Genomic DNA, 47,555 nt, shown 5'->3' with positions numbered 1-47,555 from the left:
GTTCTCGGCAGCGGCATAAATAGCTGGGGCTGCTATGCAGCCCTTTCGCGGCACAAGGCCGCTCCTACAGGGACCGTGAATGCCGGTGATGCATCGTTTGATGCGACACCCGATTCCCCAAAGCTGGGGCCACCTGCCCACCCGAAGTTTCCAATATGTAGATAGCTAGACAGGCTGTAGACCCCGCCGTTAAAGGCCTGCAGAGCATCCTGAGCAACCTGGCACAACACTTGCCGACTCCTCCCCAGACGCCCCAACCCATGGGCCCGTTTGCAGGAGGAATCGACTCATGCACCGACCGACACCCCGTCCGCTGGCCATCGCGATCGTCGCCGGCCTGCTCCAGCTACCGGCACAGGCTGCGTTGTATGCGGTCGACCCCGGTCCCTACCCGACAGCCCCCAACGGCGGCTTCCCCGCCTGGTACCAGGACAGCCATGGCCGCACCCTCGACCTGTGCCTGACCAAAGCCGTGAGTTCAAGGGTCGCCGGCGCCCCCGGCGCGCCGTCGTACATGTGCACGCTGCTGCCCACCCCCGGCGTGTTCGATGACACCCAACCCATCGTGTTCCCCAGCAACTTCCCCGACGAAGCGTTCTGGTTCACCGGCGAAACCTCACTCGTCGACGCCGCACGCGGCATTGACCTGACCTACGTCTCGGCGATCGAGGCGGCGTTCGCCGCCGAAGAGCCGGTCGCAGGCGACCAGGTCAGTTTCGCCCGCGTGCGTATCCGCGTCGATGTCCCGGCGGCAGGCACCTACGTCATTACCCACCCCTACGGCGTGGACGTGTTCGACGTACCCGCCGCAGGGCGTCGGGCAATCAACATGACCCGCGACATCGGCATCGCCGGCGCAGGTGATTTCACCGGCGCGCTCAAGGGCGATCTGGGACCCTTCCTGCGCAGCGTCAACGGCCCCTACACCGAGACCAACCCCGCCACCGGCGCCAGCGAACGCTTCATCGGCGACCCCAACTTGAACGAGCGCGTGACCGGCAGCCCATTCAACACCAACTACGTGCGCATCGAGGGCCCTAACGGCCTCGACATCCGCACCGAACTGTTCGCCGTGTCCGGCAAGCTGTCCACAGTCAACCGCCCCACCCCAGTGATACCCCAACGCAGCACCTATTCACGGCATACCGAGAACGGTGACCTGCGCGCCCAGCAGGATGTGTTCGTCATGGCCCCGCCAGCGCCGGCCACCGTCAACCTGAGCAGCCAGAACCCGGCCCTGGCCTTGAACGAAGCCAACGGCACTGGCGCCTGGTATGCCCAGTCGCCCCTCAATCCGACCTTGCCCCTCACCCTGCAGGTCACCGCCGACAACAGCCTAGCCATCGCCACCAGCACCCCGACCACCACGCCGATGCCCTTGACCGATCTGGTGGTGATCAGCCGCGCCGAATACAGCCTGGGCAGCGGCCAGCTGACCCTGGTGGCCAGCAGCAGCGACGAGACCAGCCCTCCAGCCCTGACCGCGCATACCGGCAACGGCGCGCTGATCGGCAACCTCAGCGGCAGCGGCGCGGTGAAATCCCTGACCACCGGGCTGACGCCGATACCACCGGCCACGGTGCAAGTCAGCAGTAGCCATGGCGGCAGCGACAGCGAACCCGTGGTGCTGGTGCCATGAACAGACTTCCAGGAGGCAGCATGAATACTTGGTCACGCCGGGCGCTGTGCGCCGCCGGTTTCAGCCTCAGCGTGAGCAGCGCGGCCTGGGCCGTGCTGACCGAGGTCGACCCGGGCCCCTACACCTTCGCCACCGGGGGCTACCCCATGTGGTACAAGGACGCCACCAACCTGTCGCTGGAACTGTGCCAGTCGCGCGCCACCAGTACCCGCTTCCCCGGTGCGCCAGGCGCCCCGGCCTACATGTGCACCCTGCTGCCGGAGCCTGGGGTCTATGACGACACCCTGCCGCTGGTGTTCCCCGACAACTGGCCGCCCGAGATGTTCTGGTTCCTCGCCGAGACCTCGATCCCTGCAGTCGGCAACAGTGGCTACGAGCTGGAAGTCTATGTAGCCGGCGTAGAGGCGGCCTTCGCCGCCGAGAACCCGGTCGACGGCGACCAGCAGAGCTTCGCCCGCATCCGCATCCGCGCCTCGATACCCACCGCAGGCACCTACACCATCACCCATCCCTACGGCGTGGAAACCGTCACCGTCGCCGCCAACCAGGTGGGCCGCCGCGCGGTCAACATCACCCGCGACATCGGCATCGGTGCCCCAGGCAACTTCAGTGGTGCGCTAAACGGCAACATCGGCCCGTTCCTGCGCGGTGTCGGCGGCCCGTACACCGAAGTCAATCCGGACACCGGCGCCACCGAAACCTTCGTCGGCGACCCCAACACCACCGAAGCGGTGACCGGCAGCCCGAACAACACCAACTTCGTGCGCATCCAAGGCCCGGCGGGCACGATCCAGACCAACGTCTTCACGGTCTCCGGCAAGGTCCTCGACCAACGCGCCCAGACCCCGGTCACCCTCGAGCGCGCCACCTACTCACGTAGCGGCGTCGGCACCCGCGTCGAAGTCTTCGCCAAGGCCCCGAACACCGCCAGCGTATGCATGCGCAATGGCCTGGCGCTGGTCGGCTCGCCACCCTCGCCCTGCCAGTTCAACCTGCTACCAGACAACAACGGGCTGTTCTTCAGCCAGCAGTTGAGCCAGGCCGCGCCACCGCCGGTGGTGGTGGTCACCGCCAGCAGCAGCGGCGGCACCACCAAACCCACCGCCGTGTCGAGCAAGCTCAGCGACGTGGTACGGGTCACCAACGCCCGCTACGACTGGGTCACCAAACGCCTGCTGGTCGAGGCCCGTTCCAGCGACGAGGTGGCAGTGCCTGATCTGGTGGTGCAAGGCTACGGGCGCATGTCCAAGGCCGGCGTGCTGCAAAGCCTGACGGTCAACGACCTGAACCAGCCACCCGCCAGCATCACCGTCAAGTCAGCCCATGGCGGCAGCGACGTCGAGCCGGTGGTGGTGGTCGGTAACGCGCCAATCTCGGCCGGCAACCAGCCGCCGCTGGCCCAAGCCGACAGCGGCAGCACCAGTGTCGGCGTCCCGGTCACCCTCAACCTGCTGGCCAACGACAGCGACCCGGACGGCAACCTGCCATTGACCATCAGCGACCTCACCCAACCCGGCACCGGCCTGGGCGGCGTGGTGATGAACGGCACCACTTCCGTTACCTACACACCACCGGCCGGCGCCACCAGCCCGCTGGTGGCGACCTTCAGCTACCGCGCCATGGATGCCAAGGGGCTGAAGTCGGACCCGGCCACGGTCACCGTCAACGTCGCGCCCAACCAGGCACCCACGGCAGTGGCCGACAGTGTCGCCACCCTGGGCGTTCCCCTGACCATCGACGCCCTGGCCAATGACACCGACCCGGAGGGCAACCTGCCGCTGACCATAGCCAGCGTCACCCAGCCGATCCCGGCCGGGCGCGGCACGGTGAGCACCAACGGCAGCACCATCACCTACACGCCACCGGCCACGGTCACCGCAGCGTTCAGCACCACCTTCACCTACATCGCGCGTGACTCGATCGGCGCCCTGTCCACCCCTGGCACGGTCACCGTGCAGGTGTCGCCACGGCCACCCCAGGAGACCTTCGCGGTCACCGCGGCAACGGTCACGGCCCGCTCCAACAACCGCTACAACTGGGACATCAGCGGCACCTCATCGGTGACCACCGGCAACACCATCACCGTACGGGTGACCACCACCACCGGCGTGCAGACCCTGGGGACCACCACCGTGCCGGTCACCGGCCGCTGGCGCCTGGCCGTCAGCAACAGCACCACGGCGGTACCGACGGCGGCGCCTACGGCAACCGTGACCAGCAGCCAGGGCACCACGCGCACCGTCAACGTGGTGGTGCAGTAAGCCAAAGGAGCGTGCCATGAAACGCCTGTCCCCGCTGCTGCTGTGCCTGGCCCTGAGTGGCCAGGCCTGGGCCGACGATCTGATGGACAACGCCGACCTCGCGGCCGGCAACGACCTGGGCGAGCCGCTGGTGCTGCGGCTGCTGCCCAGCGCTGCCGGCCAGGTGGCGGTGATCGAGCAGCAGGGCAACGGCAACCGTGCCGCCCTCGACCAGAACGGTGTGGCCCTGCTGGGCCAGATCGTCCAGGCCGGGGGCGCGCAGGAGGCGTACATCCTGCAGCAAGGCAGTGACCTGATGGCCTCGATCAACCAACAGGGCTACGGCAACAACGCGTCGATCCGCCAGAACGGCAGCGGCAACACGGCCGCCATCGAGCAGATCGGCAACCACAACAACGCCACCATCGAGCAGAGCGGCACGGGGCTGACCAGCGCCGTGACCCAGGCCGGCAATGGCCAGCAAGTGCACATCACCCAATACCGTTAACGCCATCGAAACCGCAGGAGGCTTCACCATGTACAAGCTCGCCCCCCTGAGCGCCGCCATCGTCCTGGCGCTGGCCGGCCAGGTCATGGCCGACGACAGCACTTCGACCCAGTCCCAGCAAGGCAACAAGAACATCGCCGAAGTGAAACAGACCCAGGCCTCGTACGCCTCGGCCAGCCAGAGCCAGACCGGCCGCGACCACAACCACATGGCCGTGCAGGACAACAGCACCAGCGATATCCAGCAGATCGCCACCGGCTCGCTCAACGCCGGCTACGCCGAGCAGCTGTTCGAAAACGGCAGCCAGATCACCCAGATGTCCGGCGGCACCCTCAACGACGCCTTCGCCAGCCAGTCGGTGGGCGAGAACAACCAGGCTCTGCAGATGCAGGAAGGCACCGGCAACCGCTCGGTGATCTGGCAGGACACCCAACTCGGCAGCCAGGCCACCACCCAGCAATCGGGGCAGCGCAACGACGCCACCATCGAGCAACTGTTCGGCGGCAGCAACAACCGCAGCCTGATCAACCAGAGCGGCAACGACAACCAGGCCGCCGCCGAGCACCTCACCCACCAGGACGGCGACATCGCCATCTACCAGCAGGGCCGGGAAAACTGGGCCTACGGTGACCAGCGCAACGGCTTCGGCGGCACCATCGGCATCGACCAGTACGGCACCGGCCATTCCGTGGAGGTGTGGCAGGACAACCAGACCGCCAGCCAGGCCAGCGTCTACCAGACCGGCCAGCTCAACGAAGGCTACATCGACCAGAGTTTCGGTGAGGGCAACAGTGCCACCCTGAGCCAGAACGGCCGCGCCAACGCCAGTTGGTCGGACCAGTTCGAGACCAACCAGTCGGTGACCAGCATTTCGCAAACCGGCAACAACAACCTGCACTTCACCTACCAGACCGGTGACAACCACAGCCTGACCATCACCACCCAGGGCAACGGCAACAAGATCCTGGCCAGCAACTGGAAGGGCGAAAAATCCGGTGGGCAGTTCGGCAACGACCAGCGCGCCGAGATTCGCCAGGTGGGCAATCAGAACAGCGTCAACCTCAACCAGAAGGACACCGGCCAGTTCGCCAAGCTGAGCCAGAACGGCAACCGCAACACCATGGAAACCAAACAGGCCGATACCAACAACGAGCTGTATTTCGAGCAGAACGGCAGCGACAACCTGCTGATTGCCGACCAGCGTGGCACCGCCAACTACGCCGAGGGCATTTCCGCCGGCAACGGCGGCATCGTCAACATCGACCAGTCCGGCAGCGGTAACCAGAGCTACACCTACCAGCTGTACGGCAGCGGCAACCAGGCCACCATCAAGCAGACCGACGGCGTCAACGTCGCCTACGTGACCCAGGGCGGCAACGGCAACCAGGCCTTCGTCGACCAGAGCGGTGCCAGCCAGACCGCCAGCATCACCCAGTTCGGCAACACCAACATGGCCACCGTCACCCAGCACTGACCCGCTCCCCCCTTTGAATCGCGGTGTCCGCTCTCCCTGGCGCCGCGGTTCCTTTTTCCCTCGCTTGGCAACAGCGCTACACTGGCCGCCTGTCCTGCCCGCTCGGCCGCCACCTGATGATCCAGTCCGACCTCGACCTGTTCGGCCCTCAGCCACAACGCCTGGCCAGCCATACCGTGCTGCTGCCCGGCTTCGCCCTGGGCGAGGTCGAAGCCCTGCTCGATGCCTTGCGCCCGGTGCTGCGCGCCGCACCCTGGCGACACATGCACACCCCAGGCGGCCAGCGCATGGCGGTGGCACTGAGCAACTGCGGGGCGCTGGGCTGGGTCAGCGATGAGCGCGGCTACCGCTACAGCCCGCTCGACCCCTTAAGCGGCCAGCCCTGGCCGGCCCTGCCAGCGGTATTGCTGGCACTGGCCGGGCGCGCTGCCGCGCTGGCCGGGTTCGACGGCTTCGTGCCGGACGCCTGCCTGATCAACCACTACCTGCCCGGCACCCGGCTGAGCCTGCATCAGGACCGTGACGAGCGCGACTTCGGCCAGCCGATCGTGTCGATTTCACTGGGGTTGCCCGCGGTGTTCCTGTTCGGCGGGCTGCAACGCGCCGACCGCGTGCAGCGAATCGCGCTGAACCATGGCGACGTGCTGGTCTGGGGCGGTGAGGACCGCCTGCGCTTTCACGGCGTGCTGCCGGTCAAGCCCGGTGTGCATCCACGGCTGGGGGAGCGGCGCATCAACCTGACCTTGCGCAAGGCGGGGTGAGGACTTGACGGCCCGCGCTGGTCAAAGCGCAGCGACCGTCTTTACTTGCAGTAACACCCACCCACAACGGTGTGCGCCTATGAAGATCGTGGTCACCAGCATTCTCGTCGACGACCAGGCCAAGGCCCTGGCGTTCTACCACTACGTGCTCGGCTTCGAGCCCAAACATGATGTACCCATGGGCAAGCATCGCTGGCTCACCCTAACCTCCCCCAACGACCCCAACGGTGTCGAGCTGCTGCTCGAACCCGATGCCCATCCGGCAGCCAAGACCTACAAGACTGCGCTGAAACAGGATGGAATCCCGGCCACCTCGTTCAGCGTGCGCGATATCCAGAGCGAATACACCCGGCTGTGCAAGGCTGGCGTGCAGTTCACCCAGCCACCCACGGATGTGGGGCCGGTGACTGTGGCGGTATTCGACGATACCTGCGGCAACCTCATCCAGATCGCGCAACGTCACTGACCCCGACGCTATCGGGCAACGCCGCGGTGGCGTCGCCCTTGCTCGCTCCGCTACATTGCTCGATCCCGCTCAGCGCAGCCACAACAAGGAAAAACCATGCGCTATGAATTCAGCGAGGTCCTCAACGACCTGGTCGACTATTTCCTGCTCGGCGACATTCAACTGCTGGAGCACTTCAAGCACGAACACGATCTGCCCGATGACCTGGCGCGCGCCTTCACCACCGGAGACAGTGGCGACCTAGCGGTGCACGAGGGCGTGATCCTGCCTTTGGCCGGTATCGACAACCTGCCTTACCGCATCCTGTTCACCCTCGACCAGGGCACCCCGGCCCTGCTCGAACCGGGCAGCCGCCTCAAGCACCGCCGTAGCGGCCATGTGCTGCGGGTGGAGAACCGCGCACTGATGCTGTTCACCTGGCGCGTGCTGCAGCATTTCACCAACAAGACCCTCGGCGACCTGCTGGCCCGCTACCAGGAGCCAGGGCGGCCGATCATCGAGCTGGCCAATGGCTTGTATGAGGTGGAGGTGCTGGCGGGGGCGCTGGTGCGCGATGGGCTGTACGAGCCGGCGTTCGAGTTCGTCCTGAAGAAGACTTACAGCCATGCCGGCAACGCCGAGGTCGATACCGGCTATCGCTACAGCCTGCGCGGGTATTTCGACTGAGTGGATGCCATCGCGGGGCAATTCACATTGGCGAAACGGGCTTGCGCGACCGCTGTAGGAGCGGCCTTGTGCCGCGAAAGGGCCGCAGAGCAGCCCCGGCGATTTCTGCTTTAACGCTGAAATCCTGGGGCTGCTCTGTAGCCCTTTCGCGGCACAAGGCCGCTCCTACAAATGGACGTGCAGGCCCGTTTAGTAGTAGCGCCGATGCGACTTGCCCCGCGATGAGCCAAGCTCATCCGGTATGAGTGATATCCCGGTCCTTGGTTTCCGGCAGGAAGAAGGTGCCCAGCACCGCCGTCATCACCGCGATCACGATCGGGTACCAGAGCCCGTAGTAGATATCCCCGGTGGCCGCCACCATGGCGAAGGCCACGGTCGGCAGGAAACCGCCGAACCAGCCATTGCCGATGTGATACGGCAGCGACATCGAGGTGTAGCGGATGTGCGCCGGGAACAGCTCCACCAGCCAGGCGGCGATCGGCCCGTAGACCATGGTCACGTAGATCACCAGGATGGTCAGTAGCAGCAACACCATCGGGTAGTGGATCTTCGCAGGGTCGGCTTTTTCCGGGTAACCGGCCTCTTTCAACGCCGTGCCCAGGGTGCCGGTGAAGGCGTCGTTCTGCGCCTTGAAGTCCGCCGCCGTCAGGCTGCGGCCATCGAAACTGGGCAACACCCGCTCGCCAATGCGCACCTGGGCCACGCTGCCGGGCTCGGCGACCTGGTTTTCGTAGGGGATGGCGCGCTTGGCCAACAGGCTCTTGGCGATGTCGCACGAGCTGGTGAAACGGGCCTTGCCCACCGGGTCGAACTGGAACGAACACTGCGCAGGGTCGGCGACCACCACCACCGGGTTCTGCTCCTGGGCGACGAACACGTCCGGATTGCCGTACTCGGTCAGGCCTTTGAAGATTGGGAAGTAAGTCAATGCGGCCAGGATGCAGCCCGCCATGATGATCGGCTTGCGGCCGATGCGATCGGACAGGCTGCCGAACAGGATGAAGAACGGCGTGCCGATCAACAGCGACCCTGCGATCAGCAGGTTGGCGGTCTGCGGGTCGATCTTGAGCATCTGCAGCAAGAAGAACAGCGCGTAGAACTGCCCGGTGTACCACACCACCGCCTGCCCGGCGGTACCGCCGAGCAGCGACATGATCACCACCTTGAGGTTGTCCCAACGGGCGAACGACTCGGTCAGCGGCGCCTTGCTCGCCTTGCCTTCGGCCTTGATCTTGAGGAACACCGGTGACTCGTTGAGCTGCAGGCGGATATACACCGAAATCGCCAGCAGCAGGATCGACAACAGGAACGGCACTCGCCAGCCCCAGTCCTCGAACACCTCGCTGCCCATGAGGGTGCGGCAGCTGAGGATCACCAGCAGCGACAGGAACAGCCCGAGGGTGGCGGTGGTCTGGATCCACGCGGTGAAGAAGCCGCGCCGTCCTTTCGGTGCATGTTCCGCCACATAGGTGGCCGCGCCGCCGTACTCACCGCCCAGCGCCAATCCCTGCAGCAGGCGCAGGGTGATCAGGATGACCGGCGCCGCCACGCCGATGGTGGCGTAGTTGGGCAGCAAACCCACGATAGCCGTGGACAGCCCCATGATCACGATGGTGATGAGGAACGTGTGCTTGCGCCCGATCATGTCACCCAGCCGGCCGAATACGATCGCGCCGAACGGCCGCACGGCAAAGCCGGCAGCGAACGCCAGCAAGGCGAAGATGAACGCAGTGGTTTCGTTTACCCCGGCAAAGAAGTGCTTGGCAATGATCGCCGCCAGCGAGCCATAGAGGTAGAAGTCGTACCATTCGAACACGGTGCCCAGCGAAGAGGCGAAGATGACCTTGCGCTCTTCCCGGGTGATGCCACGTTGGGGCGCGCTACTGCCCGTGGATGCGCTGTCGAGGACCGCCATGGGTCGCCTCCGTGAAGATCAGGTAGGCCAGGTTGCTCAACAGGTTGCAACGCGCGCACCCAGGCCATAGGGCTTACAGGTTGCGGCGAAGCACGACGGGGCGTTGCCCCGGATCGCGGCAAGGTAATCAAAAGCATAATCGGCTTTGCCGGGATATCCATTCGCCGGCAGGGTGCGTGGCTGAACGGGCCACGCAGACGGATAAGCATTGCGCTTGGGTGACGAGGTTCAGCCGAGAAAACGCAGGACTTCCTTGAGCACCTGGTCGGCCTGCTCGCGATGGGGCACATGCCCGCAATCGGCCAGCACCCGCATTCGGCTCGGGCCGCCTGCCAGGCCTGTAAAACGTTCAGGGTGGGCCAGGCTACCGAACTCGTCATTGTCGCCGTGCAGGCTGAGCAGCGGGCAACGCAGCTGCGCGAGCAGGCCGTCGAGGTGCCAGTCGGCGAAGTCGGCCGACAACCAGTTGTCGACCCAGGCACGCAGCACCCATTCGGCCTTGTCGCCGTGGTAACGCGCCAGGCGTTCGAGCTGCCCTGGTTCGGCGAACTGGCGATCGGCGGCGCGGATACCATCGAGGGTACGGGCTTCAACGAAGGCCTGGGCCGATTCGGTCACCAGCCCCCGGCAATGCTCGGCGAAGGCTGCAGCGCAGCCGACCGCCATGCCACCGCCGACGCTGTGGCCGAAGACGATGAAGTCGTCGATGGCCAGTTGCCTGCGCAGCGCAGCAAAACCCTCGTGCGCCTCGGCCTCGACGAAACCCCGGCGCAACTGACCGGGGTGCGCGGCGGAACGCCCGAAGCCCAGGCGGTCATAGGCGATCACCCGGTGCCCGCTGGCCTGCGCCAGCTGCGCGGGGAAATCGCGCCAGAGCGCCACGCAGCCCAACGAGTCATGCAGCAGCACGATAGGCACGCCCTGCGCAGTCGCAGGCAACCAGCTTTCGGCATGCAGCGTGCCCGCAGGCGTGTCGATCGAATGTTGGGTGTGAGTGATGTCCGTCATCGTCCAGGTGCCAGGCTGTTCAGCGAAGCTGAGCATGCTAAGCCAGGTCTCGGCGTGGCGCGAGGGTGAAATCGGCTTAACGCCGGGCCATTCAGGCCGTCGCGGCCACGCACGGGCCCTTGAGCTCGACCCGGTTGCCGTCGGGGTCGAAACAGTACAACGACAACCCTTCGCCTTCGGCGCCATAACGTTTTTCGGCCGTTTCAACGCGCACCCCTGCCCCCTGCAGGTAATCACTGAGCGCCTGTTCATCGAAAGGTTCGACCCGCAGGCACAGGTGGTCCAGATTGTGTCCTTGACGGCCAGGTGCCGGGCCGCCCTTGAGCCCCAGAGGGCCATCGACCGCCACCAGGTCGATCATGCTGCTGCCGGCGGCCAGGTGGATCATCCCCAGCGACTCGCGCTCACGGCTGACCGGGCAGCCAAGCACGTCACGATAGAAGGCCAGGCTGCGCGGCAGGTCGCTGACACGCAGCACGATGTGGTCGATATGCAGGATGCGCGAAGGCAACATGGCGGCACTCCATGAAAGGGCGTCTGTGCACCTTAGCAGGGCCAGCACTCATTCGTTGACCAAGCGCAGCAATCCGCCTTTTTCGTGCCGCGCCAGGGTGCGCAGGATCTGCTGCGCCAGCGCCGGGCCCGGCGCCTGCAGATGGAAGTGGTGCCCCCCTGGGTGCCAGGTCACCCGCGCCTGCCCAGGCAGCGCCGCCCGGCGCCGGTCAAAGCCATCGCCCGCGAAAGCGCCCTGCTGCCCCAACAGCAGATACAACGGGCAACGGATCTGCTGCAGCAGCTCGCAGGCCTCTCGCTCGGTCAGCGGCATGGGCTCGGGCAGGTCCAGGCGCGGATCGTGGCGCCAACAATAGCCGTCACCCACCTGCAACAGGTCGCGTTGCGCCATCAGCCGAGCGGCCGACGCGCAAAGCCCCCCCTGCCAGTTGCTGCGGCATTGCCCCAAGGCCTGCTCAAGGTTGTCGAAAAGCTGCGGCCGCGAGGCGGCAAAACCCTGCTGGCGACTGCGCAACAGCAGACGCTTGAGCCGCATGGCTCGCGCCATGTGCTCGACTCGCTCGCCTTCGGCCACGGTGAACGGTGCACCCATGCCGTCGAGAAACTGCATGCTGGCGATGGCGCTGGTCAGCGCCGCGAGAATCGAGGCGATCCCCGTGCCCATGCCATGCGCCAGCACATGGAAACGCGACAGCCCCAGGCTGTCGACCACTGCAAGCAGGTCTTCGGCGTGCTCCCACAGGTAGTAGCCGCTGTCGTCGCGACGGTGGTCGCTGCGACCATGCCCAACCAGGTCGGGTGCCACCACGAAGCAGCCGTCGAGCAACGGCGCCAGGCGCTCGAACGATGCGGCATTGTCCAGCCAGCCGTGCACGGCCAATACCGGGATACCGTCTTCCGGCCCCCAGGTGCGCACAGCAACCTCGATTCCGTCGAGATCGAGCAGATGATCCTTGGCATTGGCGGACGTCCCCATCACTTCGCTCCCTGGCAGGGCCCGGGGCCATGCCCAGGGCCAGATCCTCCGGCACCGCAGGGTGCCCCACGCCCACCTTCGCGCACGCCGAAGCTCAGGATTGGCCTGCTGACGACCGTGACGTGCGCGCCAACGACCGTATCTGCCCGACAACGACATACCGACCGTATGAACTATGTACCGCCTGACTTGCAGCCATGCGGTGTTGGATGGAACCCCCAAAAAAACTTCAGGAATGAACATGGAAACCCCAGCCACCCCTTACCACCAGCAACAAATCCTGAACGGCATACCGGACTGGACCCGTCAACTGCACCCAAAGCACATCAACCGCCTGATGCGCCACGCTCACAACGAGCACATCCAGGAAAACGGGCAACCCACCCCATGGTTCAGCACGGCATCAGCGGACCATCAATTGCAACTGCGCGAGGCCATCCGCCAGCGCACCGTCACTCGTAAGCGCCTGGCGCAAGCGCTGAGCGAACTGCAGACATTGCCGCAGTTCTGCGAACCCCTGCTCAAGAATGCGCTGCACATCAATGTGCCGCTGACCGAGGCGCAGTATTGCTACCAGCCATTCGAGATGGTTCGCACAGGCGACCTGGAGAACGTGCCGGGATTGGAAGAGCTGGGTCTGCCAGGAGGCGCCTACCAACCGCAGTGGGTCGCCGAACCAGTCGGCACCCCGGTCACGCGCAGCCTGCTCGAAGCAGCCATGCACAATTTCGAAGGCATGAGCGAAGTCGGCCCGTTCAGTACCTTGCAAGTCAGCCCCCGCGACCCTGCCAGCGTACCCGGCCTGAGCGTCACCAGTTTCGTCACGCGCTGCCGCAAGCTAGACCTGGGCAAGCGCTACCAGACGCATCTGGAGAGCGTGTTCGACGGCACGCGCAAGGGGCAGGTGCGAGCAGCATGGGTCAACGCACAGCGCGCCGAGCTAACCGTACAGGCACTGATCGCGCTCATCCGCAACCGCGTCACGCAGTTGGGCTACGAGGCGCTGCGTTACTTCTGTACCGAAGGAGCGACGCCCCGCTATGGCAGGCATCCCATCACCGTACGTAGCCTCAAGGTGCTCGGGATGCAGGTCAACGACGCAATGCTGCTCGGGCCGGCCACCTCGACCGATCAGGACGTGATCGCCTACCTGCCTTTCGACGATGACTGCCCGCTCCAGGAGTTCACCAGCCTGGAGAAACTGACCAACCACTTGATCGATCGTCTGCGCAACAACGACTATCGCCAGCGGTTTCTGGAACACATAGGGCAAGGTGATCGCCCCAAAATGGGCGTTGAGCTCGACAAGGCGTTGCTCAAAACTGCCGTCGTGGTTTCGCCGCCGCCGGGACGCTTGCCTACCGGCATTCGCCCCGTCAACCCACCAGACTTGGGTATTCGCGAGCGGCAAATCACCGCCCCGTACTGGGACAATCTGTACGACGCTCATGTTCTCGCTCTCAAGGACAATGCCCGGGCAATCGCGGTACCCACCGCCGATGCCGACGCCAAGGCCCGCCAGGCGCTCCTGGATTCGTGGGAAGAACTTGGCATGAACGTGCTCAATGTCGCCGCCCTGTTCGTGCCGGGGCTCGATGTCGTCATGCTGGGTGTGTTTGCCGTACAGCTGATGGGGAACATCTTTCATGCCTTCGAGGCCTGGCAAGAGGGCGACTACGCCGAGGCAGTGGCACAGGTCGAGTCATTGGCCCTCACCGCGGCCAGCGCCGTAGTGATCGGAACCGCCGCCAAGCTGATCAAATCCTCCGGCTTCGTCGACTGGCTGGAAACAATCACTATCGAGGGCAAGGAGAAGTTGTGGCACCCGCAACTGACCGCCTACCGGAGCCAGGTGGCGATACCTGCCGAACTGAAGCCGAACGATCAAGGCTTGTACAAGCTCGACGACCAGGACTTCGTCCGTCTCGACGGTGAAACCTTCGAAGTGCAAAAGAACACGAATGGGCATTGGGAATTGCTCCATCCGCAAGACCCGACCGCCTACCGGCCAGCCCTGCACGGCAATGGCAAGGGTGCCTGGCGCCTGGCGCACGAGCGCGTCACGGACTGGCCAACGCCGAAATTGCTGCGCCGCCTGGGGCCCTCCACCGACCTGTTGAGCGACGCCGACCTGCTCGCCGTGCTCGACTGCACAGGCCTCGACCGTGGAACACTGGAGTCCGTGCTCGCCGACGGTGAGCCGCTACCGACACTCCTTGAAGATGCCTTGCTGCGCCTGAGCAAGGATTTTGAGGCCGACGACATCATCGCCCGCACTCGGGATGGCCGGCCACTGGCCGCCTACAAGAGCTTTGCCGCATCCGCCCTCAGCAGCCTGCCTGGCTGGCCCGAAGACGTTCTGATCAAGGTGTACGATGGCCCCGAACCCTGGGGCAATGCCACCCGATATGGGCGTGACCGGTTGGGTGACCGGGAAATTCCGTTGACCCGCTCCGATCTGGACAGGGGCGACCTGGCGCGCATTGTCCTCGACCACCTCGACGAGGCCAGCCTTGCCGGGCTGCTGCCCGAGGGCACGACAGCCGGGCAACGCCAGCAGGCGCTACGGGACCTGTTGGCCGATCACCTTCTGGCCCAGCGTCAACATCTGTTCGACAGCCTCTACCTTGGCCAGCGCTCGCCACTGAGCCCGGCCGCTCAGGTATTGGGCAAGCAATTCCCAACGCTGCCGCAAAACACCCTCGAGGATATCGTCGGTGCAACCCGCAGCACAGAACGCGCCCGCTTGCTGGCCGATCGAGTGCCGCTGCGAGTCGCTGAACAGGCACGCGGCCTGCAGGCGCGCGTACGCATGGACCGTGCGCTGCTGGGCCTCCATCGGCCAAGCCTGGAGAATGCCGATAGCAGGCTAATCCGCAAAAGCCTGCTGACCCAGCATCCCGAGTGGACCGCCAAGCAGGTACTCAAGGCTGCGCTGGCCGACCGCCCCAGCATGTCGCGATTGCTCGGCCAGCAGGCCATCCGAGCGAACTTCCGCCCGCCCATGCGCCTGAGCGACGGACGCCTGGGTTACCCGCTGAGCCCCTGGGGCTCGGGCTCCAAGCTGAAAAGCGAACTCAAAGGGCTTTTCCCGGCGCTGAACGACAGGCAAATGGGCGAGCTGCTGGCCACCCTGCGCAGCCGAGGGGACGTCCCCAGCCAGATAAAAGCCATGACTCAGGAAATCACCACACTGCGCACGCAACTGGCGCAATGGGTGGAGCAAACTGCTGAAAGTGGGCAGCGAGAAACCCAGCAAATAGCCAGCGAGCTGATTCGTTGCTGGCATCGCCTCGGTGGCGATACGCTCGAGCTGGCCAACCTGGACGCCTCCATCATCGAGCTGCCCTCCATATCCGCTCGCTTTGACCACATCACCACGTTCAGCCTGGACAACGTCAACCTCGCCAATATCCCCCAAGACTTACTGCAGTCGTTCCCCTCCCTCGAGCGGCTGCATATCCGCAGCAGTCCACAGCTGCACGCCTCGTCGCTATTCGAGGCCCTGCAACATGCACCGAAGCTTCGCGAGCTGCATGTTGAAGGCTGCCTGCTACTGGAACTGCCAGACTCTGCGCACCAGGTGTTGCCAAAGCTCACCGAGCTCGAAGCGCTTTCGCTAAGGCGCAACGAGCTGACCCTGAGCGTCGTGGATCTGCAGGCTTTGGCCAGGCTGCCGAAGCTCTCCAAACTGGACCTTTACCGCAACGACATCACCCTGGATGCCACAAGGGCGTCCCTCTTCGCTGACATACGGCGGTTGCGCGAGCTGAACCTGGGTGGCAATCCGCTGCGACTCAGCCCTGACCTGTCGAGAATGATCAGCTTGCAGACTCTGAACCTGGAACTCTGCGAACTGAGCGCCTGGCCGAACGGTCTGAACAACTTGATGGAAAACGAAATCGGCGCGTTGCGCCAGGTAAACCTGAGCAATAACCGAATCGCGACAGTCCCCGATCCAGATGCGCTGCTGCGCACTCACTTCATGCGCAACCTGCGTTTCCACCTGGATGGTCAACAACTGCTGCTCAACTACAACCCGCTGAACACTCGGTTGCGAGGGCGCTTGACCAGGGCTGGCGTTGAGGCAGAGGCAGATCTGGAGCAGGCCGACGCGCAACAGGTAAATTGGCGGGAAACCGCCAGCGCGCAGGAGCAGGAAACCTGGGACAACCTGTTCGACGATGACCAATACCCCGACTTGCGCCTGGCCATCGAACTGGTGGGCATGTCCCGTGCTGCGCAGGAGAACACCTCGGCGCTTGCCGAACAGATCTGGCAACTGCTGGCGCGTGCAGCCGCAGATACGCAACTGCGCGAGCGCCTGAATGAGGTTGCCGGGACCTTTCCGGTGACCTGTGGCGATGCCGGCGCCGATGTCTTCGGTACCTTGCAGATCGAAGTCATGGCCTACGACCGGGCCGATGGCCAACCGAATGCGACCCCAAAACTGTTCGACTTCTTCCGTAGCCTCTACCGACGGGACCAGGTCAACGAACTGGCCATGGACATCTGCAACGCGCGGGTGAACAGGCGCATCGCCTTGCTTGAGCAACGCGACTGGGAGGCACAGCCAGCCGCCGAGCGCGGCAAGGCGCCGACCCTGCCCGCACTGTATCGCTCCGACACCATCACCGATACCATGCTGCAGGATGAGCGCGGGCTTGGCCTGGACCTGATCGAGATCCGCCTGGCCTTGCGCAGCGAACTGGCAAAGGAACTCGACTTCCCTGAGCTGCAGCCGCAAATGCTGTACCGCGACATAGCGAAAATCGATGGCCCCTTGTCCATCAGGGTGGAAGAAACCGTCCGCGAGCGCGACGCCGACCTACAAGGTCGCCGTCAGGCAGTATCGCGCCACTCCAGTTGGCGCAGGCTGTTGCGCGCACAGTATCAGGCTCGTTTCGATGGGTTGCGAGAGCGCTGGGACGCAGGTTTGGATTACCTCGAATCGTGCTTGGGCAACAGCGACCCGCAAGGCACTCTGGAGCAGCCGGTGGTCGAGGCGCTGACCAGCGCCCTGGGCGAGAGCCCGCTCGATGCGCAAGAGCAGCCCAGGCGCCTGGCGATCAACGAAGGCCAGTATGTAACGGGCATGCAGCGCATGGCCCTGGGCTTGGAGAACGACGAGGACGGCCTGTACCTCGATCTGACCACCCCCCTGGACAAAGGCAACTGACCCCTCACTGACCGCGCAGGTCCTCGAAGAAGGCCTGCCGCCCCTGCACCTGGCTCGACGCGCGAGGCTGATTCACAGCCTCGCCGTTGGGCTTTTCCACATGCCAGTAGCAGTGGCTGATGGCCCGCGTGACAGCCACGTAGGCCAGGCGCTGCACTTCTTCCTGCTGCGCCGTATCGAACGCCTGAGCGTCGCCCGGTTTGCCCAGCCCGGCCAGGCGGTACACCTGGTTTTTGTACGGCGAGCTGGTCAAGTATTGGCAGTCACCGAGCATGAACACTGCGTCGGCTTGCAGGCCTTTGGCGCTGTGGTAGGTCAGTTGCTTGAGCCGGCGCTGCCCGGAAGGCAAGCTAGAATCAGCTTTAAGTACTGGCAATAAATGCTGTTCTATCAATAGCTTATCGCTACTTTTTCGAAACAACATCATCACTGTTTCACCCTGTTCATAGTGCTCGATCAAGGTCTGCGCCAACGCTGCCTCGTCACGCTCAAACACCCGTACGGGTGCCAATGGCAGTGCGGCCGCCTGCCCGCTGGCCTTGGCTTTCTTGCCGCTGATGGTCGGCGTCCCTTTTACCAGATGCTCGGCGGCGTCGATGATGGACTGCTGGCTGCGGTAGTTTTCCACCAGCATCACCCGGGTGTTGGAGGGTGACGGGAACACCTTGGTGAACTCCATGAAGTACTTGGGCGAACTGCCGCGCCAGCCGTAGATCGACTGCCAGTCGTCACCCACGCACATCAACGACGAATGCTGCGCCACCCGGCCATGGTTCATCGCTGGCCCACGTCGGCGAATTTCCGCAAGGCAGGCGCGCAGCCAGCTGACGATCTGCGGTGAGACGTCCTGGAACTCGTCGATCATCAGGTGTGCCAGCGGCCGCAACAAGGGGTCGGGCAACAGCTGCAGGTTTTCCGGGTTGTTCTCGCCGAACAGGCCGAACATGCGGTTGTAGGTCATCACCGGCGGTGACTGGACCATCAGGTGGGCTTCAAAAGCTTTCCAGTACAGGGCCAGCGCCTCGAAGAACGGCCCATCGCTGTCACCCGGCGGGAAGCTCATGGCGGCCACTGCGGCATTCACGTCGAGGCCCAGGTTCTCGATGAAACTGGCCGCGGTAACAAAGGCGTCGAGCAACGGCGCCGGGGCCAGTTCACCCTTGACCTTGTATTCGAAGCCGGGCCCCGCCACGGCATCCCCTGCCAGCGAGGCCGCCAGGCGCCTGGCCGAGGCGTAGTTGTCCAGCCAGATCACCGGTTTATCGCTGAACGCCTGGAACAGCGTGCGCTTGACCGCCCATTCGGCGCGCACCGCAAGCTTTGCTCCGGGGCGCTGGTACTGGGCGCTCTCGCTGGGGTCAAAGCCCAGTACCACCCAGGCATCCAGCCCCTCGAGGCGACCGTGCACATGGAAACGGCTGCCACGGATCTGCACCGTGTCGCGGCACGGCTCGATGCCTTTGATCGGCCATGCGCCGGCCGCGAACCACAGGTCCTCGATCACGTCGCACAGCTCTTCGTCGCGCTGCGCGGCCAGCTGGGTGACCTGCACACGCTTCTGCACATCCGGGTGATCCGGGTCCAGTGGCTTGAGCAACAGCGCCTCCTGCCGCAGCTGGCCGATCAAGGCGGCGAAACGCGGGCTCTCTGCCAGCAGGTCCCGGTAGGCCAGGTTCAACTGCTGACGCTGGGCGTCATTCAGGCGCAGGTCGAAGGGGTTGCTGTCGGCATTCGCTTCAAAGCCCGCAGGCATCTCGTTGCCGAGGGTTTCGAAGGCACGCACCTGAGCGAAACCCGGCAGGCTGCGAACCAGCGGCAGGATGCGCGAATGGAAGGTGCGTACCAGCTCACGGCCCTGTGCCGGCGACAGCTGGACCTGCCACAACGCGAACACCTGCAGCAGGCGCTGGATGAAGTCCTTGCGTGACTCGCGGGTGAAGGTCACCACGGTCATGGCATCGAGCTCGAAGCCCAGGTAGTGGCGCAGCAACAGGATGCGCAGCACCAGCGAGGTCGACTTGCCGGCGCCGGCACCAGCGACCACGCAGGTCGACGGCGTGTCGCTGAGGATCAGCTTCCACTGCGCGGCGCTGGGCTGTGCCTCGGCCGACAGACGTTGGGCGACGTCGGCCTTGAAGCGCTTCTTCAGCTCGGCACTCAGCGGCAGGCGCCAGTCGTCGAACAGCTTGTCGTCCTGGCCAGGCACTGCGGCGGTGTCCGGGCGCGTATCACGAATCACCAGGACCTGACGCCCTGCTTCGTAGCCGTCCGAGCGCCCACGTTCGTACCCGTCACGCAAACCGTCGGCATGGCCGTTGCGCTGGCCGATGGCATGACCAAGGAACCACGAATCGCGGTGCTGCGCCTGCAGACGGCTTAGGCCACGGCCAAGCAGGCGCGCGGCCAGGCGGCGCAGCCAGGGCAATTGGGCGGGCGGGGTCAGGTTGGCCGGGGCCTGGGGCTGCTCGTGGGGCACGGTCACTCCATTGAAAATCGAAACAGCGGGCATGTTCGCCTCATCCGCCAAAAAGCGCCAGCGAATGCTTTTGTATCAGTGGATTAGGCGATGAATCGCATGTTGTATCGCAAAATAAATATCTATTTAACTGATCTTAATTAGCCGATATTTACGCTTTTTTTCGATATTTAAAACGCAGATCATGGCCCCATTCCAGCGAATTCAGAGGAGCACCATCATGCTGCAACTGCGACCCTTCGAAAGCCTTGGCCACGCCAATCACGGCTGGCTTGACGCCCACCACCACTTCTCGTTCGCCGAGTACTACGACCCGGCGCGCATGCACTGGGGCAACCTGCGGGTATGGAACGATGACCTGATCGCCGCCGGCAGCGGCTTCCCCTCGCACCCGCACCGAGACATGGAAATCATCACCTATGTCCGCGAAGGCGCGATCACTCATCAGGACAGCCTGGGCAACAAGGGCCGCACCGAAGCGGGCGACGTGCAGGTCATGAGTGCCGGCAGCGGCATCGTGCACAGCGAATACAACCAGGAGAAGGTCGATACGCGGATCTTCCAGATCTGGATCATTCCGGAAAAAGTCGGTGACGCGCCGTCCTGGGGCACCCGCCCGTTCCCCAAGGGTGAACGTGGCGAAGGTTTCGTGACCCTGGCCAGTGGCCGCGAAGGCGATGGCGATAGCCTGCAGATCCGCACCGACGCCCGCCTGGTGGCGGCCACCCTGCGCGCTGGGGAAAGCGCCGAGTACCGCTTCGACCAAGGCCGGCGCGGCTACCTGGTGCCGGCCAAGGGCCGGGTCGAGGTCAACGGATTGCAGGCCAAGGCCCGGGATGGCGTGGCCATCGAAGAGGAAACGGTGCTGACGGTGACGGCGCTGGAGGACAGCGAAATCGTCCTGGTTGACGTGGCGTGAACTGAAGATCGCAAGGGGCTGCTGTGCAGCCCTTTGCCTGTTCGGATCACGCCCGGCGCCTGAAGGTCTCCGACGGCAGCTCGCCAAACCGCTGCCGGTAACTCTCGGCAAACCGCCCCAGGTGCAGGAAACCGTAATCCAGTGCCAGTTCGGTCACGCTGCGTACCGTGCAGCGTGGATCGCTCAGGCAGGCGTTGACCCGCTCCAGCTTGCGCTGGCGGATGTACTGCTTGGGCGTGGTACCCAGCTGTCGGTCGAACAGGCCGTACAACGAACGCAGGCTCATGTTGGCCTGCTCGGCCAGGGTTTCAGCTGCCAGCTCAAGCTTCAGGTTGCCCTCGATATGTTCAAGGATTCGCTCCAGGCTGGCCTGCGTGCCACCCAGGGTGTCCTTGCGCACATTGGTATTCATCAGCGTCAGCAGCTTGCTGGCGACGATCTGGCTGTAGTGACCCTGCACCCTGGGCAGCGAATCGCTGACCTCGGCTTCGTTGCAGACCATCCCCAGCAGACTCAGGAAACCGTCCAGTTCCTCCAGCCGATAGTGGTTGCGTACAAAGCGCACGCCGCCGCTGGGGCGCTGCCAGCGCTGCTCGTCGCAGATCGAGTCGAGCAGGTGCACCGGCACCTTGAGAATGAACTTCTCGCAGTCATCGGAATAAGTGAGATCGACCGGGTCATCCGGGTTGATCAGCAGCAGTTCGCCCGGCACCAGATGGTGCTCACGCTGGTGGCCGCGCCACAGGCAATTGCCGTTGAGCAGCACCTGCAGGTGGAAGATGGTTTCCAGCGCCGGCGAGGTAACCCGCACACTGCCGCCATAGCTGATGCGGCACAGGTCCAGTTCGGCGAACTTGCGATGGCTCAAGCTGGCCTGGGGATGGGTGGTGCGGGACAGGCCAATGTGGTGCTGGCCCACATGCTGGTTGACGTAGTCGGACACCGCGTAAGGGTCAGCGCGGTGGAACACGCAGCTTTGCTCGCTCAACAGGCGGCTTTCCATGGGCAAGGCACTCGCCATCATTATTGTTATGGGCGCCGCGGCCTACCGCCTTGTGGGCATGTGGCTGCGGTCGTTCACGGTCATTCTAACCAACCGTCATCGGGGTACTGGGGCAGGCGACGGTCGGATGCTGAGCGTCACACTAAGCAAAAAGCAGGATCGAGGGCAATGCGACCAAGGCAAACGGCGGGCGGACAGCGGACACTGGCACAGGCCCGGCGTTCGATTACCGCACAACTCACTGCACCGGGAGGAAGTTCAACAGCAGCAGGCTCTGCGCATAGTTGAGCCCGATGCGCCGGTAGCGCTCGTCGAGCATCTGCGCCAGCAGGTCGAGGCGCGCGACCACCTTGCCGAACTCCACGGCAAAGCTCAGGTTGCTGCCCTGCTCGGAGATCTCGTTGGAGAACAGCAGCAGCACGCCGTTGGCATCCTGGCGCTGGCTGAGCATCCAGGTGGCTTTCTCGATATTGCGCGCGGCGTTGTTGATGAACAGCGGGTCGAGGGTGTCGGTCATGTAGAACTCGGTGCGTCCGCCGTGGGCGGTGACCAGCATGCTGCCGATGGCGTAGATGAAGGCACCGACCCGATCCCCCCTGAACTCCGGGCTCAGGGCATGGCTGAGGGCTGCCAGGTCACGCCGCTCACCGAGTTGCGCCAAGGGCTGGCGCTGCTCGATGGCGATGCGGATCTGCCGGGCGGCGGTGGTGGCGTCGAGATAGCCAGACTGCTTCCACTGGCTGGGATTGCGCAGGTACAGCTTGTCCATCAGCAGGTACAGGCTTTGCAGGTTGTCGCGCATGGACAGCGTGGCCATGCGGTCGACACTGGTCTGGAACAGCTCGTCGGGCTTGCCGTTGCCGATCTGCTTGAGCATGTCGCGGCCCTGCTGCTGGGTGCAGGCCCCCAGGCAGATCAGGGCGCCTGCCAGCAGCAGGCCGCGCGGGAGAATATCGAGTCGTTTTGCGGCCATCGGCACCGGGGCTGGTCAATGGCCGCACCGGGGGTCGGCGTAGCCTGGCCAAGCATAGAGCCCGCAAAAGCAAAAAAGTGCGATGGCCGGTGCCCATCACATGGCGTGGCGCAGCATCTCCACCACCTGCGCATGCAGCGCCGGGTCGCCACAGGCCACCACGCAGCCACCGTGCTGTGCGGTACTGCCATCCCAGGCTGTGATCACCCCGCCGGCGCCTTCGATGATCGGCATCAGCGCCTGCACATCGTAGGGTTGCAGGCTGGCCTCGACGATCACGTCGACAAACCCCGACGCGAGCATGCAGTAGGCGTAGCAGTCGCCGCCATAACGCATCAGCCTGGCCTGGCCGGCCACGTGCTCAAAGGCGGCCTTGCGCGCGGCGCTGTCGAACATGTCTGGCGTGGTGCACATCAGCGTAGCCGCCGAAAGGTCGGCGCAGGTCCTGGTTTTCAGGGGCGTACCGCTGCGCCATGCACCTTCGGGGGTGCCGACGAAACGCTCACCGGTGAACGGCTGGTTCATCACCCCGATGACCGGGCGAGTGCCATCGTTGAGCGCAATCAGCGTGCCCCACAGCGGCAGGCCGGTGATGAAGGCGCGGGTGCCGTCGATCGGGTCGAGTACCCAGGTCAGCGGGCTGCTGCCAACGGCTGCGCCATGCTCCTCGCCGAGGATGCCATGTGCCGGGTATCGCGCCTGGATCAGCTCACGCATGGCATCTTCGGCGGCCTTGTCGGCCACGGTCACCGGGTCGTACAGGCGCCCGCCCTTGTCTTCGACGTCAAGGCTGGCACGAAAGTACGGCTGGATCGCCACGGCCGCGGCATCGGCCAGCTGCTCGGCGAAGGCGCGAAATTCGCCGGTCTGTTCAGCGCTCAGGGACATGGGTCAGGCCTCAATGCTTGGGAAAGGCACGCATCATACCCGACTCCTCGCCCGTTGCATTTACTGGCCGGCTGTCCCAAGCTCTGGCCTTCCCGCCGCCACGGACTGCCCGATGCCACGCCGCCCGCTTATCCTGATCGCCCTGTTGCTGCTGATCCTGGTGCCAGGCGTGCTCGCTTACCTGTGGCGGGCCCCGCAATCGGCCCCGCCGACGCTGCCGCCGCACAGTTATGCCAAGGCCCTGCGCCAGGCCCATGAAGGCCAGCCGGGCGCCGCGCGGGTGCTGTACCAGCAGCTGCAGCGTAACGACCTGCCGGCGATCCGCCGCGCCGCCCTGTACGCAGAGCTGCCCAACTATCCGTCACCCCAGGCGCTGAAACTGGCAAAGCAGGATCTGGAACAGAGCGACCCCCTGGTGCGCCGCGCCGCCATCGCCAGCATCCGCCGGCTGTTGCCGGCCGCCCAACGCAGCCTGGTGCTGGGGCCATTGCTTGACGATGACGAGCAGAGCGTGCGCTTTGCCGCGGTGGATGCGTTGCTCGGCCTCGACCCGGATGCCATCGGCCTGTATTTCGGCCCGCTGCAGCAAGCACTGGAGCAGTACCAGCAAACCCTCGAACAACAACCCGAGGACGCCGACGCACAGGTTCACCTGGCGCGCCTGTACATGCACGAGCAGGCCTATGACGCCGCAGGCGCGGCGCTCGCCCGCGCCCTGGCGCTGGCCCCCGAAAACCTCGACGCCCTGGCGACCCAGGTACGCCTGCTGGAACACCAGGGCCACCACGACACCTCTCGCGAGGTGCTGCGCAAGGCCTTGGCGCTCAGCCCGGATTCGGCCTTCCTGCAGTACCAGCTGGGTTTGTGGCTGACCCGCCACGACCAGCACGAATACGCCTTGCTGGCACTGTCGCGCGCGGTCGAGCTGGAGCCGGAGAACAGCGACTACCGTTACACCCTTGCCGTCACCCTGCACCGGTTGGAGCAGGTCCAGGCCGCGCAGCAACAACTGCAGACGCTGCTCAGCCGCCAGCCCGCCAACCGCCGGGCGCGGGTACTGCTGATCGAGTACTGGAAAGAGACCGGGCAACTGCAGAATGTCCAGGTACTGCTGGCCGAGCTCGAGCGGCAGAACCCGGACGACCCGTTGCTGCAACAAGGCCTGTGACACCTTCCACAATCCGGTTGAACCCCTGACCCGCGACGAAGGTCCAGTGATAGGAGAAGGAAGGCGGTAACGCCATCACGGCGTACCCATCGTCACAGGAGAATACTCTTGGCCGCATGCCTGGCTGTGGAAGAACGCGCCCTGGTCCTGGCGCCTGCCCAGGTGGGGTCAAGCACCTGCCGATTACTCCGGCAAGCCGGTATTCACAGCCGCCGCACCGCCGATGTGCGGCGCCTTGGCCGCTGGCTCAGTGAAGGTGCCGGGCTGCTGGTGGTGATCGAACAGGCGCTGCCGCGCAACCAGCGATCCCCCCTGCACCGCTACCTCGAACAGCAGCCTGGCTGGTCCGACCTGCCCGTGGTGCTGCTCACCAGCCAGGCCGAGGCCGACATCAGCGCAGTGCCAGGCAACCTGCTGCCGCTTGCCCCACCCTACCCTGACGAGCAACTGCTGAGCCTGGCCCTGTGGGCGCTGCGGGCGCGCCGCCGGCAATATCAGGCACGCGACCTGTGCGAACAGCTCGAAGCCCTGGCGCAGCAACAACAGGCCGACGACCAGGCACTGCAGCAAACACGCAAAATGGAAGCCATCGGCCAACTGGCCGGCGGAGTGGCCCATGACTTCAACAATCTGCTGACCAGCATCGGCGGCAGCCTGGAGCTGATCGACAAACGCCTGCGTCAAGGCCGCAGCGAGGGCCTGGAACCGCCCTTGCGCCTGGGTCAGCAAGCCGTGGCTCGCGCTGCCCTGTTGACCCATCGTCTATTGGCGTTCTCCGCTCGCCAGTCATTGCAGAGCCAGGCAATCGACCTTCGCCCGCTGCTGGCACCCGATGCCCTGGCCGCCAAGCTGGGTACAGGCATCGAGCTGCAAGTGCGCCTGGCCACTCAACTATGGCAAGCCAGCGCCGATGGCGAGCAACTGCAGGCGTCGCTGGACAACCTCTTGCTCAACGCCTGCGAGGCGATGCCCAGCGGCGGAGTGCTGAACGTCGAGGCGGACAACGTCCAGGTCACCAGCAGGCAGTTCGCCAACGTCGGCCTGGCCCACGGTGACTATCTGTGCCTGAGCATTCGCGACAGTGGCCAGGGGATGTCGCAAGCCACCCTGGAGCATGCCATCGAGCCGTTCTTCACCACCAAGCCGACTGGCCAGGGTGTCGGGCTCGGGCTGTCGATGGTCTACGGCTTCTGCAGGCAGTCACGGGGTTACCTGGCGCTCGACAGCCAGATCGGCAAAGGGACCCGGGTGCGCCTGTATTTGCCACGCCATACCGACAGCCCGCCACCGCTCAAAGCCGCTGCCGTGAAAGCTGCAGGTGATTGCCAGGACATCCTGCTGGTGGAAGATGACCCGGATGTGCGCGAACTGGTCGAACGGACCCTGCTCGAAGAGGGCTACCCCTGTCGTGCGGCGCAAAATGCCAGTGAGGCGCTGCGCTGGCTGCATTCGCCGCAGCCGTTCGGCTTGCTGATCAGCGACGTCGGGCTACCGGGCATGAACGGCCGGCAACTGGCGGAAATCGCCCGTCGCCTGCGCCCCGGGCTGCCAGTACTGTTCATCACCGGTTTTGCGCAAACCGCGATGGCTCGCGATGCGTTTCTGGCCACAGGGATGCAGTTGTTGCGCAAGCCTTTCGCCCTGGAACAGTTACGCAACCAGGTCGCGCGGATGCTGGTGGCGCCCTGAGCAGGATCAGGCCAGCAGCATGCGGTCGACTTGGATGACCAGGCTCTCCAGCGAGAACGGTTTGAGCAGCAAGGCAGTACCGGGTTCGTCGAGCAGTTGCTGCTCCACCGGATCCTCGGTGTAGCCGGTGATGAACAGGATTTTCTGTTCGGGATTGATCATGCGCATCGCCCTGGCCACCTGACGCCCGCTGAAGCCGCCCGGCAAGCCGATGTCGGTAATCACCAGATCGAATGGGCCGGCATGGCGGTACTGCCCCAGCGCGGTGTTGGCATCGGTCACATCGCACACTTCAAAACCGCGGTCGATCAGTATCTCCTTGATCAACCCGCGCAGGTTGAGCTCGTCATCGATCAGCAGCACACGCTCGCCCAGCCTTGCCTCCCTTGTGATCGTCGGGGGTTCGGGTATCGGCTGGCTGCCCGAATAACGAGGAAACATCAGCACAATCTTAGTGCCGTGCTGCAACCTCGACTCTATCCACACCTGGCCGCCGGACTGGCGCACGAAGCCATGCACCATGGGCAACCCCAGGCCCGAGCCCTGCCCGAGGGGCTTGGTGGTGAAAAACGGCTCGAATGCACGCGCCACATCTTCAGCTGACATGCCATGGCCATCGTCCTCGACCTGGACCATCACATAGTCGCCCGCCGGCAGTCCGGCAGTCGCGCCGGCCAGGCGCTCATTGCCGGTACGAATCGACAGGCTGCCCCGGCCAAGGCAGGCGTCGCGGGCGTTGGCACACAGGTGCAGCAAGGCGTTGCGCAGTTGGTCGGGGTCGAGCTGGACGGGCCAGGGGGCGATGTCCAGCTCCCAGTGCAGCTGCATCTCGGCGCCGGCGCACTGCTCGAGCATTGGTTGCGCCTCGCGTATCAGCTGGTTGATGTCCAGTGGATTGGGCGACAGCGGCTGGCTGCGGGCGAACGCCAGCAAGTTCTGGGTCAGGCCGATGGCCCGCTGGGCGCACTCGCGGGCCACCTGCACGTAGCTGTCCAAGCGCTCAAGGCGCCCCTGGGTCAGGCGCCGCTCAAGCAGCTCCAGGCTGCTGCCGACCCCGGACAGGACGTTGTTCATTTCATGGGCCAGGCCGCCCGCCACTTTGATCACCGACTCCATGCGCTGGCTTTCGCGCACCGCTGCTTCGGCCATGCGCTGGACGGACTGGCGCTCCTCGGTGATGTTGCGGCCGATCAGGATCGGCAACGCCTGGCCCGCCACAGCATGCCAGCGCAGCCAGCAATAATGCCCTTCACCTTGGCGCACGCGGGCCTCGAAGGCCGGGGTGTCATGCCCCTGCATCAGCGCCATCAGGGCCAGCCTGGTCTCGGTACGCTCGGCTGGGTGGATCTGCTCCAGCAGCGCGACCGGCGTTTGCTGCTCATCTGTGCAACCCGACAACCGATGCCAGGCCGGATTGGCCAGGCGCACATGCAACTCGGGGTCGAGCATCAACATCACGTCGGGCGACAACTGCCAGGTATGCTCACTCTCGGCCATGTAGCGCGAGAGTTGTGCCTCGAAAGATTGCGCCAGCTCGCGCCACTCGCGGGTGCGCTCGACGCTGGCGGTAGTTTCGATCAGCGCGTGCAGGAAGCCCACCACCGCGCCTTGGTCGTCGCGGATAGGCGAATAGCTGCAGGTGAACCAGGCTTGTACGGGGCGCCCGTCGCGGTTGACCGTCAGCAGGCTGTTTTCGACCAGGCTGCCCTGCCCTTCCAGCGCCTGGAAAACAGCAGCCCCCATGTCGTCCCAAGCCGTTGCCCAGAGCGCGTCGAAACTGTCGCCCTGGGCATGGGAGCGCTCGCCCAGGGGGACGGGATAGGCCTCGTTGTGAATCACCGTCAGCGCCGGGCCCCAGACCAGGGCACAGGGGTAAGCGGAAAGCAGCAACATGTCGACGGCGATGCGCAAGGCTGGCGGCCATCGTGTCAGGGGCCCCAGTGGCGTTGCGCCCCAGTTGAAGCTACTGATCCGGGCGCTTCCCACGGTCTCGGCGCTCGAAATGGGCGCCAGGTGAATCATCTGCGCGGCCCCTGGCACTGAGTGGTCAGCGGCCAATGTCTTCATTCCACAGTTGCGGCTTGGCCTCGATGAAATCACGCATCATCTTCTTGCAGTCCTCGTCGTGGCGCACGTCAAGGCCTACGCCTCGGCTGGCCAGCAACTGTTCTTCACCAAGGAACGTGGTGTTTTCGCCGATGATCACCTGTTTTATGCCATATAGCAGGATCGCGCCGCTGCACATGGCACAGGGCGACAGGGTGGTATAGAGCGTGGCTTCCTTATAGACACTGGCAGGCTGTCGACCGGCGTTTTCCAGGGCATCCATTTCACCATGCAGGATGGCGCTGCCTTGCTGTACCCGGCGGTTGTGGCCACGGCCAATGATCTTGCCGTCGTGCACCAGCACCGAGCCGATTGGAATGCCGCCTTCCGCCAGCCCCTTGCGGGCTTCGTCGATGGCCGCTTGCATGAACTTGTCCGTTGTCATGGTGACTTCCTGGCTGCACATGATTGGCTCGAGACTAGCACAACGCCAGCCGGTCATGGCGCCACGCCCAGCGACGGCTATGCTCAGAGGGTTTTTCCCTCCGCCGGGCAACCGGCCCCCTTGGGTTGGATGGGCATGCGCACATGAACAAGAAGATCCTGGTCGTGCTGACCAATACCGCCAAGTACCCCAACATCAAACGCGCCACAGGCCTGTGGCTGGGTGAAGCCGTGCATTTCGTCGACCCCGTGCAGCAGGCGGGCTTCACGGTCGACTATGTGAGCCCGGCGGGCGGCTACGTACCGATCGACCCGCACAGCCTGCAAATGGCCCCGGACTTGGACTGGCAGTGGTACGACGACAAGGCCTTCATGAAGCGCCTGGGCGCCACCCTCAGCCCCGGCGAGGTCAAGGCCGAGCAGTACAGCGCCATCTATTACACCGGTGGCCATGGCGTGATGTGGGACTTCCCCGACAACCAGCCGCTGCAGGACCTGGCGCGGCGCATTCACGAACGTGGCGGGGTTGTGGCATCGGTCTGCCACGGTGCCGTGGGGCTGCTGAATGTGAAACTCAGCGACAACACCCTGTTGCTCAGAGGTCGGGCGGTGACCGGTTTCTCCAATATCGAAGAGAAACTGGCAGAGCTGGACAAGGAAGTGCCTTTCCTGACCGAGAACGAACTCGGCGCACGGGGTGGTGAGTACCAGAAAGCGGAGGACCCGTGGGCACCCTTCGTGGTTCAAGACAAAGGCCTGATCACCGGGCAGAACCCGGCGTCCACTGCCGGCGTGGCTCAGGCGACGCTCAAGTTCCTGGCCAAGGCAAAGATTGGCTGAAAGCATCGCGGGGCAAGTCACATCGGCGCACCGATGCGACTTGCCCCGCGATGGATAGCGTTGAGTCGATTACTCGACGTTCAACACGCCACGACGAACCTGGTCACGCTCGATCGACTCGAACAGTGCCTTGAAGTTGCCTTCACCAAAGCCATCGTCACCCTTGCGCTGGATGAACTCGAAGAACACCGGGCCCAGCAGGGTTTCCGAGAAGATCTGCAGCAGCAGGCGCTTGTCGCCCGCCTCGGAAGCACCGTCCAGCAAAATGCCACGCGACTGCAGCTGGTCGACCGGCTCGCCGTGACCCGGCAGACGCTCTTCGAGCATTTCGTAGTAGGTCTGCGGTGGCGCGGTCATGAAACGCATGCCGAAGCCTTTGAGGGCATCCCAGGTCTTGAGCAGGTCGTCGGTGAGGAAGGCCACGTGCTGGATGCCCTCGCCATTGAACTGCATCAGGAATTCTTCGATCTGCCCCGCGCCCTTGGACGACTCTTCGTTGAGCGGGATGCGGATCATGCCGTCCGGCGCGGTCATGGCCTTGGAGGTCAGGCCGGTGTACTCGCCCTTGATGTCGAAGTAGCGGATCTCGCGGAAGTTGAACAGCTTCTCGTAGAAGCCGGCCCAGTAGGCCATGCGCCCGCGATAGACGTTATGGGTGAGGTGGTCGATGATCTTCAGGCCAGCGCCGACCGGGTTGCGGTCGACACCGTCGATGAACTTGAAGTCGATGTCGTAAATCGAGCTGCCTTCTTCGTAACGGTCGATCAGGTACAGCGGCGCGCCACCGATACCTTTGATCGCCGGCAGACGCAGCTCCATCGGGCCAGTCTCGATTTCCACCGGCTGGGCACCCAGCTCCAGGGCGCGGGCATAGGCTTCATGGGCGTTGCGCACGCGGAAGGCCATGCCGCACACCGACGGGCCGTGCTCGGCGGCGAAGTACGAAGCGGCGCTTTTAGGTTCGTTGTTGAGGATCAGGTTGATGCCACCTTGGCGGTACAGGTGCACATTCTTGGAGCGGTGGGTCGCCACCTTGGTGAAACCGAGGATCTGGAAGACCGGCTCCAGCACGCCAGGGGTCGGCGAGGCGAGCTCGATGAATTCAAAGCCTTCAAGGCCCATCGGGTTTTCGAAGATATCTGCCATGTTCGTGTCCTCATCTGCAGCAAAAAACGGTTGGATTACTGGCTTGCGATGGCGAACGGAACAGGAGGCGAACAGGGGATGCCGCGCACGCTGCGGGCCAGATAGGCACCAATGATCAGCTTGAATGCAGGGTTTTTCATGGGGACCCATTCTCGGCGGGCTTGATTCTCCGGTTGGCGGAGAACCTTATTGTTGTATTCGTAACGCAATTCTACATTGCGTAAATTTGTTTGTCGCGTTTTAGTTCGTAGGCTTCACCGACAAACGGCTATCCTTGCCGCTGACACACCCGTCCGCCATTGGATACACCTACGCATGCCCCTGACCACCAAACGCCCTGCCCGCTGGAGCTGGCGCACCTTGCTGCCCTGGGCCGTCGGGGTGCTGCCGCTGGTCTGCGGGCTGGCCGTGACCCGCTGGCAGACCGAGCGCGAACTGCAGGCCAACAGCCAGGCCACCGCACGCGAAGTGGTCGGGCACATCGAGATGATTCTAGACAGCCTGTCCAGCGCCGCGAACCACCTGCTGCCCAAGGCCGGCCAGCCCTGCGAAGACGTGCAGTTGGCACTGCGCATAGAAGTCACGCGCAATGCGTTCGTGCGCTCCACCAGCCTGTTCGACCGCGACAACCTGTATTGCACTTCGCTGTTCGGCAATTTCGACGAGCCGGTGGATGCGCGCGACTACACCGACGGGCAGCTCTGGCTGATGGACGGCAACTCCGTCACGCCGGGCCATCCACTGCTGGTTTACCGGGTCAGCGAGGGTGATCGCGGGGCAATCGCCACGGTGGACGGCAGCCACCTGCTGACGGCCCTGCGCCTGATCGCCCAGGATGATGAGCTGCTGGTGCGGGTGGGCAACCACTGGATGGGCCAGCAAGGCCTGGTGCACCAAGGCACACCGCCAGTCGCGGCCAGCGCCCCCGCCAGCGTCTCCTCGACACGCTACCCGTTCAGCGTGCAGGGCGGCTACGCCGCGGGCAAGCTGGGCGAGTTGATGCGCTCGCGCTACCCGGCCCTGCTCAGCCTGCTGCTGGTACTCGGCGTGGTGGCCGGTAGCGTCTGCCGGTGGCAGATACGCCGCGCTACCTCTCCCCGCGCCGAACTCGACCGTGCGCTCGAAGCCGGCGAGTTCCTGCCGTACTTCCAGCCCGTGGTGCGCAGAGGCGACTATCACTGGGCCGGGGTCGAAGTGCTGATGCGCTGGCAGCATCCGCGCGAGGGCCTGGTACGCCCGGACCTGTTCATCCCCTACGCCGAACACAGCGGGCAGATCGTCGCCATGACCCGCGCCCTGATGCTCAACACCGCACAAACCCTGGCACCCCATGTAGCGCTGTTGGACGATGGCTTTCACGTCGGGATCAACATCACCGCCGATCATTGCCGCAACCTTGGCCTGCTCGACGATTGCCGCACCTTCCTCCAGCACTTCCCGCCCGGGCGTGTGGTACTCACCCTCGAGCTGACCGAACGCAAACTGATCGAACCCACCCCGGTGACCCTGGAGCTGTTCGAAAAACTCCACGAGATGGGAGTCATGATCGCCCTCGACGATTTCGGCACGGGCCAGTCCAGCCTCAACTACCTGCGTCAGTTCAAGATTGATTACCTGAAAATCGACCAGAGCTTCGTCGCCATGATCGGTGGCGATGCGCTTTCGCAGCATATCCTCGACACCATCATCGAACTCTCGGCCAAGCTTGGGCTGGGCATCGTCGCCGAAGGGGTCGAGACCGCGGTGCAGCGCGACTATCTGGAGCGCCACGGGGTGGACTTCCAGCAAGGTTATCTGTACGCACGGCCAATGCCCGCCAGCGAGCTGCTCATGGCATTGGCCACGCGCCCGGGCAGGCTGCGGTTGCCGCAAGGCGCGCCCCCTGAGATCATGCGCGGCTGATCCGCCCGCTCACCCTTCCCGTTCTTCGAGGCATTCGTGTCAAAAGGCATCGTTTCATCGGTCATGGCGTCCTGTCTGTTCGCCGTGATGTATTTCTATACCTCCCTCCTCGCACCGCTCGACGGCGAGGAAATCTTCGGTTGGCGCACCCTGCTGACGCTGCCCTGCCTGACGCTGTTCATGTTGATTTCCAAGGACTGGAAGCGGGTGGGCGAACTGTTGGCGCGGGTACGCCGCACGCCCCTGCTGCTGCTGGGCATGGTCGGCACCTCATGGCTGATGGGGGTGCAATTGTGGCTGTTCCTCTGGGCGCCGCTGCATGGGCGCAGCCTGGAGGTGTCGATGGGCTATTTCCTGCTGCCACTGGCGATGGTGCTGACCGGCCGCCTGGTCTACGGCGAGCGCCTGTCGCGCCTGCAAAAGGTAGCGGTCAGCTGCGCAGCCCTGGGCGTGGGCCACGAGCTGTACCAGAACGGCAGCTTCGCCTGGGAGACGCTGCTGGTGACGATCGGCTACCCGATCTATTTCGTCTTGCGCCGTCGCTGCCGCACCGACCACCTGGGCGGCTTGTGGTGCGACATGTGCCTGCTGCTGCCGTGGGCCCTGTACTTCGTGGTCCAGGGCCCGTTGTCAGCCGAGGACCTGGCGCAACACCAGAACCTCTACTGGCTGATCCCGCTGCTCGGGGCGATCAGCGCCAGCGCCCTGATCGCCTACGTGCTGGCCAGCCGCATGCTGCCGTTCAGCCTGTTCGGCCTGCTCAGCTACGTCGAGCCGGTGCTGCTGGTGGGCGTCGCCCTGCTGCTGGGCGAAACCATCGGCCCGGACCAGTGGCTGACCTACCTGCCGATCTGGGCCGCGGTGCTGGTGCTGGTGCTCGAAGGCATCAAGCACCTGCTGCGTCAGCGTCGGCGCTCGGTGTAAGGCGCACCTGGCGCACGCGCCGCTCCTCCACCGCCACCACGGTCATGCTCCAACCGTTCCACTGCAGGCGGTCACCGACCACCGGCAGGCGGTCGAGCAAGCTCATCACCAGGCCCGCAAGGGTCTGGTAGTCCTCGGTGGCACGGGCCACGAAGCCGGTACGCGCCTGCACCTGGGCCAGGTTCAGGGCGCCGCTGACGACGAAGCCACCCGCCTCTTCCACCACACCCGGCCCTTCGACCTCGCTGGCGTCCGGCAGCTCGCCGGCGATCGATTCGAGGATGTCGGTCATGGTCAGCACACCGGTGAAATCACCGAACTCGTTGACCACGAAGGCAATGTGCGTCGACTGCCCACGCATCTGCTCCAGGGCGTTGAGGATGCTGAAGCTCTCCAGCAGGTTAAGCGGCGCCCGGGCCAGGGCCTCGAGGTCTGGCTGGTTGCCGGCCAGCAGCTCTTTGAGCAGTTCCTTCTTGTGCACGAAGCCCAGCGGTTCCTCGATGCGACCGCCGCGGATCAGCGGCAGGCGCGAGTACGAGGAGTTGATCAACACCTGGGTGATCACCTCGGCCGGTTGCGCCAGATCGATGGCATCGACCTTGGCGCGCACCGTCATCACCGTGCGGATCGGCCGCTCGGCCAGGTTCAGCACGCCGCTGATCATCACCCGCTCGCGACGGTCGAAGACCACTTGCTCGCTACCGTCCTCAACCAGGTCGGCGATCTCCTCACCCACCTCGTCAGCTTCCACCCGGCGTCCGCCCATCAGGCGCAGCACGGCATGGGCGGTACGCTCACGCAGCGGTCGGTGCTGTTGCACGCTGCGCTTGCGGCGGGCGCGGGCCAGCTGGTTGAACAGCTCGATCAGCAGCGAGAAACCAATGGCCGCGTACAGGTAGCCTTTGGGGATATGGAAGCCCAGGCCTTCGGCGGTCAGGCTGAAGCCGATCATCATCAAAAAGCCCAGGCACAGCATGATCACTGTCGGGTGGGCGTTGACGAAGCGGGTCAGCGGCTTGCTGGCGACGATCATGATGCCGATCGAGAAGATCACCGCGATCATCATCACCGACAGATGCTCGACCATGCCCACCGCGGTAATCACCGCATCCAGCGAGAACACCGCATCGAGCACCACGATCTGCGCGACGATCGGCCAGAACGCCGCATGCCGCGTCACGCCACCCGACTGGGCGACATGGCCCTCCAGCCTTTCGTGCAGCTCCATGGTGGCCTTGAACAACAGGAACACACCACCGAACAGCATGATCAGGTCACGGCCGGAGAAGGTCTTGCCGAACACCTCGATCAGCGGGGCGGTCAGGGTGACCATCCACGAGATGCTGGCCAGGAGGCCAAGGCGCATGATCAGCGCCAACGACAGGCCGATCACCCGCGCGCGGTCGCGCTGATGGGGCGGCAATTTGTCGGCGAGGATGGCGATGAACACCAGGTTGTCGATACCCAGCACCAGCTCGAGGACGATAAGCGTCAGCAGGCCCAGCCAGGCCGTGGGGTCGGCTAGCCATTCCATTAGCGGGTACTCACAAGGGCGGCGTCACGAGGACGGAGGAAGGATGGCCGGGACGGCCAGAAACTGGGGGGCTCCGCGAAGGTGCTCATATAGACCTTGATCAGAAAAAGGGATGACGATCCTACAATCGAAGCAGCTTTTTCCCACAGCGCGAAACTATTACAAAATCTGTAACAGCGGCCTTGAGCATTTTTGTTCAATACCTGCGCCGGACCTGTCGTCGACCATGACGGCACTCCATCATTGCAAGGAATCTGCGCATGAGCTTGTCCCTGTCGATGGCCGCCTTCGCCTTGGCGGCCTCCATCTCCCCAGGCCCGGTCAATATCGTGGCGCTGGGCAGCGGCGCCCGTCACGGCCTGCGCGCCAGCCTCGGGCACGCCGCCGGCGCCACCCTGGGTTTCTGCCTGCTGCTGGTGCTCACCGGCCTGGGCCTGCATGAGCTGCTGCTGCGCTGGCCGTGGCTGCAGCACCTGTTGCTGTGGGGTGGCGTGCTGTTTTTGCTGTACATGGCCTGGAAACTGGCCAGTGACGATGGCCAATTGCAGGCCGACGCCGAACAACGGGCGCCCACTGCCTGGCACGGCGCGGCCATGCAGTGGCTGAGCCCCAAGGCCTGGTTGGCGGCGGTGGCCGGGGTGGGTGCCTATACCGCTGGCGAGCAGCAACTGTTGTGGCTGTTCACCTGGATCTATGGGCCAATCTGTTTTGTTTCGGTGGCCAGTTGGGCGTGGGCCGGGAGTGTGATTCGGCAGTATCTGGGGGAGCCAAGGCGGTTGCGCTTGTTCAATCGCGGGTTGGCGCTGTTGTTGGTGGCGAGTGCGGGGTATCTGCTGGCGGGTTGAATTCCCGTCACGACCGCATCGCGGGGCAAGCCCGCACCCACGCAAGACCGCAGAGTGGGGGGCGGGTTTGCGTGGGAGCGGGCTTGCCCCGCGATTGGGTTGCCATTGAGCGCCCAGCCTCACCCCGCCCGATAATGCCCCGGCGTCGCCGCCAGGTGCCGCTTGAACGCCCGTTGCAGATGCGCCTGGTCGGCGAACCCGGCCTCCAGCGCCACCTCGGCAATCGGCCGGCCCAGGCGCAGTTGGGCGCGGGCGTGCTGCACCCGCTGGTCAAGCAAATAGCCGTGGGGTGTCAGCCCGAAACGCTTGCCGAAAGCGCGAATCAGGTAGGCACGGGAAAGCCCCGCCGCGCTGCAGATGTCTTCGAGGGTCAGCGGATCCAGACGGTGGGCGCGGATGAACGCGGCAGCCATTTCCAGCCGCGGATGCTCCGCCCTGCGCTGGCCCGTTCGCTCATCGCAATAGCCAGGCAGCGCTGCGAAGAATGCAACCAGCAGCGCCTCCTTGGCAGAGGCCGGTTGATCGTCGAACAGGCCCGCAAATAGCTCGAGCAACCGACCGTATAACCCCGACGAGGTGCTGAGCGTCACCTCCGGCAGGGCAAAGCCATGCTGCTGCAACCACGGCAGGTCGACAAACAGCATCAGGTACGACCAGGGCTCCCCCTGGATCGGGTTGCAGGTATGAACCACGCCAGGGTTCATCAACACGGTGCTGCCAGCGCTGATCTCATGCTGGGCATCCCCCGTGAGATAACTACTGCGCCCGCCCGTGATCACACCGATCGAAAAGCTCTCATGGGAATGCGCGGCATAGCACACCTGGCGCCCATCCCCCACGCGCCGGGCCTCGACAAACGGCAAGGCAGGGTCACGCCAAAACCGCGAGGCCTCGATCATCGCCCTGCCCTCACCCTTCCCCGCCCTGCACCACCACCAACAACTGGGCCTGGCGTTCGCCCACGGAGCGCAGGCGGTGTGGGGTCTGGGCGTTGAAATGCAGGGCATCGCCCGCCTCCAGCAGCACCCGCTCGCTCATGAAGTCCACCTCCACCTGGCCCTCGTGGACGAACAGGAACTCCTCGCCCTCGTGCTCCTTGAAAGTCGGATCAGTGAACTCGGTGGGGGGCTGGATCAAGAACGGCAACAGGCTGCGCTGGCCAACCTGGGAGGTGAGCACCGCGTAACCCGGCCCCTGGCCGTTGCCGACCAGCGCCTGGCGCTCGCCGCGACGCACCAGGCTATAGCGCGCCTGGCCTTCCTGCTCGCCGTCGAACAGCTCCTCGACATTGACGTTCAGCGCCCGCGCCAGTTTCAGCGCGGCGGCGATCGACGGCGTATTCAGGCCACGCTCGACCTTGGACAGGTAGCTCTTGGTCATGCCGGATTTTTCAGCCAGCACCTCAAGGGTGATCCCCAGTTTCTTGCGCAGCAATTTCAGTCGGATAGACATGTGAAGCGGCTTTCCCGGACAAACGCACTTGCTAATGACACTTTGTGTCATATAGGATTATTTGTGTCATCTGATGGACCGCCCCTCCACCGTCGAAAGCAAGGGGGCGGGCCAGCCGAGACATCCACCATCACGCCACAGAGGATCACTCCCCATGGCCAACACCCTGACACACAGCAAAGACCAACTGGTGCAAAAGGCACTGACGCAGATGCAAGGCTCGCTCGCGGATAATACGTGGACTGTGCGCGAAAAGCTGGCCCTGACCTGCCGAATTCTGTTCGACAATGGCCACGACTCGGGCCTGGCCGGGCAGATCAGCGCCCGCGGCCCGCAACCGGGCACCTTCTACACCCAGCAGTTGGGTCTGGGCTTCGACGAGATCACCGCCAGCAACCTGCTGCTGGTCAACGAAGACCTGGACGTGCTGGAAGGCCAGGGCATGCCCAACCCGGCGAATCGCTTCCACAGCTGGGTGTACCGCGCCCGCCCGGATGTGAACTGCATCATCCACACCCACCCCACCCATGTCGCCGCGCTGTCGATGCTCGAAGTGCCGTTGGTGGTGTCGCACATGGACCTGTGCCCGCTTTACGAAGACTGCGCGTTCCTCGAAGCCTGGCCCGGCGTGCCGGTGGGCAACGAAGAAGGCGAAATCATCAGCGCCGCCCTGGGCGACAAGCGCGCCATCCTGCTCTCGCACCACGGCCAGTTGTCCACCGGCGCCAGCATCGAGCAGGCCTGTGTCTACGCCCAGCTGATCGAACGCGCCGCGCGCCTGCAACTGCTGGCCATGGCCGCCGGCACCATCAAACCGATCGCCCCCGAGCTTGGCCGCGACGCCCACGACTGGATCGACCGGCCCAAGCGCCATGGCGCCGCGTTCAACTACTACGCCCGGCAGGCCCTGCGCCAGCACGCCGATTGCCTTGCCTGACCCTAGACTGCCTTGCATGCGGAGCCCTTCAGAATGACCACTCAATTCCACGGCATCATCGGCTACACCATCACCCCCTTCAGCCACGACGGCGAGCAGCTCGACCTGCCCGCCCTGGGCCAATCCATCGACCGCTTGATCGACGGCGGCGTACAAGTGATCGCACCGCTGGGCAGCACCGGTGAAGGTGCCTACCTCAGCGACAGCGAATGGCAGCAAGTTGCACAGTACAGCCTGGAGCGCATCGGCAAGCGCGTGCCGAGCATCGTCAGCGTCTCTGACCTGACCACCGCCGGTGCCGTGCGCCGTGCGCGCTTCGCCCAGCAACACGGCGCCGATGCGGTGATGGTGCTGCCGGCGGCGTACTGGAAGCTCAGCGAAGCCGAGATCCTCCAGCACTACCGCGCCATCGGCGCGGCCATCGATATCCCGATCATGCTCTACAACAACCCCGCCACCAGCGGCACCGACATGCCGGTGGAACTGATCCTGCGCATCGTGCGCGAGGTGGACAACGTCACCATGGTCAAGGAGAGCACCGGCGACATCCAGCGCATGCACAAGCTGCAACTGCTCGGCGAGGGCCAGGTGCCGTTCTACAACGGCTGCAATCCGTTGGCGCTGGAGGCTTTCGTTGCCGGGGCCAAGGGCTGGTGCACGGCGGCGGCCAACCTGATCCCCGCGCTGAACCAGCAGCTGTACCAGGCGGTGCTGGCGGGCGACCTTGCCCAGGCGCAGGCGCTGTTCTACCGCCAGTTGCCGTTGCTGGATTTCATCCTCAAGGGTGGCTTGCCGGCGACCATCAAGGCCGGGCTGGGCATGACCGGGCTGCCAGTGGGCGAGCCACGGAGGCCGGTGTTTGGGCTGGATGAAGCGAATCGGGTGAAACTGCAAGGGTTGCTGGATGAGTTGCGACAGCTGAAATGATCGTGGCCGGGTGCGCTCCACCCATGCGGTGAAGCGTACCCCGCTCCTGCGAGCATCAGCTCGACGCAGGCTTCAGTCGCACAGTTTTCTCGGCGGGGCGCTGCCCGTCAGCGGCACCGGCATCATCATTTCACCCTGGCCGATCGAGGTCAGCTCGCGCACATCGAAGCGGCAGGCCAGGCGGGCATTGTCGCCCTGGCCGATGGTGCCCATGCCGATGGTCACCTCGTAGTCGCGCCCCGCCTGCAGGTTGTAGACCCTGGCTTCTTCGTCACAGTAGATCCCCCTGCCCAACGGCGTACCCGCACCGGCCCCCAAGGTCGCAAGCTGGAACGGCGCCGAGGTTGGCACCCGGTACTCGGCCACCACTTCTTCAAGCCGGCCTTCGGCCATGCGCACGGTCGGCGTCAGGCTGAGCAACGGCGGCGATAGCCGCTTGGGCATACCCAACTGGGCCGGAGCCTCAGGAAACTGCGGATAGTTTTCCAGTGCTCGCCCCGCCGAGAAGCGCCCGGCCTGGACCATCTGGTGGCGCAAGTTGGGTGCACAGCGGTCGGTGACGCTGTCACCGAAGACATCCGAGTTGCTGATCACCCGCATGCGTGCGGTAGGCACCAAACCCGACGGTTCCTGATAGGGCTGCGAAGGGATGCCGGAGCAGCCCGCCAACAAGAACACGAGCAGAGAGCTCAGGCACGCCGAAACCTTGTTCATTGAAGCTCCTTCATGGCCGAATCCCACCAGCGGGCCGGTTGCTCGGTGAGCAAATAGTAGAAGGTCAAAGCGCTCAATGCTGGAAATTCAACATGCCGGATCACCCTCGCATCAATAGAAAGCTGACATGCAAGGCAAAGCCCACGTACTAGAGCTTCCACTCCAGGCTGACCATCATCGTCCGTGGCTCGCCGTGATACACCCCGTTATAGAAGCCCAGGTTGTTGTAGTAGTGCTCGTCGAAGAGGTTCTTCACGTTCACCGACGCCGACAGGTGTTCGTCGAACTGATACCGCGCCATCAGCCCCACCACCGAGAAGGCCTTCTGGCTGATCTCGTCGCGCACCGTAATGATCGAACCGTTCGCCGCCCGCCCCACTGGCCGGTTTGCCTGCTTGTGGGTATCGCTCTGCCAGTCCAGGGTGCCGCCGACGGTCAATGCCGGTGTCAGCTTGTAGGTGGTCGAGAAGCGCACCAGGTTCAGCGGCTGCTCGGGGTTCTTGCGCTGCTTGTCGGCGTTGGCCGCGTGGGTGTAGCTGTAGCCCAGGCTCATTTGCCAGTCGGGGCGCACTTCGCCGGCAATCTCGGCCTCGAAGCCTTCGACGACGTTGCCCTTGCCGCCGGATTTGTAGAACACCTCGTTGCCGTTGGGCGGCACCGAATCGTCCTGCTCGGCGACGTTGTCCTGTTTGCTGCGGTACACCGCGCTGCTGAGGTTGAGTCGGTCGTCCATCAGGCTGCCTTTGACACCCACTTCGTAGACCTTGCCGACGATGGGTTCGAGGTACTGGCGGTTTTTGTCGCGTACCGACTGCGGGTTGAAGATGTCGGTGTAGCTGGCATACACGGTGTACTGCTCGGTGAGGTCGTACAGCACCCCGGCGTAGGGCGTCCACTGGTCGTTCTGGGTCTGCTTGCTGGGCGTCAGTTCGGTGCCATTCTGCGCCGCGTCATACGCCCATTCGCGGCTCTCGGTCTGCCAGCTGCCATAGCGGCTGCCGAGCACGAAGTGCAGGCGATCGGTGGGGTTGAGCCGGGTGGCGATGTAGCCGGCCTTCTGTTTGGTGGAGTCACGCGATTCATCGAGCCCGGTATCGATGTCCTGGAACTTGGCGATGTTGCTCATGTACTTCCAGTCCGGGATCTTCTGGTAACCGTCGGGCAGTGGCCCTCTGATGAAATAGGGCGACGTGTTGCGCCGCTCGGATTCACCATAACCGACCATGAAGTCGTGGCTGCGCCCGAACAGCTGATAAGGGCCTGCCAGGTTGAAGTCGATGGCGTCCATCTGCTCTTCGCCGCTGAAATGCTGATACCAGGCATTCATGCCGCTGCGGTCGGCGGCGGGGAAACCGTTGCCGCCGTAGTACACCTTGCCATCGCTGTCGGACTCGCGATGGGTATAGGCGAGCTTGAGCAGCCAGTCGTTGGCCAGGCGTTGGTCGAGGGTGGCGAACACTGTCTGGTCTTTCAGTGGCCAGGACGACCAGGGCGCGGCCAGGTTGGTCGAGCGCGGCAGGTCGGCCTTGCCGCCAGTGGCGTTCCAGTACGGCACGGTGCCCCAGGAGGCCCCTTGTACGTGCTTGTTCTGGTAGTCGTAACCCACTGCAAGCACGGTGCTGTCAGTCAGGTCGGCCTCTAGGATGCCGTAGGCCACCTCACGCTGGCTGGCGTATTTGTCCATGAACGACTGGCTGTCACGGTAGGCCAGCACAGTGCGCCCGCGCAGGCGCCCTTCCAGGCCCAATGGGCCGCCAACGTCGAGGTAGCCGTGGTAGTTGTCGTAGCTGCCGGCACTGGCGCCAGTGCTGATCGCCAGCTGCGAGGTCGGGCGCTTGCGCACCATGGCGATGGTCCCGGACGGGTCGCCCGCCCCGGTGGTCAAGCCGGTGGCGCCACGCACCACCTCGATACGGTCGTAGATGATGGTGTCCGAATCGGACTTCAGGCTCGAGAAGGTGTTGAGCATCCCATCGATCTGGAAGTTGTTGATCGAATAGCCCCGCGAATAATACGTCGGCCGCTCGGAGTCGTTGCGCTGCACGGTGACGCCGGTGACATGGGCCATGGCCTCGGAGAGCGTATTTAGCTGGAAGTCGTCGAGCTGCTGACGGGTCAGCACCGAGACCGATTGCGGGGTTTCCTTTATCGACAGGTTCAGGCGCGTCGCTGCGCTCATGCTGCCGGTGGTGTAGGAGCCGCTGTGCTCGGTGGTGCTGCCCAGGCCCTGGGCGAGAATCTCGGTGGTGCCGAGTTCCAGCACCTTGTCGTCGGACCGCGGTTCGGTCTCTTGTGCCTGCGCAAACGGGCTGACGGCGGTGGCACACAGGCCCAGGGTAAGGGCCATGGAACGGCTGATGGGCGCGAACATCGCTGCCTGTCTCCTTGTTCGTTTCGATGAAAGTCCTTGGCTGCCGACCGGACGGCATTCATATGAAAACGAATCGCACATGCGAATCGTTATCGATATGTCATCGAAACGTAAAAAAGGGCGGTACCTGACCGCCCTTCCCTGGCACTACCCGAGCCTTACGGCATCACGGGCGGCACGTACTGCAAGGTCGTACCCAACGCCCACAGCAGCACCAGCACCAGCGGCACATGCACCAGCAGCTGGACGAACGAGAAGCCGATCAGGTCGCGCGCTTTCAGGCCCAGCACGCCCAGCAGCGGCAGCATGTAGAACGGGTTGATCAGGTTCGGCAGCGCCTCGGCGGCGTTGTAGATCTGCACCGCCCAGCCCAGGTGGTACTGCAGGTCGTTGGCCACCAGCATCACGTAGGGCGCCTCGATGATCCACTTGCCACCGCCGGACGGGATGAAGAAGCCCAGCACCGCCGAGTACACCCCCATCAACAGCGCGTAGGTGTCATGGGTGGCGATCTGGGTGAAGAACACCGAGATGTGGTGGGCCAGGGTCGCACCGTCGACACCCTTGACCTGGGTGAGGATGGCGGCGATCGAACCGTACAGCGGGAACTGGATCAGCACCCCGGTGGTGGTCGGCACCGCGCGGGCCACGGCATCGAGGAAGCTGCGCGGGCGCCAGTGCAGCAAGGCGCCGAGCATGATGAACAGCAGGTTGTAGGTGTTCAGCCCGGAGATCGCGGTGATCGCAGGCTTGGTGGCGAACTCCTGGTACAGCCAGCCGCCGGCCAGGGCCACCAGCAGCAGGATCAGGATCGGGCTGTACTCCAGCCACTCGCCCGGGCGCGTGCGCTGCGGCACGGGCGGCGCGCTGAAGCTGGGGTCGACGCCGCAATCTTGCGCACTGCGCGCGCTGTTCGGCCCCGGAGCGGTGGCATAGGCGATCACCAGCGAGACGATCACCAGCGCCGCCAGCATGACCCCGGACTGCCAGAGGAAGATGGTCTCGGTGAACGGGATCACCCCAGTGATGGACAGGATCGACGGCGGCAGGCTGGCCGGGTTGGCCTGCAACTGCGCCGCCGACGACGACAGCCCCAGTGCCCATACCGCGCCGAGCCCCAGGTAGGCAGCGGCACCGGCGGCGCGATAATCCATCTTCAAATCGGTGCGACGGGCCAGGGCGCGCACCAGCAGGCCGCCAAACACCAGCGACAGGCCCCAGTTGAGCAACGAGGCGAGCATCGAGATCAGCGCCACCCAGCAGACGGCCGAACGGCCGTTCTTCGGCAGGCGCGCCAGGCGGTCGATCAGCCGTGCGGCGGGTGGCGAGCTGGCCACCACATAACCGCCGATGACCACGAAGGCCATCTGCATGGTGAACGGGATCAGGCTCCAGAAGCCATCGCCGAAGGCCTTGGCGGTGTCGGTGGGCTTGCCGCCCATCACCAGCGCGCCCAGGCACACCAGCATCACGGCCAGGGCGGCGAACACCCAGGAGTCGGGGAACCAGCGTTCGGCCCAGTTGGAGCAGCGCAGGGCAAAGCGGGCGGAGCGGCTGTCTTGGATATCAGCGGCCACGGGGTTTTCCTTTTATTTGTTTTTTTGATTTTCAACACTGAAGCAACGCGCAAAACCCTGTGGGAGCGGGTTTACCCGCGAAGGCGGCGGTGAATGTACCGACGTATTCGCGGGTGAACCCGCTCCCACAGGGGTAGTGATAGCGGTAACTAGAAAGTCATTTCCTTAACATCGTCCGGCACGATCAGCTTGCCGGCGGTTTTCTCGATGATCTCTTCGACGCTCACCCCTGGCGCAGTCTCGCGCAGGATGAAGGCACCGTTTTCGATTTCCAGGTAGGCCAGGTCGGTCAGCACCTTGCGGATGCAACCGGCGCCGGTCAGCGGCAGGCTGCACTTGGGCAGCAGCTTGGACTCGCCATCCTTGGAGGCATGGGTCATGGTGACGATGATGTTGTCGGCACCGGCCACCAGGTCCATGGCGCCGCCCATGCCCTTGACCAGCTTGCCGGGGATCATCCACGAGGCGATGTTGCCTTCCACGTCCACTTCAAAGGCGCCGAGCACGGTGAGGTCGACGTGGCCGCCACGGATCATGGCGAAGGATTGCGCCGAGTCGAAGATCGACGCGCCGCGGCGGGCGGTGACGGTCTGCTTGCCGGCGTTGATCATGTCGGCGTCGATGGTGGCTTCGGTGGGGAATTCGCCCATGCCCAGCAGGCCGTTTTCCGACTGCAGCATCACGTCCATGTCGGCAGGCACGTAGTTGGCCACCAGGGTGGGGATGCCGATACCGAGGTTGACGTAGTAGCCGTCTTTGAGTTCACGGGCGACGCGTTGGGCCATTTGTTCGCGGGTCAGTGCCATGGTCAGGATCTCTTTGTTGTTCTTGAGGATGGCGCTCAGGCCTTGACGGTGCGCTTTTCGATGCGCTTCTCGAAGGTGCCGACGATGACCCGGTCGACGTAGATGCCCGGGGTGTGGATCTCACTGGGCAGCAGCACGCCGGGCTCGACGATCTCTTCGACCTCGACCACGGTGATCTTGCCGGCGGTGGCGGCCAGCGGGTTGAAGTTCTGCGCGGTGTTGCGATACACCACGTTGCCGTAGTGGTCGGCTTTCCAGCCCTTGACGATGGCGAAGTCGCCGGTGATCGACTCTTCGAGGATGTACTTGCGGCCTTTGAACTCGCGGACTTCCTTGCCGTCGGCAACCGGGGTGCCGTAGCCGGTGGCGGTATAGAAGGCGGGAATGCCGGCGCCACCTGCGCGCATTTTCTCGGCCAGGGTGCCTTGCGGGGTGAGTTCCACTTCCAGTTCGCCGCTGAGCAGTTGGCGTTCGAATTCGGCGTTCTCGCCCACGTAGGAGGCGATCATCTTGCGGATCTGCCGGTCTTCCAGCAGCACGCCCAGGCCGAAGCCATCAACGCCGCAGTTGTTGGAGACCACGGTCAGGCCCTTGACGCCCAGGCGCTTGATCTGGGCGATCAGGTTTTCCGGGATGCCGCACAGGCCGAAGCCGCCGGCCAGTACCGTCATGTTGTCGGTCAGGCCTGCCAGGGCCTCTTCGTAGGTTGCTACACGCTTGTCCAGTCCGGCCATGCTCAGTCGCCTTTTGTAGTTGTTGGAACCGTGCGGTCATCTTCACTGTAGTCGACTGATTTGTTAATTTTGTTTTCGTCATCGATTGATAACTTTTGCAAAACAAAGGGCCAGCCATGAACGTCAAGCAACTGCGCGCCTTCGTCACCGTGGCCAAGTACCAGAGCTTCGCCCAGGCCGGCGAGCACCTGCATGTATCGCAACCGGCCCTGAGCCTGACCATCAAGGCGCTGGAGGACAACCTCGGCGGCGCCCTGCTCACCCGCACCACCCGCAGCGTCAGCCTTACCCCCGAGGGCGAGGTGCTGCTGCCCCTGGCCCGGCGCCTGCTGGCCGACTGGGACGACACCGAAGAGATGCTGCGCCAGCGCTTCACCCTGCAACTGGGCAGGGTGTCGGTGGCGGCCATGCCGTCCTTCGCCGGCAACTTGCTGCCGCAGTCGCTGAAAGTGTTCCGCCAGCGCTACCCGAAAGTGAACGTCACCGTGCACGACGTGATCAACGAACAGGTGCTGGAACTGGTGCGCCACCGCCGCGTCGAGCTGGGCATCGGTTTCGAGCCCGACGGCAACGAAGCGCTACGCTTCCACCCGCTGTACATGGACCGTTTCGTCGCCGTGGTGCCCGCCGACTCGCCCCTCGCCCACCAACCCCAGGTGCGCTGGCACGAGCTGTTGGCAGAAGACTTCATCGCCCTGCAACGGCCGTCGGCAGTGCGCCTGCTACTCGAACAGCACCTGGTGGCCGGGCACGGCAAGCTGACGGTGGCATTCGAGAGCCACCAGCTGTCGACCATCGGCCGCATGGTCGCCAGCGGCCTGGGCGTGAGCGCCGTGCCGGCCCTGTGCATCGGCCAGATGCAAGAGCTCGGCGCACGCTGCGTGCCGCTGGTCGAACCCACCGTGGAGCGGCGCATCGGCGTGATCGCCCTGGCCGACCACAAACTGTCACGGGCCGCCGAGGCGCTGCTCGACGTGCTGCTGACCCATACCCATCCACAGGAGGTGACATGCGTTACGTGAATCTGGCGGGAACCCGCGTGCCGACTATTGGCCAGGGCACCTGGTACATGGGCGAAGACCCAGGGAGCAAGGCGGCCGAAGTGGCGGCGCTGCAACAAGGCATCGACCTGGGCCTGAGCCTGATCGATACCGCCGAAATGTACGCCGAGGGCGGCGCCGAACAGGTGGTCGGCCAGGCTATCGCCGGGCGTCGCGACCAGGTATTCCTGGTCAGCAAGGTCTACCCGCACAACGCCAGCCGGCGCGGCTTGCCGACGGCGTGCGAACGCAGCCTCAAGCGGCTGGGCACCGAGTGCATCGACCTGTACCTGCTGCATTGGCGCGGGCAGTACCCGCTCGAGGAGACCGTCGAGGCCTTCGAACGCTTGATCGAACAGGGCAAGATCCGCCGCTGGGGCGTGTCCAACTTCGACCTGGATGACCTGCAGGAGCTGGACAACCCGGCCTGCGCCACCAACCAGGTGCTGTACAACCCGACCGAGCGTGGCATCGAGTTCGACCTGCTGCCTTGGAGCCGCCAGCAGCAGCTGCCGACCATGGCTTACTGCCCACTGGCCCAGGCCGGGCGACTGCTGCATCACCCGGTACTGGCTGAAATTGCTGCGCGTCATGCTGCGACGCCGGCGCAGGTGAGCCTGGCATGGGTCACGCGTGGCGAAGGGGTGATTGCGATTCCCAAGGCCGTGAGCCCGGCGCATGTGCGCTTGAATGCAGCGGCGCAGGACCTGGTGCTGACCGAGGCGGACTTGCAGGCGATTGACCAGGCGTTTGCTGCGCCGACGCGCAAGCAGCGATTGGCGATGGTGTAGGCCCTATCGCGGGGCAAGCCCCCACCCACGAGGTAAGCGGGGGGCCGCGTGGGGGCGGGCGTTC

General features: G+C 64.4%; 38 protein-coding genes. 19 read left to right on the top strand and 19 right to left on the bottom strand.

The features are described 5' to 3' along the window. Positions 1-289: 289 nt before the first annotated feature. The 7 genes from ABE459_RS16380 to ABE459_RS16350 all read left to right on the top strand — a co-directional run bounded on the left by ABE459_RS16380 (position 290) and on the right by ABE459_RS16350 (position 7,754). Positions 290-1,639, top strand: a complete 1,350-nt coding sequence (locus tag ABE459_RS16380) for a hypothetical protein (RefSeq protein WP_323830919.1) — start codon at positions 290-292, stop codon at positions 1,637-1,639. Positions 1,640-1,659: 20 nt separating this feature from the next. Then, positions 1,660-3,900, top strand: coding sequence for an Ig-like domain-containing protein (locus ABE459_RS16375; RefSeq protein ID WP_125463925.1), 2,241 nt, complete (start codon positions 1,660-1,662; stop codon positions 3,898-3,900). 16 nt (positions 3,901-3,916) lie between these two features. Then, a complete protein-coding gene (locus ABE459_RS16370; protein WP_125463924.1) occupies positions 3,917-4,387 on the top strand; it encodes a curlin in 471 nt (156 codons plus the stop codon). A 28-nt stretch (positions 4,388-4,415) separates the two neighbouring features. Then, a complete protein-coding gene (locus tag ABE459_RS16365) occupies positions 4,416-5,861 on the top strand; it encodes a curlin (protein WP_125463923.1) in 1,446 nt (481 codons plus the stop codon). 116 nt (positions 5,862-5,977) lie between these two features. After that, positions 5,978-6,622, top strand: coding sequence for a DNA oxidative demethylase AlkB (alkB, locus tag ABE459_RS16360; RefSeq protein ID WP_323830918.1), 645 nt, complete (start codon positions 5,978-5,980; stop codon positions 6,620-6,622). A gap of 79 nt (positions 6,623-6,701) precedes the next feature. Further along, positions 6,702-7,088, top strand: a complete 387-nt coding sequence (locus ABE459_RS16355; protein ID WP_323830917.1) for a VOC family protein — start codon at positions 6,702-6,704, stop codon at positions 7,086-7,088. Between the two features lie 96 nt (positions 7,089-7,184). Beyond that, on the top strand, positions 7,185-7,754 hold the full coding sequence (locus ABE459_RS16350; RefSeq protein ID WP_125858475.1) for a hypothetical protein: 570 nt from the start codon (positions 7,185-7,187) through the stop codon (positions 7,752-7,754). Between the two features lie 232 nt (positions 7,755-7,986). Here ABE459_RS16350 and ABE459_RS16345 read toward each other — a convergent pair whose 3' ends face one another. The 4 genes from ABE459_RS16345 to ABE459_RS16330 form a co-directional block, all read right to left on the bottom strand. Next, positions 7,987-9,669: an MFS transporter gene (locus tag ABE459_RS16345; RefSeq protein ID WP_323830916.1), complete on the bottom strand. Its 1,683-nt coding sequence runs from the start codon at positions 9,667-9,669 to the stop codon at positions 7,987-7,989. A 228-nt stretch (positions 9,670-9,897) separates the two neighbouring features. Continuing rightward, the gene (locus ABE459_RS16340; protein ID WP_323830915.1) at positions 9,898-10,677 is read right to left on the bottom strand and encodes an alpha/beta hydrolase; all 780 of its coding nucleotides are present in this window, start codon (positions 10,675-10,677) and stop codon (positions 9,898-9,900) included. A gap of 91 nt (positions 10,678-10,768) precedes the next feature. Further along, positions 10,769-11,191, bottom strand: coding sequence for a VOC family protein (locus tag ABE459_RS16335; RefSeq protein ID WP_125463917.1), 423 nt, complete (start codon positions 11,189-11,191; stop codon positions 10,769-10,771). A gap of 48 nt (positions 11,192-11,239) precedes the next feature. Beyond that, positions 11,240-12,166: an alpha/beta fold hydrolase gene (locus ABE459_RS16330; RefSeq protein WP_323830914.1), complete on the bottom strand. Its 927-nt coding sequence runs from the start codon at positions 12,164-12,166 to the stop codon at positions 11,240-11,242. A gap of 241 nt (positions 12,167-12,407) precedes the next feature. Between ABE459_RS16330 and ABE459_RS16325 the strand changes: the two genes are divergently transcribed. Next, positions 12,408-17,345: a DUF6543 domain-containing protein gene (locus ABE459_RS16325; RefSeq protein WP_323830913.1), complete on the top strand. Its 4,938-nt coding sequence runs from the start codon at positions 12,408-12,410 to the stop codon at positions 17,343-17,345. A gap of 4 nt (positions 17,346-17,349) precedes the next feature. Here ABE459_RS16325 and ABE459_RS16320 read toward each other — a convergent pair whose 3' ends face one another. Further along, a complete protein-coding gene (locus ABE459_RS16320; RefSeq protein WP_323830912.1) occupies positions 17,350-19,854 on the bottom strand; it encodes a UvrD-helicase domain-containing protein in 2,505 nt (834 codons plus the stop codon). Between the two features lie 187 nt (positions 19,855-20,041). Here ABE459_RS16320 and ABE459_RS16315 point away from each other — a divergent pair, with 187 nt between their 5' ends. Continuing rightward, positions 20,042-20,740: a pirin family protein gene (locus ABE459_RS16315; RefSeq protein ID WP_125463913.1), complete on the top strand. Its 699-nt coding sequence runs from the start codon at positions 20,042-20,044 to the stop codon at positions 20,738-20,740. 46 nt (positions 20,741-20,786) lie between these two features. On the opposite strand, the gene ABE459_RS16310 is transcribed toward ABE459_RS16315, so the two are convergent. The 3 genes from ABE459_RS16310 to hisN all read right to left on the bottom strand — a co-directional run bounded on the left by ABE459_RS16310 (position 20,787) and on the right by hisN (position 23,604). Beyond that, positions 20,787-21,743 (bottom strand): AraC family transcriptional regulator, encoded by a 957-nt coding sequence (locus ABE459_RS16310; protein WP_125463912.1) that lies wholly within the window; start codon positions 21,741-21,743, stop codon positions 20,787-20,789. 238 nt (positions 21,744-21,981) lie between these two features. After that, entirely contained in the window at positions 21,982-22,716 is a 735-nt protein-coding gene (locus ABE459_RS16305; RefSeq protein ID WP_125463911.1) for a hypothetical protein, read from the bottom strand. Positions 22,717-22,812: 96 nt separating this feature from the next. Beyond that, the gene (hisN, locus tag ABE459_RS16300; RefSeq protein WP_346648068.1) at positions 22,813-23,604 is read right to left on the bottom strand and encodes a histidinol-phosphatase; all 792 of its coding nucleotides are present in this window, start codon (positions 23,602-23,604) and stop codon (positions 22,813-22,815) included. A 112-nt stretch (positions 23,605-23,716) separates the two neighbouring features. Between hisN and ABE459_RS16295 the strand changes: the two genes are divergently transcribed. Continuing rightward, complete coding sequence (locus tag ABE459_RS16295) at positions 23,717-24,772, top strand: tetratricopeptide repeat protein (protein ID WP_323830911.1); 1,056 nt, start codon at positions 23,717-23,719, stop codon at positions 24,770-24,772. A 108-nt stretch (positions 24,773-24,880) separates the two neighbouring features. Next, complete coding sequence (locus ABE459_RS16290) at positions 24,881-26,461, top strand: response regulator (protein WP_323830910.1); 1,581 nt, start codon at positions 24,881-24,883, stop codon at positions 26,459-26,461. Between the two features lie 6 nt (positions 26,462-26,467). On the opposite strand, the gene ABE459_RS16285 is transcribed toward ABE459_RS16290, so the two are convergent. Then, positions 26,468-28,372 (bottom strand): ATP-binding protein, encoded by a 1,905-nt coding sequence (locus ABE459_RS16285; protein WP_258706466.1) that lies wholly within the window; start codon positions 28,370-28,372, stop codon positions 26,468-26,470. A gap of 136 nt (positions 28,373-28,508) precedes the next feature. Then, the gene (locus ABE459_RS16280) at positions 28,509-28,952 is read right to left on the bottom strand and encodes a nucleoside deaminase (RefSeq protein ID WP_125463906.1); all 444 of its coding nucleotides are present in this window, start codon (positions 28,950-28,952) and stop codon (positions 28,509-28,511) included. Positions 28,953-29,095: 143 nt separating this feature from the next. Here ABE459_RS16280 and ABE459_RS16275 point away from each other — a divergent pair, with 143 nt between their 5' ends. Continuing rightward, complete coding sequence (locus tag ABE459_RS16275) at positions 29,096-29,791, top strand: type 1 glutamine amidotransferase domain-containing protein (protein ID WP_125463905.1); 696 nt, start codon at positions 29,096-29,098, stop codon at positions 29,789-29,791. A gap of 69 nt (positions 29,792-29,860) precedes the next feature. On the opposite strand, the gene hppD is transcribed toward ABE459_RS16275, so the two are convergent. After that, a complete protein-coding gene (gene hppD / locus ABE459_RS16270) occupies positions 29,861-30,937 on the bottom strand; it encodes a 4-hydroxyphenylpyruvate dioxygenase (RefSeq protein WP_125463904.1) in 1,077 nt (358 codons plus the stop codon). A 315-nt stretch (positions 30,938-31,252) separates the two neighbouring features. Between hppD and ABE459_RS16265 the strand changes: the two genes are divergently transcribed. Together ABE459_RS16265 and rarD are read left to right on the top strand one after the other, a co-directional pair. Then, positions 31,253-32,839 carry a cyclic diguanylate phosphodiesterase gene (locus ABE459_RS16265; protein WP_125463903.1) on the top strand — a complete coding sequence of 529 codons (1,587 nt, stop codon included), beginning with the start codon at positions 31,253-31,255 and terminating at the stop codon, positions 32,837-32,839. 36 nt (positions 32,840-32,875) lie between these two features. Further along, a complete protein-coding gene (gene rarD / locus ABE459_RS16260) occupies positions 32,876-33,763 on the top strand; it encodes an EamA family transporter RarD (protein ID WP_125463902.1) in 888 nt (295 codons plus the stop codon). On the opposite strand, the gene ABE459_RS16255 is transcribed toward rarD, so the two are convergent. After that, entirely contained in the window at positions 33,726-35,297 is a 1,572-nt protein-coding gene (locus ABE459_RS16255) for a TerC family protein (protein WP_323830909.1), read from the bottom strand. The two genes, rarD and ABE459_RS16255, sit on opposite strands and share 38 nt — an antisense overlap. Positions 35,298-35,557: 260 nt before the next feature. Here ABE459_RS16255 and ABE459_RS16250 point away from each other — a divergent pair, with 260 nt between their 5' ends. Beyond that, positions 35,558-36,142: a LysE family translocator gene (locus tag ABE459_RS16250; protein WP_125463900.1), complete on the top strand. Its 585-nt coding sequence runs from the start codon at positions 35,558-35,560 to the stop codon at positions 36,140-36,142. Positions 36,143-36,261: 119 nt separating this feature from the next. On the opposite strand, the gene ABE459_RS16245 is transcribed toward ABE459_RS16250, so the two are convergent. Together ABE459_RS16245 and ABE459_RS16240 are read right to left on the bottom strand one after the other, a co-directional pair. Further along, positions 36,262-37,041, bottom strand: a complete 780-nt coding sequence (locus tag ABE459_RS16245; protein WP_323830908.1) for an AraC family transcriptional regulator — start codon at positions 37,039-37,041, stop codon at positions 36,262-36,264. A gap of 10 nt (positions 37,042-37,051) precedes the next feature. Further along, the gene (locus ABE459_RS16240) at positions 37,052-37,594 is read right to left on the bottom strand and encodes an XRE family transcriptional regulator (RefSeq protein ID WP_110992595.1); all 543 of its coding nucleotides are present in this window, start codon (positions 37,592-37,594) and stop codon (positions 37,052-37,054) included. A 154-nt stretch (positions 37,595-37,748) separates the two neighbouring features. On the opposite strand from ABE459_RS16240, the gene ABE459_RS16235 reads away from it, so the two are divergent. Next, a complete protein-coding gene (locus ABE459_RS16235) occupies positions 37,749-38,531 on the top strand; it encodes an aldolase (protein ID WP_258706465.1) in 783 nt (260 codons plus the stop codon). Positions 38,532-38,564: 33 nt separating this feature from the next. Then, positions 38,565-39,458 carry a dihydrodipicolinate synthase family protein gene (locus tag ABE459_RS16230; RefSeq protein WP_125858461.1) on the top strand — a complete coding sequence of 298 codons (894 nt, stop codon included), beginning with the start codon at positions 38,565-38,567 and terminating at the stop codon, positions 39,456-39,458. A gap of 72 nt (positions 39,459-39,530) precedes the next feature. Here the strand turns inward: ABE459_RS16230 and ABE459_RS16225 are convergent, their stop codons facing one another. The 5 genes from ABE459_RS16225 to ABE459_RS16205 form a co-directional block, all read right to left on the bottom strand. Beyond that, positions 39,531-40,172, bottom strand: a complete 642-nt coding sequence (locus tag ABE459_RS16225) for a hypothetical protein (RefSeq protein ID WP_258706463.1) — start codon at positions 40,170-40,172, stop codon at positions 39,531-39,533. Positions 40,173-40,320: 148 nt separating this feature from the next. After that, positions 40,321-42,543, bottom strand: a complete 2,223-nt coding sequence (locus tag ABE459_RS16220; protein ID WP_323830907.1) for a TonB-dependent siderophore receptor — start codon at positions 42,541-42,543, stop codon at positions 40,321-40,323. Between the two features lie 158 nt (positions 42,544-42,701). Next, a complete protein-coding gene (locus ABE459_RS16215; protein ID WP_346648067.1) occupies positions 42,702-44,120 on the bottom strand; it encodes a TIGR00366 family protein in 1,419 nt (472 codons plus the stop codon). Positions 44,121-44,269: 149 nt separating this feature from the next. Beyond that, the gene (locus ABE459_RS16210) at positions 44,270-44,926 is read right to left on the bottom strand and encodes a CoA transferase subunit B (RefSeq protein WP_125463893.1); all 657 of its coding nucleotides are present in this window, start codon (positions 44,924-44,926) and stop codon (positions 44,270-44,272) included. 35 nt (positions 44,927-44,961) lie between these two features. Further along, positions 44,962-45,660: a CoA transferase subunit A gene (locus ABE459_RS16205; RefSeq protein WP_125463892.1), complete on the bottom strand. Its 699-nt coding sequence runs from the start codon at positions 45,658-45,660 to the stop codon at positions 44,962-44,964. 116 nt (positions 45,661-45,776) lie between these two features. On the opposite strand from ABE459_RS16205, the gene ABE459_RS16200 reads away from it, so the two are divergent. Both ABE459_RS16200 and ABE459_RS16195 read left to right on the top strand, forming a co-directional pair. After that, positions 45,777-46,682 (top strand): LysR family transcriptional regulator, encoded by a 906-nt coding sequence (locus tag ABE459_RS16200; protein WP_323830906.1) that lies wholly within the window; start codon positions 45,777-45,779, stop codon positions 46,680-46,682. Next, positions 46,670-47,491, top strand: coding sequence for an aldo/keto reductase (locus ABE459_RS16195; RefSeq protein WP_258706460.1), 822 nt, complete (start codon positions 46,670-46,672; stop codon positions 47,489-47,491). The genes ABE459_RS16200 and ABE459_RS16195 overlap by 13 nt, the downstream gene beginning before the upstream one ends. Positions 47,492-47,555 lie beyond the last annotated feature (64 nt).

The sequence above is a fragment of the Pseudomonas sp. TWI923 genome, assembly GCF_039673365.1.
Classification (GTDB): Bacteria; Pseudomonadota; Gammaproteobacteria; order Pseudomonadales; family Pseudomonadaceae; genus Aquipseudomonas; species Aquipseudomonas sichuanensis.
The sequence above is the reverse complement of the archived record's forward strand: the minus strand, read 5'-3'. Positions and strand labels throughout refer to the sequence as shown.

Bases quoted from the DNA above. Each gene is read 5' to 3' on its own strand.
- ABE459_RS16275 (WP_125463905.1), top strand. From the start codon at position 29,096: ATGAACAAGAAGATCCTGGTCGTGCTGACCAATACCGCCAAGTACCCC.
- ABE459_RS16305 (WP_125463911.1), bottom strand. From the start codon at position 22,716: ATGGCCGCAAAACGACTCGATATTCTCCCGCGCGGCCTGCTGCTGGCA.
- ABE459_RS16255 (WP_323830909.1), bottom strand. From the start codon at position 35,297: ATGGAATGGCTAGCCGACCCCACGGCCTGGCTGGGCCTGCTGACGCTT.
- ABE459_RS16250 (WP_125463900.1), top strand. From the start codon at position 35,558: ATGAGCTTGTCCCTGTCGATGGCCGCCTTCGCCTTGGCGGCCTCCATC.
- alkB (WP_323830918.1), top strand. From the start codon at position 5,978: ATGATCCAGTCCGACCTCGACCTGTTCGGCCCTCAGCCACAACGCCTG.
- ABE459_RS16235 (WP_258706465.1), top strand. From the start codon at position 37,749: ATGGCCAACACCCTGACACACAGCAAAGACCAACTGGTGCAAAAGGCA.
- ABE459_RS16370 (WP_125463924.1), top strand. From the start codon at position 3,917: ATGAAACGCCTGTCCCCGCTGCTGCTGTGCCTGGCCCTGAGTGGCCAG.
- ABE459_RS16245 (WP_323830908.1), bottom strand. From the start codon at position 37,041: ATGATCGAGGCCTCGCGGTTTTGGCGTGACCCTGCCTTGCCGTTTGTC.
- ABE459_RS16315 (WP_125463913.1), top strand. From the start codon at position 20,042: ATGCTGCAACTGCGACCCTTCGAAAGCCTTGGCCACGCCAATCACGGC.
- ABE459_RS16205 (WP_125463892.1), bottom strand. From the start codon at position 45,660: ATGGCCGGACTGGACAAGCGTGTAGCAACCTACGAAGAGGCCCTGGCA.
- ABE459_RS16325 (WP_323830913.1), top strand. From the start codon at position 12,408: ATGGAAACCCCAGCCACCCCTTACCACCAGCAACAAATCCTGAACGGC.
- ABE459_RS16350 (WP_125858475.1), top strand. From the start codon at position 7,185: ATGCGCTATGAATTCAGCGAGGTCCTCAACGACCTGGTCGACTATTTC.
- ABE459_RS16225 (WP_258706463.1), bottom strand. From the start codon at position 40,172: ATGAACAAGGTTTCGGCGTGCCTGAGCTCTCTGCTCGTGTTCTTGTTG.
- ABE459_RS16240 (WP_110992595.1), bottom strand. From the start codon at position 37,594: ATGTCTATCCGACTGAAATTGCTGCGCAAGAAACTGGGGATCACCCTT.
- ABE459_RS16310 (WP_125463912.1), bottom strand. From the start codon at position 21,743: ATGGAAAGCCGCCTGTTGAGCGAGCAAAGCTGCGTGTTCCACCGCGCT.
- ABE459_RS16365 (WP_125463923.1), top strand. From the start codon at position 4,416: ATGTACAAGCTCGCCCCCCTGAGCGCCGCCATCGTCCTGGCGCTGGCC.
- ABE459_RS16230 (WP_125858461.1), top strand. From the start codon at position 38,565: ATGACCACTCAATTCCACGGCATCATCGGCTACACCATCACCCCCTTC.
- ABE459_RS16355 (WP_323830917.1), top strand. From the start codon at position 6,702: ATGAAGATCGTGGTCACCAGCATTCTCGTCGACGACCAGGCCAAGGCC.
- ABE459_RS16220 (WP_323830907.1), bottom strand. From the start codon at position 42,543: ATGTTCGCGCCCATCAGCCGTTCCATGGCCCTTACCCTGGGCCTGTGT.
- ABE459_RS16280 (WP_125463906.1), bottom strand. From the start codon at position 28,952: ATGACAACGGACAAGTTCATGCAAGCGGCCATCGACGAAGCCCGCAAG.
- ABE459_RS16380 (WP_323830919.1), top strand. From the start codon at position 290: ATGCACCGACCGACACCCCGTCCGCTGGCCATCGCGATCGTCGCCGGC.
- ABE459_RS16345 (WP_323830916.1), bottom strand. From the start codon at position 9,669: ATGGCGGTCCTCGACAGCGCATCCACGGGCAGTAGCGCGCCCCAACGT.
- ABE459_RS16320 (WP_323830912.1), bottom strand. From the start codon at position 19,854: ATGCCCGCTGTTTCGATTTTCAATGGAGTGACCGTGCCCCACGAGCAG.
- ABE459_RS16375 (WP_125463925.1), top strand. From the start codon at position 1,660: ATGAATACTTGGTCACGCCGGGCGCTGTGCGCCGCCGGTTTCAGCCTC.
- ABE459_RS16330 (WP_323830914.1), bottom strand. From the start codon at position 12,166: ATGGGGACGTCCGCCAATGCCAAGGATCATCTGCTCGATCTCGACGGA.
- hppD (WP_125463904.1), bottom strand. From the start codon at position 30,937: ATGGCAGATATCTTCGAAAACCCGATGGGCCTTGAAGGCTTTGAATTC.
- ABE459_RS16340 (WP_323830915.1), bottom strand. From the start codon at position 10,677: ATGACGGACATCACTCACACCCAACATTCGATCGACACGCCTGCGGGC.
- ABE459_RS16265 (WP_125463903.1), top strand. From the start codon at position 31,253: ATGCCCCTGACCACCAAACGCCCTGCCCGCTGGAGCTGGCGCACCTTG.
- ABE459_RS16200 (WP_323830906.1), top strand. From the start codon at position 45,777: ATGAACGTCAAGCAACTGCGCGCCTTCGTCACCGTGGCCAAGTACCAG.
- ABE459_RS16210 (WP_125463893.1), bottom strand. From the start codon at position 44,926: ATGGCACTGACCCGCGAACAAATGGCCCAACGCGTCGCCCGTGAACTC.
- ABE459_RS16195 (WP_258706460.1), top strand. From the start codon at position 46,670: ATGCGTTACGTGAATCTGGCGGGAACCCGCGTGCCGACTATTGGCCAG.
- ABE459_RS16335 (WP_125463917.1), bottom strand. From the start codon at position 11,191: ATGTTGCCTTCGCGCATCCTGCATATCGACCACATCGTGCTGCGTGTC.
- hisN (WP_346648068.1), bottom strand. From the start codon at position 23,604: ATGTCCCTGAGCGCTGAACAGACCGGCGAATTTCGCGCCTTCGCCGAG.
- ABE459_RS16295 (WP_323830911.1), top strand. From the start codon at position 23,717: ATGCCACGCCGCCCGCTTATCCTGATCGCCCTGTTGCTGCTGATCCTG.